Genomic DNA, 55,054 nt, shown 5'->3' on the forward strand with positions numbered 1-55,054 from the left:
CGGCGTCGTCGAGGAACTCCTCGACGCTCTCTTCGAGTTCTTTCACGTTTCCCCTACGCTCCCGAGGGAAATGAACTTAATCCGATCCGCCGGCCGGCGTCGTCGTCTCGGTCCCCGTCGTGTGACCCCTGTCGGGGCCGAGATAGCGTGCCCAGACGACGAGCAGGCTCGGCAGGACGAACACGCTCCCGAGGAAGGCGTAGACGATCGTCAGGCCCGTGATGAGCCCGAACTGCTGGAGCGGCGGCAGGATCGCGAAGACGAGCACGCCGAACCCGCCGACGGTGGTCGCGGCACTCCCCAGAAGCGCCCCACCGGTCCCGCGGACGCTCCGGTCGAGCGCCTCGAAGAGGTCGCGACCGCGCTCACGCTCGATCAGGAACCGCTCGGTCATGTGGATGTTGTACGCCACACCCAGCCCGATGGTGAGACTGGTGATCGTCCCGGTCATGACGTTGAACGGAATCCCGAGGAGGTACATCGTCCCGAGGATCCACGCCACCGAGAAGACGATCGGCAAAAGGGTGACGGCCCCGAGGATCGCGCTGTCGTTGGCCCACCGGTAGGCGAACATGAGGAAGGCAAAGACCACCACGAGGGTGACGAGCATGCTCTCGATAACAGTTTGGAGGAGTTCGTCCTCGACGATTCCGAAGACGATCAACTGGCCCGTCGCGGTCGCTTCCAACCCGTCGCCATCGAGCACGGCGGCGACCCCGCGGGTCTCCTCGGTCGCGAGATCGGTCGCGGCCGAGCCCTGTATCGAGATCACGAGCCGGAATGCCTCGTACTCGCCCGTCTCGGTCCGGTGGATCACGCCGCTTGCGGCCTCCGTGTCGGTCGCGAACAGCGCGTCGTAGACGCCCTCGACGCTCCTGTCGGGCACGCCGTCGGCGTTGGTATCGGCCGCCGTGAAGACTTCCTCGAACGACTCGTCCTCCTCGGCGACCGATTCCATGACCGACAGCGGGCTCCTGACGTCGGCCTCGCCGCTCGAGAGGATCACGACCGAGTCGCTTTCGGCGGCGATCTCCTCGGCCTCGGCGAGGCGCGTAAGCGTGTCGTCCCGGGTGATCTCGCCCTCGACGAGCACCTCGGTCCGGGTGTCCTCGCGTAAGAAGTGCTCGTTGACGTACTCCAAGTCCTCTTTCGAGTCGTACTGGCCGACGGCCAGCGGTTCGGGCAGGTTCTGCATCCAGTCGGGTGGGTCGTCGGCGATGAAGTCCTCCTGCTCGAAGCTGGTGTCGATCCCCGCCGCGCCGTAGGCGCTCCCCGCCGTGAGCAGGAGCACCACGACGATCACGGCCCACGGGGCGCGCCGTGCGACACGCCCGCCCAGCGAGAGGAACTCGCTTGCGGGACCGCCGCCGGTCCCGAACGCCCGTTTCTTCCTGTCGTAGCCACGCGATTCGAGGGCGGCGTCGAGTTCGACCTTCGCCGCGGGGAGTAGCAGGCCGAAGACCAGCAGGGCCGAGACGATGCCGACGGCGCTGGCGATCCCGAACTCCCGGATGGGGCCGACCGGGCTAACGAGGTTCGAGAGGAAGCCGATCACCGCCGTCGCCGTGACCCAGACGAACGCCATCCCGAGCCCCGAGAGGACGACCGTCATCGCCTGTCTCGTCCCCTCATCGCTCTCGGCGCGCTGCTCGCGGTGACGCATGAAGACGTGGATCGCATAATCGATCGAGAGCCCGATCAGGAGGACGGGCACGGCGATCATGATCTGGTTGAACGCGATCCCCGCCCAGCCCATGAACCCGAACGTCCAGAGGAGGACGACGAGGATCCCGGCACCCCCGAGGACGATGTCGAGAGGGTCCCGATAGGCGATCACGAGGACGACGCCGACGAACCCCAGCGCGAGCGGCAGGACGATCCCCAGACTGTCGGTGAGCGAGCGTTCGATCTCGTCGGAGATGATCCCGGAGCCGAAGACGAACCCCGAGGACCCGAAGCGCTCCTCGACGATGTCGGCCATCGCGAGTTGGGAGTCGACCAGCGAGGGCGGTGCCTCGCCCTCGATGACCGTGTCCTCCCCGGTGGTCTGGGTGACGTAGATCGCCCGGGCGTCCGCGCTCGTCGAGCCCGGTTCGTAGTCGGTCGGCAGGAAGACGAAGACCTCGCGCGGGGCGTCCTCGGAGAGCACCGTCTCGAGCACGTCGTCGATCTCCGACTGGCTCATCGACTCCAACTGTGCGATCCGCTCGTCGATGCTCGGGTCGATCCCCGAGATCGCCGCGAAGTCGTCTTCGAGCGCCTCGCTCTCGTCTTCGAGTGCCGTGGCCTCCTCTTCCAGCGCTTCGCCCTCGGCTTCGAGTTCGTCGCCGCGTTGCTCGAGGGCCTCGCGATCGGCCTCAAGGGCATCGCCGCGCTCCTCGAGAGTCGCTTGGCGCTGCTCGAGTTCGGCGGCGTCGGATTCGAGGGCCTCGCCGCGTTCGGCCAAGTCGGAACCCGCCGGGGCGAGCACCTCGTTCTCGATGGCGGCGTAGGCGGCCTCGATTTCCGCTGCGGGCTCGGCACTCCGAGTCTCGTACTCCGCTGCGGTGATCTCGCCCGCCCGATATCGCGCGTCGAGCGCGTTGAGATCGGCCTGCGCGTCGGCCACGTCATCGATCAGCGACGAAAAGGCGGCGTACTCCTCCGCCGGGAGGCGCTCTCGGGCCTCGGTGTCGAGATTCGCGATACCAGCCTCGTACTCGGCCTCAGTGATTTCCCCGGTGTCGGCGGCGATTCGGAGGTCACGGGTCTCGTCCAGTGTCCCCGCCATGAATTCCCCGCGGGCCTCGATGGCCGCTCGATCCTCCTCAAGCGTCGTCCGGCGCTCCTCGAGGTCGGCGGCGTCGGCTTCGAGGTCGGCGGCGTCGGATTCGAGGGCCTCGCCGCGTGCGGCGAGTTCCTCGCCCTCCGATTCGAGTGCCTCACCCTCGGCTTCGAGCCGCTGGCTTCGTTCGTCGAGCGCCTCGCCGCGCGCTTCGAGGTCCTCGGAGCGGTCCTCGAGTTCGTCGGCGCGCTCCCCTCGGATCGCGGCCGTCGCGACGACGTTCGAGAGGTCGCCGAACGGCTCCTCGGCGAGCGTTCCGTCGATCGTCCCGTTCCCGCGGAACTCCCCCTGGAGTTCGAGCGTCGAGAGCAGGGACTCCTTCGACAGCGTATCCTCGCCGCGGACGATCAGTTGGGCGGTCGTGGTGTTCTCGTCGCCGCCGAAGTGCTCGTCGATGTAGGCCTGTTTGTCGGCCGCCTCGCTGTCGGTCTGGAACTGATCCAGCGAGGAGGACTGGGAGATCGCACCGACACCGCTGCCGACCACCAGCGTAACGATCAGAAACACGGCGATGACGATGCGGCTCCGCTCGGTCACGAACTCGATCAGACGGTCGGCTGCGCGCACGCGCTCACCTCACCACGAGACTCTCGGCCCATACTTGTCTATACGATCCTACAAACACAGTACATATACCTATTTCGAGAAGAGCCTGTCGTGTCGTATTGAGGGTAAGACGGGTGATTCAGCCGGATAACGGGCGTTTCGTCTGAATAAGAAATATTACTGATACATTCCAAGGGGTTTCGCCTGCGTGCTTTCGTCGTCGCCGGCCTGTTGCATCTGCTGGGCGAGCTGCTCGCGTTGGTCCTTGATCCGCTCGGCCTGTTCGAGGAGTCGGTCGACATTGACCTCGATTCCCGTGATCGGGGCGATCCCGCCCTGGATGAGCGCTCGAGCGGCCTCCGGGTCGGGGAACTGGGGGTTGCTCTGGGCGATCAGGCCGACGCTGTCGATGTCGGATTCGGTCGCCTGATTGAGCAGCGCGCCGGTCGGCCCGCTGATGAAGCCCGTCTCCCGCGGTGGAACGATCCCCGCCCGGTCGAGATGGACGGACCCGTCGCCGGTCGCGACGCCGTAGACCTCCGGACTCCCCTCCTTCTCGGCCGGTCGGCCGCTGAGGTAAATCGGCGTCACTTCGTGTTCCTCGAACCATCCCGAGATGCAGGCGGCGAACTCCGGCGCGCCCGATCCCGAGACGGGGACCTCGCTCTGGAGGGCAAGCAGGTTCCGCTCGGGATCGGCGTAGAGCCTGACGGGCGGTTTGAGTTCGTCGTCCTCCTCGTGATAGACCCCGATCCGCGGGAGGCCCTCGCAGTAGACGCTCGCGTAGTGGGTCATCGAGAACTCCTCGATCAGGTGATCGGTGGCGATCTTCCCCACCAGCCCCACACCGGGAAGCCCCTCGACGAGGAACGGGCGGTCGAGCGAGACGGACTCCTCTCGAATGCTAATCCGTGCCATGGTCGAGGAACGTGAGCGACGACCATAAACCGACTGCCCGAGCGGACGGCCCGCACGGTGATCGACCTCGGATCCGATGGTCACCCGACAAACCGTGTACGGACCGTCCGCAGTAGCCAGTAAGCGACGCCGCCGGTCATCGACGCGATAACCGCACAGCCGACGCCGTAGACGATCACCACGGACAGAAACGGGTTGATACCCCACGCCAACAGCGCCGGCTCCCCCGCCGCGAGCGCGAGGCGAACCCCGATCCCGAGGCCGAAGACGGTGGCGAAGACGAATCCGGCGACCCCGCCGGATCCGGCGCCGTGAAACAGGGCGGCCGCGAGGTCGGGACTCGTCGCCCCGACGACGATACCCGCCGCCCCACCGCCCAGTACCCACCCGCTCGGACCGACAGCCATCGCCGCGGCGGTTCCGACAGCCGACCCGACGAGCGCGCCCACACCCACGTTCCGGCCGATCAGCATCATCCCGATTTCAGCGCCGCTCGACAAGTAGTTACTGCCGGTACGAAGCGGTAGACCGCTCGTCAGGCCTCGCTGGCCGGACTTGATCGACGGACCCCACACCGTCGCTGTCGGACCGACGTTCGTCCGGCCGTACCGGGCCCCGCCGTCTCGGAGACGGATCCGGTAGTGGTATACCAAGTGTGGTATTCATGAGTAGGGATAGTGAAGAATAGCGGTAGAAATGACAACCCACATGCATAATTTCGTTGGATTAGTAGGTTATTTAATAATAAAAACGTGGTGAAATGTAGATGACCCAACCGAAATGAACACGAGAACGGTTCCATCGGGGCTCTCCCTCGATACGGTGTTCAGAGTGTTGAGCGAGCGCCGCAAGCGGCACGTACTGTACGCGCTGCGCGGGGCGGAGGGGAACGCGATGACGGTCAAGCAGTTAGCGAGGCGGGTCCGTGAGCTAGAGGGGTCGGGGATGGACGAGAACGCCCTGAAGCGGATCGCCGAGGACCTCCGGGAGCGACACATACCGGAACTCGTCGCGACGGACGCGGTCGAATACGACGAGCGAAGCGAGACCGCCCGCTATCACAGCGTCCCGTCGCTCGAGGAGTGGCTCGAACACGCGGAGTACAAGGAACTCGGCCGAGTGGTTTCGTAGCGAATCCCACGAGCGTCCGGGGTGACATCGACCGGGAGCACCCGTCCACAGGCGGAGCCGATGGCAGGAGACACCGAGATACGCCACCCGTGAGCACTCGCTTGCTCGTCCGCTCGCGTGAACCCGACCGGAACGGGTCGAGCGCGAAGCACCTCACCCAAAAGCACCTCGAATACGGCGATGTGGTCCGCTAGCAAGCGCACGGTTGATATACCAACTAACGCATACTTCACTTCGGAGGGGAGATGGTTCAGAGACGATATATCGGAGCGGGAGAGGCCCGTTTCGAGGAGGGGAGGGAATGAGTACGGCCGGGCCGTGGGCGCTTTCGCTCGACGCGATATTCGAACTGTTGTGTCGGCGACGACGGCGATACGCGCTGTACGCGCTCTATCGCAACGGGAACAGCGGGGTTCGGCTCGACGAGTTGGCCTCGCGGATCCGGCGGTTGAGGGTGACGAGTACGAAAGCGATCCCGACGAGATCGGGGCGGTTCTCCGGGACCGGCATCTCCCGAAACTGGTCGAGACGCACGTGGTAGAGTTCGACGAACGAACCGAGACGGTGCGGTATCGCGGCCAGCCCTCGCTCAAGAAGTGGATCGAACACGCCGAGTTCGAGGAGGGAAAACGGCCCGACGAATAGCGAAACCCACAAGCGACCCACGGAGCTACCGTGAGCCAATGGAGGTCCTTTCGCGGTACGAACCGCTCGTCGACGATTTCGAGGCCTTTCTCGCCGCCTGCGAGCGGTCACTGCCCGCGGTCGTCCGCGTGAACACGATCAAAGCCGGCGTCGAACGGACGAAACGCGCCCTCGACGAGGAGGGGGTCGGCTACGAGGACCGAAAGTGGAACGAAACGGTACTGGAACTCGATACCGACAAACCGGGCAACACCTGGCCGTACTTCCACGGCTGGATCCACGGTCAGGAAGAGGTCTCCTCGCTGCCGGCGACAGTGCTCGACCCCCAACCCGGCGAGCGCGTGCTCGATGCGTGTGCCGCACCAGGGGGGAAAACCGCCCAGATCGCCGCACTGATGGACGACACAGGTCTAGTAGTCGCAAACGACAACAACCTCGGACGGCTCTCGGCGCTCCGGTTCAACGCCGAACGCCTCGGGCTGACGGACGTCGCCGTCACCCGCCAGGACGCCCGGAACTTCTCGCTGAAGCCCTTCGGGTTCGAGGCGTTCGACCGGACCCTCGTCGACGCGCCCTGCTCGTGTGAGGGCATCATCCGGAAGCGCCCCGACACGCTCGACGAGTGGAGCCTCTCGCACGTCGAGGGCGTTTCGGGAGTCCAGAAGGGGATCCTCAAGCGGGCGATCCAGGCCACCCGTTCCGGAGGTACCGTCGTCTACTCGACGTGTACGTTCGCCCCCGAGGAGAACGAGGCCGTGCTGGATCACGTTCTGGAGAGTGAGGACTGCCGGGTCGTCGAGTTCGACACGCCACTGGAATCCCGGCCGGGAGTGACCGAGTGGAACGGGGAAGAATACGACAGGTCGATCCGAAAGGCGCGACGGTACTACCCACACCACAACGACACGGGCGGGTTCTTCTGTGCGAAACTGGAGGTGACGGGATGAGCAACGACGGCCAGCGCTTCGACCGCCTGCCCGCCACCGACGACGAGCGCGAACTCGAAAGCCGAGCCACCCTCGAGGAAGTGGTCGGGTGGTGGGACGAGCGCTTCGGGATCGGTTCCGAGGAGTTCGAGGAGCACACCTTCTGGGAGAAAGGCGCGGGCAAGATCTGGATCGCGTACGGAGAACATCCCTCCCCCACGGAGATCGAGGGGCTGGGAATGAAGTTCCTCAGGACCCGCCAGGAACACTGGAAACCGACGACCAACGCCGTCCAGCGTTTCGGTCGGGTGGCAAAAAAGAACGTCATCGACCTCGATCCCGAGCGGGCGATGGCGTTCGTCCGCGGGAAGGATCAAGAAGTCGAGTGGGACGGCGACTGGGGCTACCTGATCGCGGCCCACGAGATCGCTGGCGAGCGCGAGCCGCTCGGTGTCGGACTGTACCTCCACGGCGAACTCCGCTCGGTGGTACCGAAGGGCCGGCGGCGCGAGGACTGACCCGGTCTCGCTGGCCGCTATCCACACGTTTTAGCCGGGGTCGGCACAACCGCCGATAGTGCGCTGGGAGTACCGAAACACCGTCCTCGTCCTCTGTACGCTCGCCTTCTTCGCGACGATGGTCGCCCGCCTCGTCATCAGTCCCGTCGTTCCGGCGATCGTCTCGGAGTTCGGGACCTCCTCGGGGACCATCGGGCTGGCGTTCTCGGGGATGTGGGCGGCCTACGCGCTCTCGCAGTTCCCCTCGGGACTCCTCGCGGACCGCTACGGCGAGCGCCGGGTGATCCTGACCGCCGTCTCGACGACCGCCGTCGCGAGCGCCGCGCTCGCGCTCTCGCCCAGTATGGCCACGTTCGGCCTCTTTGCGGTGTTGCTCGGGGCGGGTGCGGGGCTTCACTACGTGGTCGCGACGACGCTTCTCACACGACTGTTCTCGAACACGGGCCGGGCAATCGGCCTGCACGTCACCGGCAGCCCGCTCGCGGGGCTTTCCGCGCCCGTGCTGGCGGCGGCGATCGGGTCGCGCTACGGCTGGCGGGTCGCGCTTCTGTTGGGGACCGTCGCCGCGGTTCCGGTCGGGTTGGTGTTCGCCTGGCGGGTCCGCGAGACCGAGCCACAGCACCCCGAGCGCCCGCTACGCGAGGGGTTCGAGCCCCGGACCCTTCTCGAACTGCTCTCACGACCCGCGATCGCCTACACCACCGTTCTCGCGGTGATCTCGGCGTTCACATGGCAGGCGACCGCCTCCTTTCTACCGACCTTCCTAATCGCCCGCCACGGCTACTCGACGGCACTCGCGGGAATGCTCTTCTCGCTGTACTTCGTCGCCCACGGCGTGTTCGCCCCGGCGATCGGCTCGTTCTCCGATCGTTTCGGCCGGGACCCGACCCTCGGAGCGACGCTCGCGGTCGGAATCCTCGCTTATCCGGTGCTGGTACTGGGCCCCTCGCTTCCCGTCGTCGTCCTCGGGGTCGTCCTCGCGGGGATCGCGATGAGTTGGAGCGCACCCCTACAGGACCGCTACATCGTTCGCCTCTCCGAGGGCGAGGAAAACAGGGGGTTCGGACTCGTCCGTACCGTCTACATGCTGCTGGGGGCGCTCGGAAGCGTCGCTACCGGGACGCTCGCGGATCTGGCGGGCTGGGGCGTCGCCTACGGCGCGCTCGGAGTGCTGTTGGCGGTCGCAGTCGGGAGCCTCGTGATCGTCCGACTCCGAGGGCTCGCGCTCTGAGGGGTGGGAAAGGAAAAACTTCCCGAATCCACTGGGGTGGGGAGGGGATCAGCGGGACCGGGAAGTAATGAAGACTCTATTCCTCTAAATAAAAAGCCTTTCGGTCGAGAATACACCGATCATCCCGCAGTAGGTCGGAGGGTTCCCCCGGTGAGGCCATCCCACTCGACGCGGTAGCCCAGCCGCGACAGCGCGGCGCTGGTTTCGGAGATCCCTACCTGCTCGAGGACCCCTTCCGCCGCCGAGAGCGACTGGCCCGTCGAGAGGCGCTCGGAGACGACTTCGAGAACGGCCGGGCGGACGAGCGTGCGCCCGACGAGTTCGTGCTCGGGAAATCCGATGTCCTCGACGGCCGTCTCGCTGACGCCGTGGCGGGCCGCGAGCGTCGAGAGCGCGACGACGTCCTCCTCGGGCGAGAGCGAATCGGGGAGAGTGGCGGCGCTTTCGGCGACGAGGCGTTCCTCGTAGCGCCCCAACGCGTTACGGACGTCCTTGATCCGCACGCGCCCGGAGTAGGGCAGGACGCGGTGGTCGTATGCCTCGATCTCCTCGCCCACACCGAGGGACTCGTCGACCGCGACGAGCAACTCGACGTCCTCGACGCGCTCCAGTTGTTCGAGTTTCTTCTCGACGTACTCGGGGGTCCAAAAGCCCATGATCTCGAAGTGGACCCGGAACTCCGAGTGGGCGTAATCGAACGCGAAGTCGGGGATCATCACGCTCGCGCCGACCTCGAGGGGTTCGGGCTCTCGCAGGAGGTCCCAGTCGAGGTCCAGTGCCCCGAATCGGGTCGCGAAGTCGCGTTCGACGCCGCTGTCGTAACTCACCTCGGCGACCGGCTCCGCGTCGGGCGGCCGGAGGGAATCGGCGTCCGAGAGGTCGAGGGTCCGCTCGGTACCACGGTCGTCGACGGTCGCGTGAAGTTCCCACTCGTGCGCCTCGACGACCGCCCGGAGCAGACGGGCAAAGCGGGTGCCGTACCGGCGGGTCGCCCGGAACAGGGCGTCCGGGCCGGTGACGACGAGTTCCCGCCCCGAATCGGTCTTCCTGACCTCGTAGAGCAGCCCCAGTCGCTTGGTCGCCGAGACGAGTCGTCGCGGGTCGTCGCTCCTGATTCGGACCTCGCGGGCGTCGAACAGCGCCGTCTGAGCCAGCGAGAGGTCGTACTGGGCGAGCAGGCTCTCGGGATCGTAGCGCTCTCCGAGCGCGGCGAGCACTTGGCGGTCCTCGCGGTCGGCGTAGAGCGCCCCGTCGAGTTCCGCGGGCGCGATTCCGAGCGAGTCGGCCGCCCGCGAGAGCGCACGGTCGCGGTCCTCCCCGTTTGCAACCAGCACGGCCTCGCCGGCCTCGAACGCCGCCCGGCGGGCGCGCTCGGGGTCGACGGGCGAGCGCGTCTCGAAGGTCGCCCCCCGTCCGACGAGTTTCGCCAGCCCGCGGACGAGTTTGAAGTCGTACTCGGCTTCGAGATCCGCGAGCGCGCCATCGAGTTCCGATCGGGGCTCGCCGACGCCCTCCCGAAAGGCGCCGAGCACCTTCGCGGCCAGCGGGCGGTGTTCGCGCCCGGCGAACTGGAGGTGATACCCCCCGCCCGCACGCGAGACGCGAAGCAGGTCTTTGGTCAGCACTGCCGACAGGTAGGCGTCCGGGGATCAAAAGCATGCCCAAACGCCGGCGATGGCAAGCACGCCGGGGCAAGCCGTCGCGTTATCGAGTCGTGGTGCCAACCCGTGACCGATGATCGTCGACAAATGCCGACTGTGCGAATTCTACGTCGTCGTCGGGTCCTCTGTGGATCACCACCGGGTGATGCAGGCCCACGAGCTAAGCGAGCACGGGCGAATCAACCCCAATCGGCAGGACCACCGCTCGGACGCCTGATCAGCGCCGCCGGGCCGCGACGTTCTCCTCTGCGGTGTCCTCGCTGACGAGTTCGTACAGCAGCGCCCGCTTTCCCTCGCCGGGCCGGAGGATCCGGCCCAACCGCTGGGTGAACTCCCGCTTGGAGCCACTTCCCGAAATGACGACTGCGACGCTGGCGTCCGGAACGTCGACCCCCTCGTCGAGCACGTTCGAGGCGACGATTCGGGAGTAGGTTCCCTCTCGGAAGCGCTCGAGGATTTCGCGGCGTTCCGTCGTACTCGTACGGTGGGTGATCGCCGGGATGAGGAATCGCTCGGAGAGCCGGTAGACCAAGTCGTTGTGCGCGGTGAAGACGATGATCCGCTCGCCGCGATGCCGGTCGAGGATCCCGCCCAGCGCCTCGACCTTCCGCTCGGCGTTCGAGACGATCTCGCGGGCACGCTGTTTCGCGAGAAGCGCCTCCCTCGCCCGCGGATCCGACCCGGAACGTTTGACGAGTTCCTGATAGTCGCTGTCCCGGCGCATGTCGATGCCCGACTCCCGGAGGTAGGAGACGAACGTCTCCTGGACCCGCTCGTACTCGGCGCGCTCCTTGCCCGTGAGCGAGACCTCGATCCGTTTGACGTCGTAGGACGCGAGGTGTTTCCCGGCGAGTTCCTCGGCACTCGTCCGGTAGACGACCGGCCCGACCAGCTCCTCGACGACCTCGTGGGCGCCGTCGGGGCGCTCGAAGGTCGCGGTCAGGCCCAGTCGGGCGGGCGCGGCGAGCAGGCGGGCGATCTCGCGGTAGCCCTCCCCGCCGAGGTGGTGGACCTCGTCGAAGATGACGAATGGAAAGACGTCGCCCACCGAGTCGGCCTTCAGATAGGCGGAGTCGTAGGTAGAAACGGTGATCGCCTCCCGTGACTGGACGCCCCCACCGAACTGTCCGATAGGGATATCCAACTCCGCGCGGAGTTCCTCACGCCATTGGTTCAGTAGATCGATCGTGGGGACGACGACGAGCGTCGGAGTGGCGAGCGCCTCGATGGCCTCGATCGCGATCACCGTCTTGCCGCTTCCCGTCGGGAGTTCGAGCACGCCCCGATCCCCGTTCTCGCGCCACGCGTCGAGGGCTTCGCGTTGGTAGGATCGCAGTTCGTACTCGGAGGTGAGCCCTCGAAGCGTCGGGGTATCGAACACTCGGTCCTCGTACTCGCTCCCCTCCGCGAGGCGATCACGGAGGTCGGCGTAGCGGAACGCGGGCGCCCTGTAGACCTCGCTACGGGGGTCGTATTCGAGGATCGGGTCCGATGGCTCCGCTCCCCGAACGGCTTCGAGTTCATCGTCGGGACCGCTCGCACGGATCGTCCCGTCCTCGTAGGTGAGCCGTACCGCCACAGCACGGGTTGTCGGCCACGGCATATATACCGAACGCGTCGCTCCGTTGGACACACTGTCGTTCGGCGGGCCGCAGACAGGTCGTCGGGCCGGTACACCACGCCTCAGTCGTTCGATCGGACGGAGCCCGAACGCGGTCCTGCTATCGGCCGTTCGGTCGTCCCCCTGTAACTTACCGCTCGTCCTTTCGGGAGATACGCAGACACGTTCATACTGTTGTCTATCCAACTCTAATCGGGTGAATACGATGGTAACACGGACGACCGAAATGGAGGAGTCGATAGAAATAGACGGCGTCAGCGAGACGTGGCGACCGCTAATGATCGTCGGGGGAGTACTGGTCGCCCTCGGCGTGCTCGCGGTCGTATTCCCGTTCGCGACGGGGATCGGGATCGAACTGCTGCTCGGGGGGTTGCTGGTCGTCGGCGCGGTCGTACAGGTGGTACACGCCTTCAGCGCGCGGCGCTGGACGGGTTTTCTGGGAGAGATCGCCCTCGGTGCGCTCTACTTGATCACCGGACTGATGGTGCTTGCAAACCCGGTGCTCGGACTGGCGACGCTCACCCTGCTGGTGGGGGCGTTCTTCCTCGTCGATGGCGTAGTGGAGCTCTACATGGGGTGGCAGGTCCGCCCCGAGACGAACTGGGTAGGATTGGTGGTGAGCGGCGTTCTCTCGCTCGTACTCGCAGGGCTGATCCTCGCCGGCTGGCCGAGTACGGCCGTCTGGGCCGTCGGCCTCCTGTTCGGGATCAACCTGCTCACGACCGGGTTCGCGATGATTGCGGTCGCGATGGGCGGCAGGCGGATGGAACGGGCAAGGGCCCAACCCGGAACCGCCCGACCCGAATAGTGCCTCTTTCGACCACGGGTCGGTCCGCTGCGGGTCGGTTCTGTAACCCTTAAACCCGCGCGGACGCACCCTCGATACATGAGCAACGAGGAGCCGACGGCCCCCGAGGAGCGGACGGACGAGGAGCCATCGGTCGACGAGGCGACGGAGGCGGCCGACGGGACGACGGAGGACCCGGAGTCGGCGGACGGGGACCTCGACGGACGAGCGGGGCGAATCGAGGAACTCAAGGCCGAACTCGACGAGCGCGAAGAACGCATCGACGAGCTCGAATCGCGGCTCAAGCGCACGCAGGCGGACTTCCAGAACTACAAGAAGCGTGCGAAAAAGCGCCAAGAACAACTCGAAAACCGGGCGACCGAGGACCTCGTGACCCGCCTGCTCGACGTCCGGGACAACCTCGTCCGGGCCCTCGATCAGGACGAGGACGCGGCGATCCGCGACGGTGTCGACGCCACGCTCCGGGAGTTCGATCGCGTGCTCGACGACGAGGCGGTGAGCGAGGTCGCACCCGAACCGGGAAGCGAGGTCGATCCCCAGCGCCACGAGGTCATGCTGCGTGTCGAGAGCGAGCAACCCGAAGACAGCGTTGCAGAGGTCTACACCCCCGGCTACGAGATGGCGGGCAAGGTGCTCAGGCCGGCGCAGGTGACGGTCAGCGACGGAACGGAAGAGTAGTATTGCGGTTCCGGTTTTCGTGTCACAGTCAACACACTGATCGGCGGAATTCACCCGCGAGCGGCCCGTTGACACGGTTTCACGTGGAGAGTCGAGGTAGCAAGGCTTAAAAGACCGAGCGCGCAAGGATAGGCCAACAATGGCGAGTAACAAGATTCTCGGTATCGATCTCGGTACCACGAACAGCGCCTTTGCGGTCATGGAGGGTGGCGACCCCGAGATCATCGTCAACGGCGAGGGCGATCGGACGACGCCGTCGGTGGTAGCCTTCACCGACGACGGCGAGCGTCTCGTGGGGAAGCCGGCGAAGAACCAGGCGATCCAGAACCCCGACCGGACGATCGCCTCGATCAAGCGCCATATGGGCGAGGAGGACTACTCCGTCGAAATCGAGGGCGAGGAGTACACCCCCGAACAGCTCTCGGCGATGATCCTCCAGAAGATCAAACGCGACGCAGAGGAGTATCTGGGCGACGAGGTGCAGAAAGCCGTCATCACGGTGCCCGCGTACTTCAACGACAAGCAGCGCCAGGCGACGAAGGACGCCGGCGAAATCGCCGGCTTCGAGGTCGAGCGTATCGTCAACGAGCCGACCGCCGCCTCGATGGCCTACGGGCTCGACGACGATTCGGACCAGACGGTGCTCGTTTACGACCTCGGCGGTGGCACCTTCGACGTCTCGATCCTCGACCTCGGTGGGGGCGTCTATGAGGTCGTCGCGACCAACGGGGACAACGATCTCGGTGGCGACGACTGGGACCACGCCGTCATCGACCACCTCGCCGAGGAGTTCGAAAACGACCACGGGATCGACCTTCGCGAGGACCGACAGGCCCTCCAGCGCCTAAAGGACGCCGCCGAGGAGGCCAAGATCGAACTGAGTAGCAGAAAGGAGACCGATATCAACCTGCCCTTTATCACGGCGACGGATTCGGGCCCGGTCCACCTCGAAACGTCGATGACCCGCGCGACGTTCGAGTCGCTGACCTCGGACCTGATCGACCGGACCGTCGCCCCGACCGAGCAGGCGCTCAGCGATGCGGGCTACGACGCCGACGACATCGACGAGGTCATTCTGGTGGGCGGCTCGACGCGAATGCCCCAGGTCCAGGAGAAAGTCGAGGAGGTCGTCGGTCAGGAGCCCAAGAAGAACGTCAACCCCGATGAAGCCGTCGCGCTCGGCGCGGCGATCCAGGGCGGTGTTTTGGGTGGTGAGGTCGACGACATCGTCCTGCTCGACGTGACGCCCCTCTCGCTGGGTATCGAGGTCAAAGGTGGCCTCTTCGAGCGCCTCATCGAGAAGAACACCACCATCCCGACCGAGGAGTCGAAGGTCTTCACCACCGCCGCGGACAACCAGACCTCCGTGCAGGTCCGGGTGTTCCAGGGCGAGCGCGAGATGGCCGAGGACAACGAGCTCCTGGGCGAGTTCATGCTTTCGGGAATCCCGCCGGCGCCCGCGGGCACGCCCCAGATCGAGGTGGGCTTCAACATCGACGAGAACGGCATCGTCAACGTCGAAGCCGAGGACCAGGGCTCGGGCAACAAGGAGGAGATCACCATCGAGGGCGGTGCGGGCCTCTCGGACGAGGAGATCGACCGCATGCAGAGCGAGGCCGAACAGCACGCGGAGGAGGACAAGGAGCGCCGCGAGCGCATCGAAGCGCGTAACGACGCCGAGAGCGCCGTCCAGCGTGCCCGGAACCTCCTCGAGGAGAACGAGGAGAACGTCGACGAGGAGCTGATCGAGGAGATCGAAGCCGAGATCGACGAGGTCGAGGCCGTACTGGAGGACGAGGAGGCCGAGACCGAGGAGATCAAGTCGGCGACGGAAGACCTGAGCAAGGCGCTCCAGGAGATCGGCAAGCAGATGTACCAGGACGCAGAAGGCACCGCGGGCGCGGGTGCCGGTGGCGCTGGTGCAGCCGGTGCGGGCCCCGGCGGCATGGGTGACATGGGTGGCGCTGGCGCAGCCGGCGCCGGCGGCGCTGGCGGTCAGGAGGGCGAGTACGTCGACGCGGACTTCGAGGACGTAGACGAAGACGACTCGTAGAGTCGTCTCGTCTGCCAATCAGAAGCCGCAGGCTTCTGATGACGTTGACGAAAACGAGGACTGACTGTCCTCGTCTCGTCCGCACACGAGAGCTTCGCTCTCGTGAACGTTGACGAAGAGGATCTACTGGTCCTCTTCGTCCGCCAACCGGAACTGCTACACAGATCTGGTGAACGTTCAAAACGACGAGGAGCCGTCCTAAATCGATCGGAGCTCCGGTGAGGTCGACGGGAGGTCCTTTTTCAGGCAGAACGCGCCCACCAGCCAGCGATACCGAACAGAACGGCGAGACACGCCGCGCTGATGATACCGGCCAGCAGTATCGGACCGCTGGAACCATTCAGTATTCGTGGCAACCCGGAGAGGATCGGGACCGTAACCAGTATCATCCCAGCAACGAGCGCACGAGGGTCCGATTCCATATGTGGTCGACAGCGCTCCGCAAAAAGGGATTTTGCCGGTGGGCTCGGTCGAAACGTGGCGATCAGAGCGATTCGAGTGCGCTCTCGATCGGTTCGTCGCCCTCGATCAGCTCGAAAGTCTCCCCGAGGGTGTTCTCGATATCCAGCGTCGCAATGAGCGTCCGGGCGACGTCCGCGCGGGTGATCTCCCCGCGCTCGACCCGTCGGGCGGCCTCGATTCGTCCCGTTGTGGGCTCGTCGGTCAGCGCCCCGGGCCGGACGATGGTGTAGGTCAGGTCGCTCCCTTGGAGGTGCTCGTCCGCGGCGAGTTTGGCTTCGAGATACGGCTGCAGCGCTTCGGGACTCTCCCCGGGCCGGTCGGCGTTGATCGAGCTGAGCATGACGAACCGGTCTGTCCCTTCCTGCTCGGCTGCGTCGATCAGTCGGATCGCGCCGTCACGGTCGACCCCCTCGACGTCCTCGCCGCTCGACCCCGCCGCGAAGATCACCGCGTCACATCCCTCGACGGCGTGCGAAACGTCCTCGGTGAGGTCCGCGACGACCACGTCGACGCCGAACTCCTCTTCCATCTCCGAGACCTGCGACTCCTCGCGGACCATCGCGTGTGCGGTGTAGTCGCTTTCGGCGAGCAGTTCCGTGATGTGCTGTCCGACTCCGCCGTACGAGCCCGCAATCAGTACGTCCATCCCCTGAACGAAGGAGCGACCACGTCAAAAGCGCGTGGTCGGCCACCGAAAGCGCGGTCAGGACGTCTCGTGGAGTTTCTCGCCGCGGTGGAGCCGGGTCGCGATCCGGAAGGTCTGTTCGCGCTCGCGGCGGGTCGGCGTGTGGGCAGCGAGATACCGGGCGGTAGCGATCAGGTGGAGCCGCTCCTTGCCCGTTCGCTCGGCCCGCTCGAAGGCGGCCTCGACATTCTGGAGCGTGTGGAAGTTCGCGTCCTCGCACAAAAGCGCCCCGCCGAGGGCCCGCTTCAGAGCCTCGGGATCGCCGCCCGAGTCGAGGTAGTCGGCAACGACCCGCCCGGCCCGATTGACCTCCCCCTCCTCGTCGAACGTTTCGAGAAGGTCGTCGAGCAGGGTTTCGGGGTTGACCTCAACCTCGCGTGGCTCCGGGATCGGGGTCGGCGGCGTGTTGAGAAATCGATCGAGATAGACGTTCATCGCGCCGTCGTAGACCGCCCTGTAGACCCCCTCGCCGTCGGCCCTGCGGGCCAGCCCGCAGACCGCGTTCGCGTAGGTGTAGGTGTGATGGACGGTGTTCCAGTCGCGGAACTCGTTGCCCGTTCCGAACTGCGCGATGCGGGTCGCGGCGGCCTCGGCCACTCGATCGGCCAGTTGGGCCGCGCTCGCGCCGCCCTCTATTTCCTCGTCCAACGCCGAGACGATCCCATGGGGGTCCGCCGAAAGCAGCGTTTCGAGGAGCCCTTCGGGTGGTGTCCACTCGCTGTCCTCACGCGCCTCGATCCTGTCGGGGAGGTCCTCGAAGGACTCCTCGAGGAGGCCGGCCAGATCCACGGGTTGGCGCCACGACGATCGCTCCTCGCTTCGCTCGGCGCTCGCGAGACCGGGGACGAGCGCCGGAAGCAGGTCGTCGGCGCGCTCCCAGTCGACGTGATCCAGCGTCTCGCAGGCTTTGTTGACGAAGTCCATCGTGTGGCCGACGTCGAGATACCGGTGATCCGTGGCCGCCCCCATCAGCATCGAGACGACGCGTTTTCGAGAGCCGTCGGCGATCGCACTCCGCAGGACGCGCTCCCCGCCCTGTCGGTCGCGGACCTCGATGCAGTCGCGGAACCACCGGTCGAGGCGCTCGGGGTCGTGCTCCCCGCTCAGGGGGTCCTGAACGAATCTGGGGGGATGGCCCGCGGCGTCGTCTGCGACGCTGACCGCACCGGTGTAGAGCGCCCGGCGGCGATCCTCGGGGTCGAGATCGGACAGGAGGTTCGCCATCGCGCCCATCGTCGTCAGCCCGCGACCCCAGCCCTCGTCCCGATAGCGCGCGCCGAAGGTCGCGATACGTTCTAGAGGGATCTCGTAGTCGACCCCCGCGTCGTCGAGCCCGACGGCGGATTTGGCGAGCACCAGCCGCAAGTCGTTCTCCAGACCGTCCTCCAACCGACCGAGCCACCGTTTCTCGGGCGGTTCGTCGCGTTTCGGATGCGGGTCGACCCAGATCTCCTCGCCGCGCACCTCGACCGGGAAGGTCGGAACGTCGTCGGCGAAGGGGTCGAACGTGCTCCCGCAGTCGAGTTCGAACCGGGCGTGGTGCCAGTGGCAGGTGAGTACGCCGTCGTCGACCGTTCCCTGATCGAGCGGGAATCCCATATGCGGACAGCGGTTGTCGACTGCGTGGACCCCTCCATCGTGGCGAAAGATCGCGATGGCCTGTCCGCGCGTCGTTACGAGGGTGCGGTTCTCGGCGTCGAGGTCGGCGAGGGTCGCGACCTGCACAAATTCCTCGTCAGTCGTTGCCATGCGGTAGTCTATGCGTGAGAGTGACAAAACGGTTCGCCGGATGCGGGTCAGACGAACGATAGCGGGAGCATCAGGATCATACCACAGAGGAGTCCGACTACGAGCTCCGGAATCCCGTCTCTCGGGAGTCCCCGCCCGATGGAGCGGGCCTCGGGGATCAGTTCAGAGGCGACGAGGTAGATCATCGCGCCGGCAGCGAAGCCGAAGCCGACGGCGAGGAAATCACGGGCGGTCTGGACGAACAGATAGGCCAGCGCCGCACCGACGGGCTGGGGCAGGCTCGAAAAGACCGCCCACCAGACCATCCGCCAGCGCGGTACGCCCAGGCCCTGGAGCGGGATCGCGACGGCGATCCCCTCAGGGACGTTCTGGATCGCGATCGCCCCGGTGATGAACACCGCGAGCACCGGAATCGAGACTCCGAGTGCCTCGATCCCCTCGTCGAGCGGGAGGTCCGCAAAGGAGACACCGATTGCGACGCCCTCGGGAAAACTGTGAACGGTGAGCACGCCGAGGATGAGCACGAGCTTCTTGAAGCTCGCCTCCTCGTACTGCCGTGGGTTGATCTCGGTCGTCGAGAGGACGCGGTCGCTCGCGACGACCAGCGCGATTCCGACGGCGAGCCCGAGCGCGAGGACCGCCGGCCCGCCCGCGGCGAGCCCCTCGGTGACGAGCCCGAAGACGGAGGCAGAAAGCATGATCCCGGAGGCGAATCCCCAGAGGGCGACGTTGAGCCGGTCGTTGACGTCGTCGACGAAAAAGAAGGGGAGGGCGCCGAGGCCGGTCGCGAGCGCGGTCACGAGCCCCGCGAGAACGACCACGGTCAGCTCCCCCACGACCATGCGGGGTGTTGTCGGGCCAGCGTCGTAAGTACGGAGGTCCCGAGAGCGGTCCGTTCAAGTACGACAATCGAGTAAAGGATGACAACTGATGAGCGAGGATTTCTACGACGTCCTCGGCGTGAGTCGAGACGCCGACGAGGACGAGATCAACAAGGCGTTCCGGAAGAAGGCCGCCAAGTACCACCCGGACGTCAGCGACGAACCGGACGCAGAGGAGAAGTTCAAGGAGGCGAAGAAGGCAAAGGAGGTCCTTTCCGACGAACAGAAACGCTCGGCGTACGACCAGATGGGTCACGACCGCTTCGAACAGGCCGAGAAACGCGGCGGATTCGACGGTGGCGGCGCCGGCGGGTTCGGCGGTGCTGGCGCGGGCGGGTTCGGTGGCGCCGGCGGTGCCGGCGGCGGACTGGGCGACATCTTCGAGCAGTTCTTCGGCGGCGGTAGTGGCGGCGGCCGCCGACAGGGTGCGGACCTCCAGACCCGCCTGACGGTAACGCTGGAGGAGGTCTACGAGGGCGTCGAGAAACAGATGACGATCAACCGCCCCGAGGAGTGTCCGTCCTGTGACGGCGCGGGCGGGACGAACCCCGAGACCTGTCCCGAGTGCAACGGACAGGGACAGGTCACCCAGGTCCAGCAGACCCCCTTCGGCCGGATGCAACAGACCCAGGCCTGTCCCAACTGCCGGGGCGACGGGCAGGTCTACGAGGAGACCTGCGGGGAGTGTCGCGGCGAGGGGCAGGTCACCCGCGAGGCCACCCTTTCCGTGGGGATCCCCGAGGGCATTCGAGACGGCCAGACGCTGCGGATGGAACGCGAGGGCGCACCGGGCGAGCGGGGCGGCCCGAAGGGCGACCTGCTGATCGAGATCCGCGTCGAGGACCACCCCGACTTCGAGCGCGACGGCGACGACCTGAAGTTCAGGAAGGCGATCTCGTTCCCGCAGGCGGTCTTCGGCGACACCGTCGAGGTCCCGACGATGGAGGGAACGGTCGAGATGGACGTGCCGTCGGGCACACAGAGCGGCGAGCGCTTCCGGTTGGAGCGCAAGGGCATGCCCCGGCTTCGCCGGCGCGGTCGGGGCGATCTGTATGTCTCGATCCAGGTGGTCACACCGGAGGAACTGAACGCGGAACAGCGCGAGGCCTTAGAGGCGTTCGCGGAGGCCGGCGGCGAGGAGATCGAGGTCGAGCAGGGCTTCTTCGAGAAGATCAAGAGCTCGCTGTAGCGGGGCGATCACACAGCGGCTTTCTACCGGCGTCGACAAGGGGCGGTATGGAGACCATCGGAGAGCTGGTCGCCCGCGACCAGCGGACCCGCGAGCCGGCGTTGCGCGCACGAACGGGCGTTACCCTCCGGTACGACTACTATCAGCTCTGTACGACCGCCCAGAAGACGGGCAACTTCTTCAGTCATCGTGGGGTACGGACCGGATCGCTCGTCGGGGTCGAGAGCGCCGAGAGCGGCGCGCCGGTCCTCTCGTTATTCGGGGCGGCGCTGCTGGGCGCGCGGGTGCGCTTCGACCCGCCCCGTAAGACGGACGCCCGATTGCTGGTCGCGCCGAGCGAAGGAATCGAGGAGTACGCCCTTCCGGCGGGGGCGAGCCGACTCGCCTACGACGGCGAACCGGGGGTGGGAGTCGAGTCGTTCGGCGAGAGCGTCTGGAGCGAGAACCCCGCGTGTCCCACTCCGTCGGAAGTCGGCCCGGACACCCCGTTTCTCGAAACCGAGGACGAGACCTACACCCACGGGCAACTGCTCGCGGCCACGGAACGGGTCGTTGACCGCTGGGGAATCGGACCCGGAACGGAAGTGGCGATCCGCACGCCGCTCTCGGAGCCGGAGGCAGTCGTAGCCGGGATCCTCGCACCGCTGTCTGCGGGCGGAGTGATCGTCTTTCCCGGCCCCGACGAGGCGGTCGATCTCGCCGTGGGCGAGGGGCCCGAATCGACCGTGATACCCCCCGACGGTGTCGTGTAACCCCTCCGTATTCCGTCGGTTTCGGGGAAACTGTTTTATCGCGGAGGAGGCTCTGTGAGACACATGGCAGAGAATGGCATACTCAGGGGGTGGCGTCGCTACCGGTCGGTGCCGATCATCTACCGGATCGGCGCGGCGTTCGTCCTCGGCTCGCTCGTCGGGTTGATCGTGGGAGAGCCTGCGACCGCGCTCCAGCCGATCGGCGACCTGTTCGTGCGGCTGTTGAGCATGATCGTCGTCCCGATCGTGATCTTCACGCTGTTGATGGGCGTGCGCCACCTGACCCCCTCCTCGTTGGGGCGGGTCGGCGGGCAGGTGGTGGCGCTGTACGCGATCACCTCGGCGATCGCAGTGGCGATCGGACTGGCGGTCGCAAACGCCATCGACCCCGGTCAGGGCCTGACGCTGGTCGAGGCCGAGATCGATACACAGGAGGCACCGAGCTTCGTCGAGGTGCTGCTGGGAATCGTTCCCCAGAACCCCATCGAGGCGATGGCGACCGGCGACATCCTCGCCGTGCTCTTTTTCGTCCTCGTCTTCGGTCTCGCACTCGCGATGCTCCAGGAGGAAAGCGAGAACGCCCGCGTCCAAAACGGCGTCGAGACGTTCTTCGACCTCGCCGAGGCGGGGTCGGAAGCGCTGTTCAAGATGGTCTGGGGGATCATGGAGTACGGCGTGCTTGGCGTGTTCGCGCTGATGGCCTCCATCTTCGCCCAGACGGGTATCGACGCGCTCTCGACGTTCGCGTTGCTCGCGGCGACGCTCGTCCTCGGCGTGGCGCTTCACATCTCGATCGTCTATCTGGGGACGATCATCGCCCTGCTGACCCAACAGTCCCCGATCTCCTTTCTCGCCGGGATCAAGGAGGCGATGCTGACGGCGGTTTCGATCGCCTCCTCCAGCGCGACGCTGCCGATCTCGATGTCGAACGCCGAGGACAACCTCCGGATCGACGAGGGGATCTACGGCTTCTCGCTCCCGCTCGGTGCGACCATCAACATGGACGGCACCGGGATGTATCAGGGTATCGTCGCCATCTTCGCGGCGAACCTCGTGGGCGTCTCGCTGTCGCTCACCGAACAGGTCACCGTCGTCACCGTCGCGGTGCTCGCGAGCATCGGCACCGCGGGCGTGCCGAGTGCAGGACTGATCCTCCTGACGCTGGTGCTCACCCAGCTCGGACTCCCCCTCGCAGTCGTCGGCTTCATCGCGGGCATCGACCCGCTGCTCGACCGGCTTCGCACGATGACGAACGTCACCGGCGATCTCGCGGTGGCGACGCTGGTCGCCCACTGGAACGGTGCGATCGATTTCGACGACGGCGTCTGGGCGAGCGGCGAGTCCGGCCCCGCCGGCGTCCCCGGCGACGACTAAGCCCGCCGACTACCGCGCGTTTTCCAGCCCGTCAAGGGCCTCGGGGTTCTCGATCGAACTCATATCGCCCAGCTCCTCGCCCGTATAGCTCGCCTGAACGGCCCGGCGGATGATCTTCCCGCTCTGGGTCTTCGGGAACTCCGAGACGAACAGCACCTCCCGGGGGCGGAACGGTTTTCCCAGCTCTTCGCCGACCTGCGCGCGCAGCTCCTCGCGCAGTTCGTCGCCCTCCTCGACGCCCTCCTCGAGGATCACGTAGGTGACGACTGCCGTCCCGGTAGTATCGTCGGGGACGCCGACGGCGGCGGCCTGATTCACTGACCGGTGATCCATGAGCGCGCCCTCGACCTCGGCGGGCCCGACCTTCCGCCCGGCGACGTTCAGCGCGTCGTCGGCCCGGCCGTGGAGGAACCAGAACCCATCGGAATCCTTCTGGGCCCAGTCGCCGTGGTCCCACATGGGCGGATCCTCGAAGGTCGACCAGTACTCCTCGAGGTAGCGCTCGTCGCCCTCCCAGAGCGATTTGGTCATCGAGGGACACGAATCACGCGCGACCAGAAAGCCCCGCTCGTGGGTGTCGGCGACCGATTCTCCCCCCGAGTTCACGATATCGATGTCCATCCCGAGTCCGGGACCGCCGAGCGTGCAGGGTTTCAGCGGCTGGTTCGGCATCGGCATCAGGAAACAGCCACAGATCTCGGTCCCTCCCGAGATGTTGATGATCGGGGCCTCGCCTCCGCCGATCTTCTCGTAGAACCACTGCCAGGACTCGGGGTCCCACGGCTCGCCCGTCGAGCCCAGAATCCGGATCGAGGACAGGTCGTGGGCCTCAACGGGGTCGTCGCCGTGTTTCCGGAGCGCGCGGATCGCCGTCGGGCTGATCCCGAACTGCGTGATCGAGTGGCGGTCGATCATCTCCCAGAACCGATCAGGTTTGGGATGATCGGGCGCGCCCTCATACATCACCACCGTGCCCCCGAACGTGTGGGTCCCGATCAGGGTCCACGGCCCCATCATCCAGCCGATGTCGCTGACCCAGAAGAAGCGGTCGGCGGGTTTCAGGTCCATCCCGAAGTGGACCTCCTTCGGACACTGGACCCCGACCCCGGCGTGGGTGTGGACGATCCCCTTCGGTTTACCGGTGGTACCCGACGAGTAGAGCAGCATCGACTCCCCATCGGAGAGCAGGGATTTCGTCTCGTACTCGTCGGACTCGGTTTCGATGGCGTCGGCCCACGTCTCGTCGCGCTCGTTGCGGTCGTAGTCGCTTCCGAGGCGTTCGTAGACGATGGTGTGTTCGACGTGACCCGCCTCCTCGATGGCCTCGTCGGCGGAGTCCTTGAGGTGGATCTCGCTACCGCGTCGATAGAAGCCGTCGCCGGTAAACAGCACCGAGGGCTCCGAGTCGGCGATCCGCGTCGCCGTCGCGTCGGTGCCGAACCCGGAAAAGATCGGCACCGCGATCGCGCCGACCTTGAAACAACCGTAGAGAATGGAAACGACCTCGGGGACCATCGGCATGTACAGGCCGACCGTATCGCCCGTTTCGACGCCCCGCGCTTCTAGTGCGTTCGCGACCTGATTGGCCTGTCGGTGCAGGTCGTGGTACGTGACCTGTCTCACCTCGCCGGGTTCGCCCTCCCAGATGCAGGCGACTTTGTTCCGGGTCCCGTTTCCGGGGATGGCGTGGCGATCGACCGTGTTGTGGGCGATGTTGAGTCGCCCGCCGGGATACCAGTCGGTGAACTGTGGCCCCTTCGAGTCGTCCCGAACCGCGTCGTAGTCCTCGTAAAAGTCGATACCCAGATACTCGACGAGTTCGTCCCAGAACCACTCGATATCGCCCGTCGTTCGCTCGATCAACGCCTCGTAGTCGGGGATGTCGTAGCGATCCATGAACGCCACGACGTTCGTATCCGCGGCGAACTCCTCCGTTGGCCTGTGAACGATCTCGCCCGTGTCCGGTGAATCCATACGCGGGAATCCCACAGGAACGACAAAGAGGTTTTGCACAAATTATTTCCTCTATTTCACCATTACAATTTTATACTACTGGAGACAGTATTCGATATGGACGGTCTCACCGAGGCGTACACGGGCGGCGGTGCTGACGCGAGCGTTCGCCGCCGTGCCGTCGGCTGTGGGCTGTTTCTCGCGGGGGTCTCGTTCGTGACCCTCGGCGTCCTCTTCGGGACGACCGACCTCCTCTCTGGGTTCGGCTACGGGCTCTACGAGAGCCGACGGATCGCTGGCGTACTCGCGGGTGGCGGCGTCCCCGCGCTCTTACTCGGCGTCGTCACCGTTCTGCCCGCCGACCGACGCGTCCGTCTCGTAGCGGCGGCCGGCGGGGTGCTCGCCGCGATAGCTGTGGGCTGGTTCTGGCTCGTCTATCCCACCCACTGGGCGGGCTACGGGTTGGACCGAACCCTCCCCGTGAGCGCGCTCTATCTCGTCGGACTTACCGTCACGACCGTCGGATTGTTCGTCGGCGTCGCGCGGTTCAAGACGCGAAACGCCCCCGGTGGGACCGTCTCGCTGTCGGTGCTTCGACGGGGCGAGACCCGGATCGTCGAGGTCGAACGGCGGGGCCGGGGAAGCGTCGGTCTGCTCGGGTCGGTCGGCTGGGAGCCGACGACGCGGGGTGACGGCGGAACCGAGGTGTCCGCCGAGCGCCGTCCCGTCGACGCGTACTGCGGAAACTGCCGCTACCTCGAGTACACCACCGACGAGGACGAACTCCGGCCCTACTGTACGTATCACGACAGCGAAATGGAATCGATGGACGCCTGCGAGTCATGGACGGGGCGCAAGCAGTTGTGAGCGAGCGACTGACACCATTACCGTTTCAGCGCCCACGAGCGAGGGAACTATGGTCGAATTTGGGAGAGACTCGTGTCCAATTACCGCAAAACAGCTTTGGGAACATGGGAGAAGGATATAAACGACGGGATTGGTCACCCGTCGGCCGCACGTGACACACCGAAACCGAACCGTCGCGTGTTCGATCCACACGCACACCCCGTCTCCCGGCGACGTGCCGGCGGGTACGGGGGCTGCGCTCTTCGTAGGAGAACAGAAATCCACTAATAGGTGCCCCGCCGACCACCAGTCGAAATCGGGCGCGAGTTCGAAACGAGGGTGGGCTACGACTGAATGGAACGGATCTTGTACTATCTACTCACGGGGATGCGCGGGGGAACGAACAGGATCCGCATTATCCGCTCGTTGCTCGACCGGCCGAAGAACGCCAACAAACTCGCCGAGGAACTCGACCTCAACTACAAGACCGTTCGCCACCACCTCGACACGCTCGAAGAACACGATATCGTCCTGACGTACGGCGAAACCTACGGCGAGATGTACTTCCTCACCGACGAGTTCGAGGCCCACAGGGAGGCGTTCGAACGGATCGCCGAGGGTGAGCGTCCGTGACCCTCTGGATGCAGGCCGCGGCGCTGTTCGCCGGGCTCAACGTCCTCTTGTTAGCCGTACTGACGTGTCTGTCGTGGGTCATCGTTCGATGAACGCTCGGACCGCCTCTGCGTCCCACGTGTTGAGGACGTCTTCGGGTTCCGCCCAGCCCCGACGGGCCGTGTGAACGCCATAGCGGACGTTTTCGAACTCCGCTGCGCTATGAGCGTCGGTATCGATGGCGATTTTCGCGCCCGCAGAGCGGGCGACCTTCACCGCCCGACCCCAGAGGTCCAGCCGTGCGGGGTTGGCGTTCACCTCCAGTGCGACGCCGTGATCGGCGGCGGCCTCAGCAATCGCCTGTAGATCGGGATCGAGACCGGGCCGACGGCCCAACATTCGGCCCGTGGGATGGCCAAGCACGTCCGTTGCGGGGTGTTCGATGGCCGCAACGAGCCGGTCGGTCGCGCTCTCAGAATCCATGTCGAGGGCGCTGTGGGGCGAGGCGACCACGAGATCGAGTTCGTCGAGGACCTCTTCGGAGACGCTCAACCCGCCCGCCTCGTCGACGTTCGCCTCGACGCCGGTGAACACCTCGATACTCGCGTCCTCGGCGGCCGCCCGCACCGCCGCGGCCTGTTCGAGCAGGTCCTCGTCCGAGAGGCCGACCCCGCCGACCATCCCCGGGCCCGTCGCGTGGTCCGAGATACAGAGGTACTCGTGGCCGAACGCTTCTGCGGAGCTGATCCACTCCTCGATGGACTCGGTACCGTCCGACCAGTCGGTGTGGGTGTGCAGGTCCCCACGGACCTCGCCCTCCTCGATCAGGCCGGGGAGTTCGCCCGCGGCGGCGGCGTCGATCTCGCCGGTGTCCTCCCGTAGCTCGGGCGGGATCCACGCGAGATCGAGGACCTCGTACATGCTCTCCTCGGTCTCGCCGGCGACCCGCTCGCCGGCGCGCTGGTCGCTCGTGTCGTCGAGTCCCGAGATATCGAACACGCCGTACTCGTTGACCTTTAGGTCGCGATCCAGTGCCCGGTTGCGAAACCGGATGTTGTGGGCTTTACTGCCCGTGAAGTACTGGAGCGCGCTGCCGAACTCCTCGGGAATCACGACTCGAAGGTCGACGCGGATCCCGCCTGCGACGACGCTCGCCTTGTTCTCGCCGGACTCGATGACACGCTCGGCGCGCTCCCAGCCGGTAAACGTCTCGATCACGGTTTCGAGGTCGTCGCTCGCGGCGAGGACGTCGATATCACCGCTGGTTTCTCGCCACCGGCGGATCGAACCCGCGACCTCCGCCTTCTCGACCCCCTCACGGGACCGGAGGTAGTCGAGCAGGTCATCCGCAAGCGGGCGGGTATCGCCCAGTAACTCGCGCTCGCTGGCCTTCCGGGCGAACTCCAGTCCACCGAGGATGTTCTCCTCCGTTTTCGGTCCGAACCCCTTGATCTCCCGGATTTGTCCGGCGCTCGCGGCTTCCTCGAGATCCGCGAGGTTCTCGACGCCGAGTTCTTCATAGAGGGTTCCAACGGTCTTGGGACCGACCCCCTCGACGCTCGTGAGTTCGTCCATCGCCACCGGGAGTTTCGACCGTTCCTCTTCGAGTTCCTCGATCTCGCCCGTCTCGACGTACTCGATGACCTTCGCTGAGATGGCCGCTCCCACGCCGTCGATCTCCTCGACGGCCTCCGTTCCGTCTGCCGCGAGGTCCTCGATCGCGGTCGGGTGCTCCTGAATGCTTTCTGCGGCCCGACGGTACGTGTTCGGCTTGTACTCGACGTCTCGGGCTTCGAGCAGGTCGGCGTACTCGTAGAGAAGGGCGGCGATCTCGGCGTTGCGGCTCATGGACCGTCTTGGAGCTATCGCCTGTTAGGTGTACTGTCCTCGTCGAGCCCGAGGGCCTGTCGCATGAAGCGCGTCCAGCGTTTCTTGTCGGCGATCCGCTGGGCCTCCGCTTCGGCCTCGATGCTCGACGCCCCGAGCTGTTGGAGCCCTTCGAGCGCACGGTCGATCCCGATGATCGACTCGGCGAGGCGTTCGCCCTCCGCCCGACTGATCGTTCCGGCCTCGATGGCCTCCAGTCGCTCCAAGCGCTCCTTCCGGAGGTTGCGTTTCGCCCGCTCGACGCGTTCGCGCTCGCCCTCGGGGACCGTCTCGCGGCGCTTGATCTCGAAGACGAAGTCCCGAAGCTCGACGCGCTCGCCCTGGATCTCGATCTCCTCGGGGATCCGTGTGCCGATGGTCGCACCCTCCTTTCCGATCCGTTCGAGCAGCTGTTTTCGCTCGTACTCCTGCACAGGCGGTCTTGGAATCCGATCGGGAAAACTGCTCCTCCCTCGGAGGAGGCCGTCGACCGAAGCGCCGCTCCGTACGCCGTACCCCAACCCCTTTTGTCACCCCGACGCGAAACTCCCGGTAATGGCGCAGTGTGATCGGTGTGGCGCACACGAGAACCTCCCCTACCGGTGTGGACGCTGTGGCGGGGTCTACTGTGCGTCCCACCGGCTGCCGGAGAACCACGACTGTCCCGGCTTACAGGAGTGGCAGGATCCGGACGGGATCTTCGACAGCGGCTTCGACGACAGCGTCGACAACCCCGGCGGACGCGAGCGGACGGTTCGGGACCGGGTACCGATCAACACCGGCACCGGCGGTCCGCTGGGGTATTTCCGCAACAACATGACCTACGTCTTCTTGCTTCTGATGTGGGTCACGTTCTCGCTGCAGTTCCTCCTCTTGCCGCTGTTCGGTTTCGGGCCGACCAGCGCCCTCTCGACGTACCTGTTCGTCCTCCAATCGAACGACATCACCCACGTCTGGACGTGGGTCACCTCCGTTTTCGCCCACGGCAGCGTCGGCCACATCGTGATGAACAGCATCGTACTGTACTTCTTCGGGCCGATCGTCGAGCGGAAGGTCGGCAGCCGCAACTTCACGATACTGTTCCTCACGAGCGGCGTGGTCGCCGGCCTCGCACAGGTCGGCGCCTCGCTCCTGTTGGGAGAGTTCAGCGCCGTCGTCGGGGCCAGCGGGGCAATCATGGCGATCCTGGGCGTGCTCACCGTCCTCAACCCCCAGCTTCGGGTCCTGTTGTTTTTCTTCATCCCGATGCCGCTGTGGCTCCTCACGCTGGGATTCGCCGCGATCTCGGTGGGCGTCGTCGGCATCGGCGGCCTCGGCGCGGGCGGGATCGCGCATCTGGCCCACCTCGCGGGGCTGTTCATCGGGCTCGCCTACGGCGAGAAGCTCCGTCGCGAAGGTGAACGCGCACCCGACCAACTCCGGTTCGGTGGCGGTCCGGGTGGTCCGGGTGGTCCGGGCGGTCCCGGTGGACCCGGACGAGGGCGCTTTTGATGGAGCCCGTACATCCGGAATTCCGGCCCGACCCCGGCCTCTCACGGGCGGAGATGGAATCGCTTCAGCGCCAGATCGCGAGCGAGGCGGTCTTCGAGGACGCCGACGAACACCTCCCCGAATCGCCCGTGGTCGTCGGTGTCGATCAGGCCTTTCCCGATGAGCGGGCCGTCAGCGCGATCGTCGCCATGCACGAGGGCGAGGTCATCGAGCGCGCCTCCGCCGTGACCGACCTTTCCATACCGTATATCCCCGGCCTGCTCTCCTTTCGTGAGGGCGAGTCGATCCTCGCAGCCTTCGAGACCCTCGAATGCGAGCCGGATCTGGCGCTCTTCGATGGCAGCGGCCGGATCCACTTCCGACAGGCCGGGCTAGCGACCCACATGGGCGTTACGCTCGACCTGCCGAGCGTGGGCGTCGCAAAGAGCCTGCTGTGCGGGCGGTTGAGCAACCCGCCCGAGGAGCCCTTTTCGGAGGGGACCCGGGTGCCGATACTGGCGGACGGCCGGGTCGAAGTCGAGGAGGGAACGGTGCTCGGCTACGCGGTCCAGACCCGCCAGTACGACGGAGGGTCGCGGTACATCAACCCACTGTATGTGAGTCCGGGTCACCGCGTCGGTGCGGAGACGGCCGCCTCGCTCGCACAGGCCCACTGTGCGAGCTACAAGCTCCCCGAACCGATCAGGCTGGCGGACTCGTATGCCGGCGAACTCGCCGACGAGGCGCGTCAGTAGCGCTCGGGCGTGCGTTCGCGCTCCCGACGACCGCGTTCGGGATCGCTTCCGAGCAGTCGTTCGAGCCGGTGGTCGAACTCCTCATCACTCAACTCCCCGCGGGCGTAGCGCTGTCGGAGCACGGTCAGCGCGTCGGCCTCGGGATCGGGATCCTCGAAACAGTCGTCCTCGGTCAGCAGCTTCGTCGGCGAGTTGAGATAGGCGTAGACGGCGTACATGAGGTTGCCGAGGCCGAAGGTGAACCAAACGGTCGTGAGGGCGATCAGCGCGTGGAGCCACGCCGAGCCGTAGTCCGGGTTCCTCAGTACGACGCGGGTCTCGCCGTCGCGGGCGATCCGCCAGCCGTCGGCGTATTCCTCGTCAAGTCGCCGCTGGAAGCGCTCGGTTCTCATTCGCTCGGGGTAGGCGGGAGCCGGGCAAAAGCGTTCCCCGGGGCCGGGCCGAACAGAGTACAACAATTAACTCCCCCGCGTTCGACTGTCGGGGCATGGAGAAGACCGTTTGTATCACGGGTTGTTCGTCCGGGATCGGCCGCGAGACGGCAAAGCAGTTCGTAGAGGAGGAGTGGACGGTGTATGCGACCGCCCGGGACGTGGGCGACATCGCGGACCTCGCGGAACTCGGCTGTGAGACGGCCGAACTCGACGTGACCAACGACGCCCGGATACAGGCGGTCGTCGAGCGAATCATCGAGGAGACGGGGCGGCTCGACTGTCTGGTCAACAACGCGGGCTACGGCCAACTGGGTCCCGTCGAGGACGTTCCAGTCAGGGACGTCGAGAGACAGTTCGACACCAACGTCTACGGTCCTCATCGCCTGATCCGGGAGGTCCTCCCGCACATGCGCGAGCGCGGGGACGGTACAGTCGTCAACGTCTCCAGTCTGGCCGGGCGGGTCGCGTTCCCCGGCGGCGGGGTCTACTGCGGGTCGAAAGCCGCCCTCGAATCGATGACCGATTCCCTTCGAGTGGAGGCCGACCGCTTCGGCGTCGACGTGGTGCTGGTCGAACCCGGTCCGGTGAAGACGGGGTTCTCGAACCGGGCAACCGACTCCGCGGACGACATCCCTCGCTCGGAGGAGTACAGCGATATTTACAGTGTGATCGACGACACGAACGCGATCGGCGGGGACGGCCCCGGCGCGATCGAACCCGGCGAGGTCGCAGACTGGATCGTCCACGCCGCGAGCGCGACCCGACCCAACGCCCGATATCCGGTCGGGAAGGTCGCGAAGTTGGGCTCGCTTGCCCGCGTTCTGCCCGACTCGCTGCGCGATACGGCGTTCAAACTCGCCCTGAAGATCGCCGGATGATTCACGAGCGCGAGGCGTTGGGCGGGTCACCCGCCCGCGAACTCGCACTCGACTGTATCGAGGCCGGAATCGAGGCCGCGGACCCCGAGCGGGCGATCGCCGAGAGCGTTTCACTGGACGGGGATCGACTGACCGTTGGCGAGCGGAGCTACGATCTCGGAGCATACGAGGAGGTAGTGGTCCTCGGCGGGGGCAACGCCGGGGGGCGGATGGCGAGCGCGATCGAGGGCGTGCTGGGCGACCGAATCGACCGGGGAGTCGTCGTCACCGACGCGCCCGAGGAAACGGAGAAAATAGAGGTACTGCCGGGCGATCATCCCGTCCCCTCCGAGCGCGGGGTCGACTCGACGCGACGGATGCTCGACCTTGCGAACGAAACCAGGGAGGAAACGCTCGCGATCGTGTTGATCTCCGGCGGGGGCAGCGCGCTCATGCCCGCACCAGCGGAAGGGATCTCGCTATCGGACCTTCAGGAGGTGACCGAGGCACTGCTCGCGAGCGGCGCGGAGATCGACGAGATCAACGCCGTCCGCAAGCACTGCTCGGCGTTCAAGGGCGGCGGGTTGGCCCGTCGGGCCGCTCCCAGTACTGTGGTCTCGCTGATCGTCAGCGACGTCATCGGCAACGACCTGAGCACGATCGCGAGCGGGCCGACCGCCCCCGACGCGAGGACCTTCGAGGAGGCACGGGAAATCCTTTCGCGGTATGGGATCGACCCACCCGAGGCGATCGCAGAACGCCTCGAACGCGGCGTGAACGGAGAAATAGAGGAAACGCCCGACGCGGGAGATCCCGTTTTCGACCGCGTGGACAACCACGTCATCGCAGACGGCTTCACGGCACTCGAAGCTGTGCGCGATCTCGCCGACGAGCGGGGATACGAGCCGCTGATCCTCTCGACGAGCGTACGCGGGGAGGCCCGCGAGGCCGCGAAAACCCACGTCGCGGTCGCGGAAGAAGTGCGACGGACGGGCCACCCCATCGAGCCGCCGGCGGTGATCTGTTCGGGCGGTGAGACCACGGTGACGATCCGCGGTGACGGGACGGGCGGGCCCAACCAGGAGTTCGCGCTCTCGGCGGCGATCGAACTCCGGGGGAGCGAGGGAATCGCGCTCGCGAGCGTCGACACCGACGGGATCGACGGCGCGAGCGACGCCGCGGGCGCGGTGGTCGACGGCGAGAGCGTCTCGGACCGCGAAACGGCACGGGCCGCGCTGGCCGAGAACGACGTCTACCCGTATCTCGAAGAACGCGATTCGCTCATCGAGACGGGGGCTACTGGAACGAACGTCAACGACCTGCGGGTACTCGTTATCACCAGCCCCGAGGCGAACCGTTGAGGCGTTCACAGCCCTCGGCGGTGACAACCACCAGGTCCTCGATTCGGACGCCGAACCTCCCTTCGAGATAGATCCCCGGTTCGACGCTGAAGACCATGCCCGGCTCCAGTTTTCTGCTGTTGCCCGCGACGATATACGGCGGCTCGTGGACCTCGATACCGACACCGTGGCCCGTCCGGTGGGTGAACCCCTCGCCGTATCCCGCGTCCTCGATGACCTCGCGGGCCGCGCGGTCGACCGCCTGCGCGGGAACCCCGGGTGCGACCGCCCCAACGGCGGCCTCCTGTGCCTCGCGGACGGCGTCGTGGACTTCCTCGAATCCTTCGGGTGGCTCGCCCCCGAAGACGACGGTCCGGGTCTGGTCGCTCGGATAGCCCTCGATTCGGGTTCCGAAATCGAGCACGACGGGATCGCCCGCTTCGATCTCCCGATTCCCGTGGCGGTGGTGCGGGCGCGCGCCGTTGTCCCCCGCGGCGACGATCGTCTCGAAGGACGTGCCTTCGCCACCGGCGTCGGCCAGTCGGGAGTCGATCTCGCGGGCGAGGTCGCGCTCGGTCATCCCGATCGCGTCCAGTGCCCTGATCTCCTCGCTCACCCGATCCGTCAACGAGCTGGATCGTCGAATGGCGTCTATTTCGGCCTCGTCCTTTTTCAGTCGGAGGTCCTCAAGGACCTCGCTCGCCAGCCCGAACTCGGCGTCCGTCACAGCCTGAAGGTCCTGGGTGAAGCGCGCCCACAGGCGGTCGTCGACCAGCAGGCGCTCGGGGCCGATTTCCGAGAGGATTACCTCGATCCCCTCGCGCGGGTCCTCGCCGTCGTCCCAGAGCCGGACGTCGGTGACGTGCGTGTCTCCGATCTGTTCGTCGTACATCACCGGCGCGAGGAAGACCGGTTCGCCCGCCCGTGGGACGAACAAGAGGAGGTGGCGCTCCATCGGCTCGTCGCGAAATCCGGTGAGATACTGGCAGTTCGGTCCCGGAAAGAGCACGAGACACTCGCCGGAGGAGAGCGCCCGTTGGCAGGCGCGGGTCCGGCGCTCGTAGTCGAAATCCATGCCAAGGGATCGGCCGGGACCGGGATAAAGTCAGTCCAGACAGGCCGCGACGAGTTCGAGCATCCGCTCTCCTCGAACCTCGTCGGCAAACAGAGGCACCCGTTTGACGTCGTGGCCGCGAAAGAGCTCCTGCGAGCGGGAAAGCGCACCCTGTTGGACCTGCCAGCGCCGTTTACAGAACTCGCAGTTCTCGACGTCCGGCGAGACGAAGTCCTCGGGGTCGCCGCCGGCGACGTCCGCGAAGTCCTCCATCACGCGGTTGACCACGACGGTAGAAACGGGAATCTCGAACTCCGCTAACCTACTGAGCAGGCGTTTGGACTCGACGACGCTCATCTCCTCGGGAACCATCACGACGCGGAAATCGGTCTTCGTGGGATCGCGCAGTACTGCCCGCAGGTGCTCGATCCGCTCGCGGAGTTCGTCGAGGTCGGCTCCCGGTTCGGGGGTCTCGCCGCCGAACATCCCCTTCATCCCCTCGACCATCCCCTGCATCCGCTGGCGGAACTGCATCAGTCGCCCGACCATCGAGTCCATCAGCTCGGGGAGTTCGAGCAGTCGGAGGGTGTGGCCCGTCGGCGCGGTATCGATCACGACCCGGTCGAAGCGGTCGTCGTCGAGGTACTGGAGCAGCTGGCGCATCGCCGCCGCCTCGTCCGCACCGGGCATCGACCCGCCCGACAGCAGGTCGCCCAATCCGTCCTCCGCTTCCTCCCCGGCCGGCCCCCCGTCACCTGCTCCGCCCGCACCACCGAACATCCCTTCGAGCCCTCCCAACGGGTTTTCGCCGCCGAACATCCCTTCATCCATCGCCTCGTCGGGGTCGATCTCGGCGGCAAAGAGCGGGATGTCGTCTCGAATCTGCGTCGGCTCGCCCGGAATGGGTGTTTCGAGCGTGTCGGAAAGCGAGTGGGCGGGGTCCGTCGAAACCACCAGCGTTCGAGTGCCGTCCCGCGCGCTCGCGAGCGCGGTCGCGGCGGCCATCGTCGTCTTGCCGACGCCGCCTTTCCCCCCGTATAGAACGTACTCCGGCGCGTCGACGCCCGACGGAACCGACACCTCGACGTCCTCGATCTCCTCGACGGGTTCGACGTCCAGTTCTGCCATACCACCCGTTTCGGGGCGATCGCCGTGTACCCGTCGGTCTCGCCAGCAGTGCGGTTCAGGCGAAAAACCCCGCGAGCCGGTCGGCGGCCTCCTCGGCGCGGGGCGTGACGAGGGCGAAGCGGAACCACTCGGATCGCGACTCGCCGAACGCCTCGCCGGGCATTCCGGCGACACCGGCCTCGTCGATCAGGCGCTCGACGTTCACCATCGTTCCGGGAAAGCCCTCGAAGCGCGCCAGCACGTAAAACGCGCCGTCCGGGCGGGTGTACTGTGCACCCGCCGAATCGAGCGCGTCGGTGAAGGCGTCGATGCGCGTGGCGAGCATCTCCCGAGTGCCCTCGTAGTAGTCGGGGCCCGTCTCGCGAAGGGCCTTCAAAACGGCGTACTGGGCGGGTCGCGAGCCGGTGACGTTGACGAGCATGTGCCGGGTTCTAGCGGGTTCGGCCAGCGCGGGCGGCAGGACGGTGTAGCCGACCCGGAAACCGGTGATCGCCATCGATTTCGAGAAACTGGCCGTGATCGCGCGGTGCTCGGAGTCGACCGACAGCGCGCTCGTAAAGCGTCCGGACTGGTCGAAGTGATCGTAGACCTCGTCGCTTACGAGGATCGCGTCGTTCTCCTCCGCAATGGCGACGAGTTCCTCGATCGTGTCCTCACCGTACACAGCCCCCGTGGGGTTGTTCGGCGAGTTGACCACGATCGCCGCGGTTCCGTCGCTCGCGTGCTCACGTACCACCGTGGGATCGAGTCGGCCGTCGGCCTCGACGGGGACGTAGACTGGCTCGCCGCCCAACATCTGGGTCTTGCCGGGATAGTACGGATAGACGGGGTCGGTGAGAAGGACCTCGTTTCCGGCGTCCCTGTCGAGGGCTTCGGCCATCGCGAGGTAGTTCGCCTCGCCCCCACCGTTAGTGACGATCACTCGCTCTACAGGGACGTTCCGTCGGGAGGCGATCTCCTCGCGAAGGTCGCGCAGGCCGTCGCTCGGGGGGTACTGAAACTCGGAGACGGGGCGGTCGGCGTACTCGCGGAGCCCATCGCGAAGCGTTTCGGGGGGCTCCCAGTCGGGGTTGCCGCTGACCATGTCGATGACGTCCCGCTCGGCCCGCTCTGCGTACTGCATCACCTGGAAGAAAAGCGGCTTCTCGTAGTCCATACAGCCTCTCGGAAGCGCCCGGTCCTCCCTCTTTCGGACTCCCAAGAGGTATATCCCGAGTGTCCGTAGCACGACCATGAGCGCGAACGAGGAGGCGATCCGGGAGTACTACGAGTACGTCGACGATGAGGCCCACGAGGACCTGTTCTCGCTCTTCTCGGAGGACGTCGTCTACCACCGTCCCGGCCAGGACCCCATCGAGGGGATCGAGGAGTTCGAGGAGTTCTACCGGGAGGTACGGGCGATCGAACGGGGGACCCACACCGTGATCGACCTCACCGAGGACGACGACACGATCGCGGTTCGGGGACACTTCGCGGGCGTTCTGGAGGGCCAGCAGGTCGAGTTCGGCTTCGTGGATATCCACCGGTTCGACGACGAAGGACTGATCGAGGAGCGCTGGACCTACACGGACACCGGTCGGGTATGAGCGACCCGATCGAGAGGCGCGTCGGCGAAGCCCTGCGCGAGGACGGGGCGACCGTCGCGACTGCCGAATCCTGCACGGGCGGGCTAATCGGCTCGCTGCTGACCGATATCCCAGGATCGAGTGATTACTTCGACCGAGGGTTTATCACCTACGCCTACGACGCGAAACGGGAGATGCTGGGCGTCTCCCGGGAGGCTCTCGACGAGTACGGCGCGGTGAGCGAACCCGTCGCCCGCGAGATGGCCCGCAGTGCACGCGACGTCGCCAACACCACGTGGGGCGTTTCGACTACTGGAATCGCCGGACCCTCCGGCGGCAGCGAGGAAAACCCCGTGGGAACGGTGTACATCGGTGTCGCCTACGCCGCGCCGTGGGGCTCCGGGGGCTCCTATGCGACCGTTTCGCGCTACGAGTTCGACGGGGGCCGACGGGGGATCAAGGGGAAGATCGCCCGACAGGCCCTCTCGGATCTCCTCCACGAGATCGTCTGACGCAATCGTTATTTGCATTCCCAACATATATCAGATAGATGGATAAACGTGGGCACGTGCTGAACGCGGCGGTGCTGGCGGTCGGTCTGGGGGTGTTGGTTCGGCCCGCCGCGGAGGTCGAGACGGCCGTGACGGTCGCCGAACTGTTCGTCCCGATCGTTCTGGGTGCGCTCTTTCCGGACGTGGATACGGCGTTCGGAACGCATCGAAAGACGCTGCACAACCTGCCCGTCCTCTTCGTGTTCTTGGCCTACCCGATCTACTTCGCCAACCTACAGTGGGTCTGGGTCGGGGTCCTGAGTCACTACCTCCTCGACGTGCTGGGGAGCAAACGCGGGATCGCGCTGTTTTACCCGCTCTGGAGCCGGGAGTTCGGCTTTCCGTTCGGGGTGCCCGTCAGAAGCCGGTGGTCCCCGGTCGTAACGGTCGTCGTGACAGCCCTCGAACTGGCGCTGGCCGCGGCCGTGATCCACTGGTTGCCCCCGACGATGGCGGAGGGCGCGCTCACGCTGCTTGGCGTCCGGTAGCCCGCATCAGTAGACCGCGCCCTCGTCGAACCGGCCCTCGTAGGCGGGGTGACGCGGATGGGTCGCCTCCATCCCCGAGAGGACCAGTCGGTCGACCTTCTCCCAGGAGTTCTCCCACGCGAGGTGGGCGAACTCCGCCCGACGCCGGAGTTCGTGACCCCGTCCCGATCGGTGGAACACCCTACGAGGCGCGCCCGAACGCAGGAGGTGGTGCAGGTCGGCGGGCGCTTCGATCTCGGCGTCGAACTCGGTCCAGACCTCGCCAATAGTGGGCGTGAGATGTGCGTACGACGAGCCGAAGGATGGGAGACCGGTCTCGCGGACGATCTCTTGTGCACGGCGATTGTGTTTCTCGAGATGTTTCGGGTTGTAGATCTCGACACCGGAAAACAGGTCGGGGTGCCGGTTCAGGTCGACGATATCGAGACTCACGGTGGCGAACTCGGGGTGAGGGGCGAGCGCCACGGCGTCCTGTCGATCGAGTTCGCGAAGGGTGGCTTCGAGGGTGAGGAAGTCCGGGACTGGAGTGTCGAGATCGAGCGCGAGGACGTGCTTTCGCTTCCGGAAGCTCCCCGTAAACAGCTCGCGGGCCGGAACCACGAGCAGGTCGTCGTCGCTGAAGCGCTCCGCGCGCGCTCTGATCTCCGGCAGGCGAGTGAAGTGTGGAGCGTAGACGAGGACATCTATATTGCGGGCTTTCGCCCGGTGGGCGACCTGTTCGTCGAGGGTCTTCACGTGCGGGTCGACACGAGTCGGCATACTGGAGGGTCGCGGAGGGCAGGTTTGCGAGTTGTGGTTCGCGTGGACGGTTCCGGATGCGGTCTCGTAGCTACGTCACTCGTGCGTTCTTCGGAGTCGCCGTTCCGGTGTTCGAGGAACGCGCTAGCGTTCTTCGGAGTCGAGCACGCGGATCTGATCGCCCCGCACCGTCACCGGAATCGGAACCGTCGCCTCGTAGAGTTCGACGGTGACCTGGTCCTTGCCCTCGTCGATGCGCTGGACCTGGGCCTTCTCGCCCTTGAACGGCCCGGCGATGAGTTCGACGATGTCGCCCTCGGCGATCCCCTCGACGTCCGGTTTCGGACTGAGGAAGTGTTCGACCTCGGTGATCGAACTCTGGCCGGGGACGATCGAGCGGGCGTGGGGGATCTCATCGAGGACCCGCTCGATGATGGCGTGGTCGTCGGATTCGACCATTACGTAAGAGGTCAGCGAGTCGGGAGCCAGCGCCGCGTGGATCTCGGGCTCCTCGCGGTTCATGATCATGTCCGCGACGGTTCGCTCCTGACTCGCCGTGGTTTTGACGGCGTAGATCGGCATTTCAGAGGCCTCCTGGGAGGAAGCTCATGATGACGAACATGAGAAAGCCGATCATTCCGACGAGGGCGATCCCCGCACCGGCGATGAGGGCGACACGCGAGAATTCCTCCCACTCGGGGGTGGTGGCGAACTTCAAGACACGGACGTAGGAGTTGATATCGGTCGGTACGTTCATACTGGCCGGCGATAGGAGAGCGGGGGTTTTCTATCTATTGATGAGGGGCGCCAGCGACAGGTAGAGAACCCTCCGGTCCCGAGGGCCAACGATGGGTAGACGGACTCGCAGGCTCGTACTCGGGGCGCTCGCGCTGTGGTTTCTGTTGCTCGCGACCGACACCGTCGCCGCGAGCAACGTCGCGACCGGCCTCCAGGGCGAGGGCCGCGACCTGCAGGTGCCGACGTGGCTCTACCTCTTCACCGGCGGTGCCGCCGTCGGCGCTTCTGGCCTGCTCGCGATGTTCGTCACCGACCGCCGGCTGATCGACTCGCTCCACACGTGGGCGCGACCCGTGAGTGCGGGCGACGGACCGCTTCGACCGCTCCGATATCTCGCCGGTGCGGTCGCCGTCGTCGGCCTCGCACTCGTCGTCTACGTCGGCTTTACCGGACCGAGCGTTGCGAACGCCAACCTCGCCGTGCTCGTCGTCTTCGTCGGGGCACGCGCGGGGCTGGTGATGGTCGCCTACCTGCTCGTGAACCCGTGGCCCGCGCTGAACCCGTGGCGAGCGCTCTCGCGGACGCTTCCGAGCGGGTTCATCGAGTACCCCGAGCGTTGGGGCGTCTGGCCCGCCGTCATCGGATTGCTCGCGATCCTCTGGGTCGAGATCGTGGTCCCGATCAACACCGTCCCCGAAACGCTGACGATCGCGGTGCTTTGCTACAGCGTCTACACGCTCGCGGGCGCGGTCCTGTTCTCGCCCGCCGACTGGTTTCGCTACGGCGACCCCCTCGGCGTGCTCTTTCGGTACTACGGCGCGGTCGCGCCGATCCAGCGCACCCCTGATGGGGTGCGGCTCGTCCTACCGGGTGCGACGCTCCGCGAATCGGAGGGGATCGACGGCCTCAGCGGGGTCGCGTTCGTCCTCCTGCTCGTCTGGGAACTCACCTACAGCGCCTTCGTCGTCGTCCCGGCGGGGATCGCGAGCGTCGAGTTTCTCGTCGGTCTCGGCGTGCCGCCGCTCGTCACCTACGCGATCTATCTCATCGCAGGCTACGGCCTCTTTCTCGGGAGCTACTGGCTCGCGACTCGGTATGCGAAACGCCTCGCCGAGACCTACGTCACCGCCGAGCACCTGGCGATCCGCTTCGCGCCGGCGCTTTTGGCGATCGCCGCGGGCTATCACCTCGCGCACTACTTTACCTTCTTCGTCTCGCTGTCGCCGTCGCTCGCGCTCGCCCTCGGCTCCCCGCTCTCGCCGCCGCTCCCCCCCCTGACGCTCGTCCTGCCGGGCTGGTTCGGACTGCTCGACGTCGCGTTCGTTCTGGCGGGCCACCTGCTCGCGATCTGGGCGGCCCACGCCGCCTCGTTTTCGGTGTTCCCGAGCCGCTTGCAGGCGATCCGCAGCCAGTATCCGTTCGTGATCGTGATGATCTGCTATACGATGGTCAGCCTCTGGCTGATCTCGCTTCCAACCGCCGACCCCGCGTTCGTCGGGTGAAGCGCAACCCGTAAGACCGCGACACCCCGAGTGTCGATATGGACCGCCGTGGCTTCCTCCGGGCCGGTGCCCTCCTCGGTTCGATCGGATTGACCGGCTGTCTCGGCGTCTTCGAGACCCAGTCGGCCTGGCGCGACCCGCCGCTCGTCGAGGACCGTCCCGACGCCGTCTACGTTCCCGCCTCGAGCGAGGAGATGGGGAGCTACGGGACGACGGAGGCCGGGGAGTACACCGTCGCGTTGACCTACACCTTCCCCCACCGGTTCTGGACGATCACCGGAGCAGAGACCAACATGGTCGACATCGGGGACGAGGACTCGCTGCATCTCATGACCAGCGTCTGGGAGACGGAGTCGAAAACGGTCGTCCCGGCGGACATCCGGCTCAGCGTCGAGGGCGAAGGGGAGAGACCCTATTCGGGGCAACTCTGGCCGATGCTCTCCCAGCGCATGGGGTTTCACTACGGCGACAACCTCGCGATCGAGGAGGGTGAGTACACCGCGACGCTCAGGATCAACCCCGCCGACGCCCGCGGAGTGGGCGATCTCGCCGGGCGATTCGAGGAGCCCCGAACGGCCGAGATCGACTTCGAGTTCGTCCCCGACGACGTCTACGATCTCGACTTCACGCTCGTCGAGGAGAGCCGGCGGGGTGAACGCGGCGCACTCCCTCTGATGGAACACGCCGACAGGCCCCAGTCGACAGTGCCCCCCGGCGAGGAGTTCCCCGGCGAGATCGTCGGGACCGGGGAAAGCGGCGACGCGGCGTTCGTCGTCGCCCGCCTCGAGGCCGAACGCTTCGGCGGGGAGTACCTCGCCGTCTCGCCGTGGACGCCCCACAACCGCGTGATGCTCCCGCTGATGTCGCTGTCGACGAGGATCGAACGGGCGGGAGAAACCGTCTTCGAGGACGCGCTAGCGGGGATGCTCGATCCGGAACTGGGGTTTCACTACGGCACGCAGGTCGCGATTGAGGAGGGCGACGACCTTCGAATCGAGGTCGGATCGGTCCCACAGATCGCACGCCACGACGGCTACGAGACCGCATTCCTGGAGATGCCCGCGATCGAGCTCTCGTACTGAGCTATTCGACGTAGTCGATGTCCTGGAGCTGGCCGCTCGATTGCTGTTCTTTCTCCTCGTCCCCCCGGCCGTAGATCTGCGGGGAGTCGACACCCGTGACGACGATCATGGTGCGCATCGCGCCGTCGAGCTCCTCGTCGACGGAGGTGCCCCAGATGATGCGGGCGTCAGGGTCGATTCGCTCGTAGATCTCCTCGACGACGCCTTCCGCCTCCTCGATACTCATGTCGTTGCCGCCGGTGACGTTCACGAGCGCGGAGTTCGCCCCCGAGATGTCGACGTCGAGCAGGGGAGAGCGAAGCGCCGATTTGACCGAGTCCTTGGCCTTCGATTCGGAATCGCTCTCGCCGAGTCCGATCATGGCGACGCCGCCCTTCTCCATGACGGTTCGAACGTCGGCAAAGTCGAGGTTCACCAGCCCGGGCTTGGTGATGAGTTCGGTGATGCCCTTCACCGATCGCATGAGCACCTCGTCGGCGACCTTGAACGCCTGTCGGACGGGGAGTTTGCCGACGGCGTCGAGCAGGCGGTCGTTGGGGACGACGATCACGGTGTCGGCGACGTCACGCAGCCGCTCGAGGCCGGCCTCGGCGTTCGTCCGCCGGACCTCGCCCTCCGCAGTGAAGGGCGTGGTGACGATGGCGATGGTGAGCGCGCCCGACTCGCGGGCGGCCTTCGCGACGACCGGCGCGGAGCCGGTGCCGGTCCCGCCGCCCAGCCCGGCGGTGACGAACACCATGTCCGATCCCTGAATCGCGTCGTTGACCTCGTCCTGACTCTCGAGGGCCGCCTCCTCGCCGACCTGTGGGAGCGAGCCAGCGCCCCGGCCCCTGGTCTTTTGCTCGCCGAGCAGGATCTTGGTGTCGGCCTCGATCTCCACGAGGTGCTGGACGTCGGTGTTGGCCGCGACGAGTTTCGCGCCGTGGATACCCTCCTCTTCCATCCGGTTGACGGTGTTGCCGCCGGCACCGCCACAGCCGACGACGGTGATGTTGGTCTGGAGGTCCTCGAGGACGTCGCGCAACTCCTCGTCGGTCATCTGCCCCGACTCGCTGACCTCGGGGGTGACGCCGTCCTCGGCGTCGTCTCCTACCGCCGCCTGCTCCGCCTCGTCGCTCTCGACGGCGTCCTGAATGATCGAGTCCATGTCTTGCGCGCTCGTAATGTACCCATCGTAATGATTGTTCCCGTTTACGTCCGACGCGCGTCGGACCTCAGGCCGAATACGACAGTTCTTTGACCCGCTCGCTGAAGACCGCCTCGGGTTCGATCGTTCGGCCCTCTACCTCGACGGCCCGACCCGAGGCGAGCTTTCCGAACGCCGGTCCCTCGGGGATTCCGAGGGTCGCCGCCTTCTCGGGATCGAACGCCCGCTCGCGGACGAGAATGCTCTCGGACTCCCGTTCGACATCGTACTCGCGTTCGAGAACGGAGACGAGGTCCTCGACCAGCGCCGCTCGATCGTCCTCGCTCGCGAACGCCGCCCGCTCGCCGATCGCGGTCCCGTTCTCGGTGGTCCCGAAGGCGACGGTGTGGCGCTCGACCGCCTCGCGAACCGCCTCGGAGTCGACCGCGCGGGCCGCCTCGATCAGTTCGGCCGGCAGCGAGTGGGTCTCGAACTCCGCTCCCTCGCGCTCGCCGAACCGAAGCCCCTCCTCGACGCTCCCGAGTTCGGACTCGAGCCGTCCCACGAGGTCGAGGTCCCGCTCGCCGACCTCCCGGAGCCACGTCTCGCTCACGACGCGGTAGCCCAACTCCCCGATGGTCGATTCGAGTTCGGGTCGCTCGCCGTCGATGACCGCCAGATCGGCTCCGCTCTTCTCGAAGGCCTGCTCGATCACGTCGGGGTCGATCGGCCCCATCGACTCCAGACACCAGTCCGCGCCGATATGTCCCACGGCCCACGGCGTTTCGGTGACTATCCGTGTGGGCCGCGGGACGTAGTGACCCCCGCCGAAGGCGATGACCTGTTTCTCCTGATGAACCGTGTCGGAAAGCCCGAGGATCGACTGTGCAACCGCGCGGGCGCCCGCGTCGTCTTCCCACTGGGCCTCGTCGCTTCCGAGTTCCGCAAAGAGCGAGGGCGCGCCCACGGAGGTCGGTCCGTGGTGCGTACACTCCATGCCGACCTCGTAGCCCGGAGGGGCGTGCTCGCGGAAGTTCTCCAACAGCTGCTTGTGCGCCGCCGGGCAGGCCGCCGCGAGTTCACCCTCCTGTCCGCCGAACTCCGCCTCGCCGAAGTTCCCCGTGAAATGAGCGGTCAAAAGAGGGCCGGTCTCGCCCGAATGGCGCGAGGCGAAGACGACCATCGAGGGATCCGAAAAGGCCGAGGCAACCCCCTCGAGTTCGAGGTGCCACTCCTCGAAGGTGCGAAGTTCGAAGTTCGTCCCGTCGAGGTCGAGCGTGTGGTAGGTCCCGCCGCCCTCCCCCTCGAGCCGGCCCGGGTCCTCGCGTTCGCGCCAGTCGGCGAGTTCGAGCATCTGCTCGCCGATCGATTCGGACGCGAAATCGGCGCGGCTGACGACGATTCCGATCACGCTCGGTGATAGGTGGTCCGGGAGTAAAAGCCGGTCGGGATCAGTCGGCCCCTTCGGGACGAGCGTCGCGCGACCCGATGGCGTCTCGGACCGTCGTTCCTGTCCGGGCGAACAGGCCCCGGAGCTCCTCACGACGGGTGACCAGCAGGTATCCCCCGATCACGAGGTAGACGGCGGTGTACGCGTAGAGGACGTCGAGGCTGAGCGCCGCGGCGACGCCCTCCGGGTAGAGCCGGATGATCGCGAACTCGATCGCGACCTGCGAGACGAACAGGACGAGCAGGACGACCGCCTCGCGCATGGTTATCTCGAAGTTCGAGAGGATGGCCAGCGCGAAGAGGCTCTGGGCTGCGGTGATCCAGATCTCGGCGACCTGTTTCTCGTCGAACGGGAGCGCACCGAAATGGCCCGCGGCAATGGAGTAGACCACCGCGAGCGTCCCGATCAGCAGTGTCCACTGGTTGAGCTTCGAGGAGATCAGCGCGTTGAACCCCGCCGTCGAGCGCGCCTTGTTGACGAGGTAGGCGACGACGATGAGTTCCGGCGATTCGCTCGCGAGGGGCGCGATCCACTGGATCATGAAGAACTCGGGGATGCCGTACTGGATGCCGATGGTCTCCAGTCCCATCGCGAAGGGGTGGACGGCGGTGTAGATCATCGCCCCCGAGTACGCAAACAGCGTGAGGACGACGACGATCCGGGCCGGTTTCGGGAACGACTGGAAGTACGCGGGGACGCCGACCTGTTCTTCGTGTTCCTCGACGTCGCCGCGGACGATGATCGCGATGTAGAGGACGTACATCCCCACGAGGACGGCGGTGTCGAAGAGGCCGATCCCGCCGGCGGAGCCGCCGCCGTTCAGGCTCGCCATACTGAAGGGGACGACGAAGGCGAACACCGTGGCCGCAAAGAGGAACGTGATCTCGAGGCTGAGGTCGCGATCGATCGTGACGGCGTTGCGCAGGAAGCCCTCTCGGTGTTCGACGGCGGGATCACGCGAGGCTCCCGCCCGATAGACGGTAAAGAGCGCGATGGCCGACCAGCCGATGCCGATGAGGATGCGGTTCGCGCCCGTCATGTTGGCGACCGCAAGGTTCGCGGCGTCGGCCCCGCGCTGGGTCCCCTCCATCGATCCGGCCTGCCAGGCGTACAGCGCGTCGACGGCGTACTCCGGGGCGACCGCGAGCACCGCCAGCACCGCGATGGCGAAGGCACGCGGAACGTCCTTCTCTGCGGTTTCGGCGCCCCACGCCAGCAGGAACGCCGCCCCGAGGACCGCGATCCCGGAGACGGCGACGGTGAGTCCCGCGGAGTAGGGCGCACCGGGTTCGACGTGCCCGCCGTGTGAGACCCAGGTGTAGAGCCACGGTAGAGTGAGGAAGAGGGTCAGGGCGACCGCGGTAAGCGGATGGCGAAGACGCTGTAGCATCGTGCTGAGAGGGGGGAGACACGCACCTATCTCTTTTGTTCCGTTCCGGTCCGTTTATCGGTCGAGGCGACGACGCCCACGCATGGACGTGTACGGACTGCTCGGCAACCCCGTCTCTCACTCGCTGTCACCGCCGATGCACGAGGCGGCCTACCGGGAACTCGGGATCGACGCCCGGTACGTCACCTTCGAGCCCGACCCCGAGGCGCTCGAAGCGGCGATCACCGGGGCCGGCGCGCTCGGCATCGAGGGGTTGAACGTGACGATCCCGTTCAAGCAGGACGTCCTCAGAATAGTCGAACTCGACGATCTGGCGGATCGGATCGGGGCGGTCAACACGATCGATTTCTCCGCCGACGGCCGGCCAACGGGCCACAACACCGACGCCGCCGGCGCGCGCCGAGCGCTCGAACACCACGACGTGGACGTCGACGGCGCGCGGGCAGTGTTGGTCGGCGCGGGCGGGGCGGGGCGGGCGATCGCCTTCGCGCTCGCGGACGCCGGCGCGACGGTTCACATCGCGAACCGAACCGAGGAGCGCGCCGAGGACGTAGCGACGGCGGTCGCGGGAGCGACCGGCCACGGCCTCGAGGACCTGCCCAGCCTGCTCGAAAACGCCGACGTGCTCGTTAACGCCACCAGCGTCGGGATGGAGGAGGACGCCTCGCCCGTCCCAGCCGACGCACTCGACCGGCATCTGACAGTCATGGACGTCGTCTACCGTCCCCTCGAAACGCGCCTCCTCCGGGACGCGCGGGAGGCGGGGGCCGAGACGATCGACGGGGCGTGGATGTTGCTCTTTCAGGGTGTCGAGTCGTTCGAGCGCTGGACGGGGCGGGAGGCTCCGGTCGAGACGATGAACGACGCCCTGCGGGCGGAACTGTCCGATGAGTCGGGCGCTTTTAAGTAGGTCGGCACGTATATCCCCCCAATGGCACTGCTGAACAAGCTGAAATCGTTGTTCGGACTCGACGACGGGCGCTCGGGCAGCGATCGGCAGAGCACCGACGACGTCGGCGTCACGGTCGAACGCGAGCCCGGCGCGACCGAACCGGCCGACGAGGAGGCCCCGCCAGCGACGCCCGCCCCCGGAACCGAGGCCGCCGACCCCGAACCGGCCAACGAGAGCGAGCCCGAACCCGAGCCGGATATCGACCCGGAGTCGGCACCCGACCGAGAACCGGACTCCGAGCCCTCGACCGAATCCGGAGTCGATCCCGAAGTCGACACCCCGCCGGCCGAAACGGAAGACGATGGGCCGCTCGTCGACTCGGAGTCAGAGCCGATCGAGACGGTCGAGCCCGAACAGGAGATCGGGGACGGGGCCGACGAGACCGAACCGGACGCCACCGACTCGCCGACCGATGACGCCGAACCGTCCGACGAGGGGGCGCTCCGAGAGATCAAGGGGATCGGCCCCTCGTACGCGACGAAGCTCTCGGAGGCGGGCGTCGACTCCCCAGGGGATCTCGCCGCGGCCGACGCAGAGGAGCTCTCGGCGACGACTGGTCTCTCCGAAAAGCGCATCCAGGGCTGGATCGACCGCGCGCAGGACCGATAACGCGCGCTACTCGATGAGGAACGCGGGTTCCTCGACCGACTCGGCCTTACAGGAGGGGCACCGCGAGGGGACGTTCAGCGGGTCGTCGAACCCCGAAAAGCCGCACTCGCGACACTCGGGCGGAGAGACGAGCAGCCGTTCGCCGTCGGCGCGCTCGACCGACCGGGAGACGTGTTCGACGTGCGAGAGCGCGCTCGCGGTCGTGATCGCGAACTCGCGGGCGAGCGCGCTCGGCGTCGCGGGGCCCTCACGGAGGCGGGCGGCGATCCGTTCGCGGGTGGTAGCGCTCGATTCGTGCATGGGCGTTCGAGACGGTACGGGCACAAAACGGTTGTCGCGGCCCGGTTCTGGTACCCGGTGTCACGGGAAAGCGACTTAATCCCGGACGGTGAGTATGGGGATATGGACGCCATCGTGCTGGCGGGTGGGTATGCGACGCGGTTGTGGCCGATCACGAAACACAGACCGAAGATGTTTCTCCCGATCGGTGACGAGACCGTCATCGACCAGGTGTTCGCCGGGTTCGAGGACGACGACCGGATCGAGGACGTCTACGTCAGCACCAACGAGCGCTTCGAGGAGGAGTTCGAGGAACACATCGCCGCGAGCCGGTTCGAGAAACCGCGGGTCTCGGTCGAGGACACGAGCGCGGAAGACGAGAAGTTCGGGGTCGTCGGCGCGCTCGCCCAGTTGGTAGAGCGCGAGGGGCTCGACGACGACACGGTGGTAATCGCCGGCGACAATCTGATCAGCTTCGACGTGAGCGAGTTCATCGACTTCTTCGAGGCCAACGACGCACCGGTGCTCGCCGCCTACGACGTCGGCTCGTACGACCGGGCGAGCCAGTACGGCATCGTCGATATCGACGGGGATCGGGTCGTCAGCTTCGAGGAGAAGCCCGACGAGCCCGCGAGCACGCTCGCCTCGATCGCCTGTTACGGCTTCCCGTCCGAGACGCTCCCGAAACTGGGCGAGTACCTCGAGAACGGCAACAATCCCGACGAGCCGGGCTGGTTCATCCAGTGGCTCGTCGAGCGCGGGGACGTCTACGGGTTCGTCTTCGACGAGGCGTGGTACGACATCGGCACCCCCGAGAGCTACCTCGACGCCGTCGAGTGGTTTCTCGACGGCGATTCGCACATCCACCCCGAGGCGACGGTCGAGAACAGCGAGATCGGCGAGAACGTCCACGTCATGGCCGGCGCACGTCTCGATGGCGTGACCGCCGAACGCTCGGTGATCTTCCCCGACGTGACCGTCAAGGACTGTGAGTTGCGGGGAACGATCATCGACGAGGGCACGCACGTCGAGGACATTAACCTCGCAGGCGCGCTCATCGGCGCTCACACCCTGATCAACGGCGACGAGGAGTAGCGACTCCGCCGAGCGCCGTCACCGACGTAATCAACGATCCAGCCACGCGTCGGTGATTCGGAGCGTTCCGCGGGTACCGTCCCACTCGGTTTCGTACTCGAGTCCGATAGGGCGATCCATGTGTGGCCCGTCCGTGACGAGCGTCTCGAACTCGCCGCCCTCGCCCAGTACGTGGACCCCATAGCGCTCGTTGAGATCGATCAGTTCGTCGAGGGCGTCCCGATCCAGCGTTCGGCCGAGCCACGACTCGTCGAGCCCGGCGGCGGCGACCTGCACGATCCGGATCGTAAAGCCCGCCTCGAGCATCGCCTCCGCGAGGGAGACGGGATCGCGCTCCCACAGCGGGGTGTACGTCTCCGCGCCGAGTCGTTCCGCCATCGCCGCGATCCGAGTCGTCTGAAACTCGCTTTCGACCGCGCCGGCGATCAGCCCGTCGACGCCGATCTCCCGGTCGAGATCCGAGAGGGCGCGTTCGAGCGGTTCGAGTTCCGCGTCGCCCTGTGCGCCCGAGTCCGTGACATCTCCAGTTCCGACCGCGGAATCGACCTCCACGAGTTCGATGCCGATGCTCTCGGCCGCGAGCGAAGCGAGATCGGTCGCGGGGACGTGGTACATGTACGAATCGGCGGCGGGGTGGACGGTGAGCAGCCGCGAAACCGAGAGCCCGTTCTCGAGCGCCCGATACAGCGCCCACGAGGAGTCCTTCCCGCCCGAAAAGAGCGCGATCCAGTTCGTCATACCCGTGGTTTCGGTCTGAGCGACAAAGGTCAGTCGGTCGGTTCCGCCTCGGGCGTGCCGGCGAAGTGGGTCGCCGCCCGGACCCCGACGAGGCTCACGACGACCGCGGCGACGACGAACACCGCGAGGCGCTGGAGCGGCGAGAGGACGAACCCCTCGACGGAGACGACCCCTACGTCGATCGGCGGGACGCCGGTCCGGTCGATGACGTCGCTTCGCTGGAGGAAGTACGCCGAGAACCCGCGGGTCACGATCCCCAGCGCGACCGCGCCGAACGGGAGGTTGAGCGAGGTGGTCGGGACCGACTCGTCACGGATCGTCTCGTCGAGCAGTCGGCCGGTGCTCGCCGCGAGCGCGGCCATCGCGAGCCAGGGCACGCTGTCGAAGGCGAACTGCATCGCGGGGACGAAGACGCCGCCGCGGGAATCGAGCCCCGAGACGCCGAGCAGGCCGACGAAGACGCCGATCAGCGCGAGACCGGCGCCGACGGCGTAGGTCACGACCGAGACCTGTCCCGAATAGAGGGCGTCGCGTATCGTGGCCGGAAGCGCCGAGAGGTAGGTATCGACGCCGAGACCCTTATACAGCAGGAACAGCCCGAAGACCGCCGTCAGCGAGGCGACGGCGATCACCGGCCCCATCGAGGTCAACAGAAGGGGAAAGACGATCAGCGCGATCCCGATGGGGACGAGCGTCGTCTGGCGGAGCTCCTCGTCGCCGAGGAACTGTTTGAGCAGGTAGTACGTCGACTCGATGTCCCGGGCCTGCCGGACCACCACGCGGTCGACCGAGTCGACCGACAGGCGGCTCTCGATGACGGGAACGAACCGCTCGTCTTGGGCGCTGTCGATGACGATGATCGCGGAATCGACCGCGTAGCTGTCACGAAGCTCCTCGATCTGGGTGGCGATCGAGCGGCCCGTATCGACCGCGTCGCGCCCGCCCGTGACGAGCGCGACCGTCGTCTCCTCGTCGTCGTCGCGGAGTTCGCGGGCCACGCGAAGCGTCTCGAGCAGACAGTTGACCCGGGAGTCCTCGGGATCCGCGAGACCGACGTCGATCACCAACGAACGGACCGCCTCCCAGCCGACGACCGGCGGGGAGACACCGACCGTCCCTGCGATCTCGTCCGACCGGTCGAGACACACCACCAACGTACTCACGGTGTGCGGACACAAACGCCGACCGGATAAAAACCTACAGGCGAACCTCGATCTCCCGATCCGAGTCGCCGAGTACGCTCGCGATCCCCGCCCCGAAGGCGTAGGCGACCGACGCGCTCCCGATCGAGAGCCGGGCCATCATACCCCGTTCGGGCGTGAACTCCCGAACGTCGGGTTCGATATCGAGGCGTTGGGCCAGACGGTCCTCGGCATCCTCGCGGGTTCCCAGCGCATCGACCAACCCCAGTTCGAGGGCCTCCTCGCCGACGAAGACGCGGGCCTCGGTCGCGCGGACCTCCTCTTCGGAGAGGTCGCGGCCCTCGGCGACGCGCTCGACGAACTGGCCGTAGAAGTCGTCGATCAGCCCCTGGAGATAGGCCCGTTCGTGCTCGTCCATATCGCGAAGCGGCACGCCCGCGTCCTTGTACCGGCCGGCGGCGAAGCGCTCGTAGGAGAGGCCGACCCGTTCGGCGAGATCCGAGGCGTTCACCCGCGAGCCGATCACGCCAATGGACCCGACGAGACTCGCCTCGCGGGCCAGCAACTCGTCACAGCCGCTCGCGATCCAGTAGCCCCCGCTGCCACAGACATCAGTTGTATAGGCGATCGTCGGCCCCTCGAACTCGACGATCGCTCTCCGGATGTCGTCGCTCGGGACGACCTCGCCGCCGGGGGTGTTCAGCTTCACCAGCAGTCCCTCGACGTTCCCGTCCTCGTCTGCGGCCTCGATCCGTTCGACGATGTCGTCGGTAGGGGTGGCGTTCGGCCCGCTCGGAACGCGACCGCCACCGCCGTCACGTTTGATCGGTCCCTCGACGGCGACCTCCGCGACGTTGTAGGTCGCAAAGACCCTCCCGGCGAGCCGGCCCGCGATCCGCAGGCCGATCATCCCCACTGCGATCACGAGCAGGATTCCGACGAGTTCCGTTCCCGTCGTAGGGAGTGCAACGAACAGCACGTAGCCGGCGGCGGCGGCGAGCACCGCGCCCAACAGCGTCACGGCCAATCGTCCGATCGTCGCCGTCTTCATGGGAACCTCCGAACTGCGCTCATGGTCAGTCCTTTCGGCGGCGCGTGATTAAAGGTTGAGAACGGGAACGGCGGTCCGTCGGCACTGATGCCACTAAGAGGTGAGAAACGAACCGTAGACGAACTGAATTGCGGCGTCTAGAGCAGGCCGGTCTTCTGGAGTTTCATCAGGTCCTCGGTGTCGAGGGTCTCGCCCTCTTTGAACTTCTGATAGATCTCCTCGGCCTCCTCTTTGGCCTCCTCGCGTTCCTGCTCGCGGTTGGACTTGCGGGCCTTCTCCTCTTTCTTGTCGAGTTCACGCAGACGCTTCTGGACGCGCACGAAGTCCTCGTGGTGCTGGTCTGCAGCCTCTTGGACCTCGACGAACTTCTCGTGCATGTCGTCGGCGTCGTCGCGGATGTCGTCGGCCTCCCGATAGGCCTCGATCATCTGGTTGTGGTGCTCTTGGGCCTGATCGGCGAGCTCCGTGACCTTCTGGTGGTGCTGTGAGGCCTCCGAGCGGACCTCCTCTGCCTCCTCGACGAGCTCCTCGAGGTCGTCGTTGCCCTCGAGTTTCTCCTGACGAGTGCGGTACTCCTCACGTTTGTTCTCGATCTTCTCGATGAGTTCGCGCTCGTCCTCCGTCGAGAGGACCTCGGTCTGTTGTTTGAACTCGAGCTGCTCGATCTCCTCTTCGAGCTCCTCTAAGCCCTTGCCGTCGTCGAGTTCGAGGTCCGATTTGCGGCCCTCGACCTCGTCGAACAGCTCGTTGGCCTTCGCGTTGAGTTCGTTTCGTTTCTGTTTGTGCTCTTGGACCTGCTCGTTCAACTCGTCGCGTTTCTCCCGGTGTTCCTGGGCTTCGTCGACCTTCTCGCGGGTGGCCGCGTTGAGTTCGTCGCGCTTTCCGGCGCGCTTCGAGGCCATCTGGTTGAGATCGTTCCGTCGGTCCCGAAGCTTGCCGGCGAGTTTGATGAGCTGTCCTTTCGAGTCACTTTCGAGGTCGGAGTCGCTGACCTCGATGTTCTTGCTTTCGTCTACCATGCGTAGTTGATCCGTGTCCATCCCTCCACCGAAATCCGGCAGTGTACACTCGTCATCGCAACCAGCCGTGTACAAGGATGCCCTCTCATTTTTCGAGCGATACTGCCGCCACGCCGGTGGCGTTCTGGTACCCGTTAGTACAGGTACTATCAATTTAACTGTTGCGGTCGTGAAACCCTGTAAACTGGTACCAAGACACCTGTTTAGCGGCGTTCCGCCCTCCACGGTCCGACCAGTTTCACTTTCGGTTCGCCCGTGGCGGAGGGTAATACGGACTGAGCGCCTCGATGAAAGTATGCTCGAACGGCTCGGCTGCACTTGTGAGGGCTGTGATCGGCAGCTAGACGCGAACACACCGGAACTCAGCTTCGAGCGGGACGGCTATCTCCGTCACGCCTACGAGTGTCCCTGTAGGACGGTGACGATCACGGTCGCTCGCAGGTGATTCGAAGCTCCTATCCTCCCCCGATGGCTCCCCCCTGCATGCACGTCGGAGCACACGTCTCGATCGCCGGCGGCGTCGACAACGCCGTCCCGCGCCAACTCGATGTGGGCGGTAACTGCGGGCAGATCTTCACCACCTCCCCACAGGTCTGGGCCCAGCCCGAGATCGGCGAGGAGGAGGCTGCTCGATTCCGAGAGGGAACGAAAGAGGAGCTCGACGGCCCGTGGGTCATCCATTCCTCCTATCTCGTGAACCTCTGTACGCCCAAAGAGGACCTGCGCGAGAAGTCGGTCGCGAGCATGCAGGCCGAACTCGACGCCGCCAAACGGTTGGACATCGAGTTCGTCAACGTCCACCTCGGAGCACACACCGGCGCGGGCGTCGAGGGCGGGCTCGAAAACGCCGCAAGCGCACTCGACGCGCTCGACGTCCCCGAGGGCGTGACAATCCTAATCGAGAGCGACGCGGGAAGCGGAACGAAGCTCGGCGGCGAGTTCGAACACCTCGCGCGCGTGCTCGAAGCCAGCGAGCAGGGACTCGACGTCTGTGTCGACACCGCCCACGCCTTCGCCGCGGGCTACGACCTTTCTACCACTGAGGGTGTCGAGGAGACCGTCGCGGAGTTCGACGACGTCGTGGGACTCGAACACCTACGGTGTATCCACCTCAACGACTCGAAGCACGCCTGCGGGACGAACAAGGACGAACACGCCCACGTCGGCGAGGGGCTGATCGGCGTCGAGGGGATGGAGGCGATCATCAACCACCCCGACCTCGAAGGTGTCCCGCTGGTGCTCGAAACGCCCACGGAGAACGGCAAGAGCTACGAGTGGAACATCGCCCGCGTGAGAGAGCTCCGGGAGTAGATGCGCCGGTTCGACGCGGAGTATCTCGAATCGACCCGCCGGGGGATGTGGGAGGAAGTCGGGGCGCTCGCGGACCTCGAGCTAGGAAGCAGAGAGCGGATCGCGGACGTCGGCTGCGGGACGGGCGAGCTGACGCGCGTGCTCGCCCGCGAGAGCCCCGCCGACGTGGTCGGGGTCGACGCCGATCGCGATCTCCTGAAGGCGGCCTGCGAGCACGTCCCGGTTCTCGCGGGTGACGCGGCCCGCCTGCCCCTCCGGGACGACGCGGTCGACCTCGTGACCTGCCAGGCCCTGCTGATCAACCTCCCCGAGCCCCGCCGGGCCGTCGAGGAGTTAACCCGTGTTTCCGCCGACCTCGTCTGTGCGATCGAGCCCGACAACGGTGAGGTGGAAGTCGAGTCGACGGTGGACGACGAACCGGGGCTCGCGCGCCGTGCGCGCCGCCACTACATCGAGGGCGTCGGGACGGACGTCACCCTCGGGGCCGATAGTAAGGAACTGTTCGAGGAGGTTGGACTATCGGACGTACGAACGCGGCGGTACGACCACGAGACGGTGGTGAAACCACCCTACGGCGAGGTAGCGCTCGAAAGCGCGAAGCGAAAGGCCACCGGGGCGGGAATCGAGAGCGACCGGGGGACGCTCGCCGAGGCGCTCACTGCGGCGGAGATCGACTCGCTCAGGGCGGAATGGCGCGAGATGGGGCGCGAAGCCATCTCACAGATGCAGGCCGACGAGTACGAACGGGTCGAACGTGTCCCGTTCTACGTGACCGTCGGCCGGGTCGAGGCGTAGGTCCGACTAAGCCGCCTTCCCCTGATCGGTCGTGACGTGGAGCGTCTTTTTCACCGTGGCGTGGGTGACGCCCTCCTCGTCGACAAGGTCGACAGTGTAGACGCGGTCGGTCGAGTCGGTCCGCTCGAGCTCCGCGCGGATGGCGTCGAGCTCCTCGTCGGACAGCCGGAAGGTCGCGTACAGCGTGTCCCGCCCCGGCTTCTTGAACCGGATCTCGGCCTCCTTGTCCCAGAGGACGTACGCCTCGCCGAGGGTTCGGATCAGCATCATCATGTAGACCGGGTCGACCGCGCCGTAGATGCTGCCGCCGCAGGTGGTGCCGACGTAGTTGCGCGTCCGCCAGTTCAACGGGAGCTCGATCCGGACCTCCTGCCAGTCGGGCGCGATGTGGGTGATCCGGCCGCCGGTGCCCCGATAGGCCGGAAACAGGTTGAAAACGTGCCGGGAGAGCCGCGCGCGGAGAGCG

The 55,054-nt window shown here is 66.2% G+C and carries 57 protein-coding genes (2 of these 57 only partly in view); 29 read left to right on the forward strand and 28 right to left on the reverse strand.

The genetic code is table 11. The annotated features are described in order from the left end of the window. From HAPAU_RS21450 to HAPAU_RS00265, 4 genes are all read right to left on the reverse strand, one after another. Nucleotides 1-46: the 5' portion of a hypothetical protein gene (locus HAPAU_RS21450; RefSeq protein ID WP_169802597.1), read on the reverse strand. The gene continues 104 nt to the left of window position 1, outside the view; the window shows 46 of its 150 coding nt (coding positions 1-46); the start codon lies at nt 44-46; its stop codon lies off the left edge, out of view. Nucleotides 47-76: 30 nt separating this feature from the next. Further along, nucleotides 77-3,391 carry an MMPL family transporter gene (locus tag HAPAU_RS00255; RefSeq protein ID WP_066378072.1) on the reverse strand — a complete coding sequence of 1,105 codons (3,315 nt, stop codon included), beginning with the start codon at nt 3,389-3,391 and terminating at the stop codon, nt 77-79. 156 nt (nt 3,392-3,547) lie between these two features. Beyond that, nucleotides 3,548-4,288, reverse strand: a complete 741-nt coding sequence (locus HAPAU_RS00260) for a proteasome assembly chaperone family protein (RefSeq protein ID WP_066378074.1) — start codon at nt 4,286-4,288, stop codon at nt 3,548-3,550. A gap of 80 nt (nt 4,289-4,368) precedes the next feature. Next, nucleotides 4,369-4,941 (reverse strand): hypothetical protein, encoded by a 573-nt coding sequence (locus tag HAPAU_RS00265; RefSeq protein ID WP_245633999.1) that lies wholly within the window; start codon nt 4,939-4,941, stop codon nt 4,369-4,371. Between the two features lie 127 nt (nt 4,942-5,068). On the opposite strand from HAPAU_RS00265, the gene HAPAU_RS21455 reads away from it, so the two are divergent. The 5 genes from HAPAU_RS21455 to HAPAU_RS00290 all read left to right on the forward strand — a co-directional run bounded on the left by HAPAU_RS21455 (nt 5,069) and on the right by HAPAU_RS00290 (nt 8,739). Then, nucleotides 5,069-5,419: a DUF7344 domain-containing protein gene (locus HAPAU_RS21455; protein ID WP_066378083.1), complete on the forward strand. Its 351-nt coding sequence runs from the start codon at nt 5,069-5,071 to the stop codon at nt 5,417-5,419. Between the two features lie 301 nt (nt 5,420-5,720). Further along, a complete protein-coding gene (locus HAPAU_RS00275; RefSeq protein ID WP_211263515.1) occupies nt 5,721-5,960 on the forward strand; it encodes a hypothetical protein in 240 nt (79 codons plus the stop codon). A gap of 142 nt (nt 5,961-6,102) precedes the next feature. Then, nucleotides 6,103-7,011, forward strand: a complete 909-nt coding sequence (locus tag HAPAU_RS00280; RefSeq protein WP_066378087.1) for an RsmB/NOP family class I SAM-dependent RNA methyltransferase — start codon at nt 6,103-6,105, stop codon at nt 7,009-7,011. Beyond that, a complete protein-coding gene (locus HAPAU_RS00285; RefSeq protein ID WP_066378088.1) occupies nt 7,008-7,508 on the forward strand; it encodes a DUF7122 family protein in 501 nt (166 codons plus the stop codon). Before HAPAU_RS00280 ends, HAPAU_RS00285 begins: the two co-directional genes overlap by 4 nt. A 58-nt stretch (nt 7,509-7,566) precedes the next feature. After that, nucleotides 7,567-8,739, forward strand: a complete 1,173-nt coding sequence (locus tag HAPAU_RS00290; RefSeq protein ID WP_066378089.1) for an MFS transporter — start codon at nt 7,567-7,569, stop codon at nt 8,737-8,739. Between the two features lie 119 nt (nt 8,740-8,858). On the opposite strand, the gene HAPAU_RS00295 is transcribed toward HAPAU_RS00290, so the two are convergent. After that, nucleotides 8,859-10,364: a DUF790 family protein gene (locus HAPAU_RS00295; RefSeq protein WP_066378090.1), complete on the reverse strand. Its 1,506-nt coding sequence runs from the start codon at nt 10,362-10,364 to the stop codon at nt 8,859-8,861. 109 nt (nt 10,365-10,473) lie between these two features. Between HAPAU_RS00295 and HAPAU_RS21460 the strand changes: the two genes are divergently transcribed. Further along, on the forward strand, nt 10,474-10,617 hold the full coding sequence (locus tag HAPAU_RS21460) for a hypothetical protein (RefSeq protein WP_169802598.1): 144 nt from the start codon (nt 10,474-10,476) through the stop codon (nt 10,615-10,617). On the opposite strand, the gene HAPAU_RS00300 is transcribed toward HAPAU_RS21460, so the two are convergent. Further along, nucleotides 10,618-12,003: a DEAD/DEAH box helicase gene (locus tag HAPAU_RS00300; protein WP_211263516.1), complete on the reverse strand. Its 1,386-nt coding sequence runs from the start codon at nt 12,001-12,003 to the stop codon at nt 10,618-10,620. It lies immediately after the preceding gene. A 223-nt stretch (nt 12,004-12,226) separates the two neighbouring features. Here HAPAU_RS00300 and HAPAU_RS00305 point away from each other — a divergent pair, with 223 nt between their 5' ends. The 3 genes from HAPAU_RS00305 (at nt 12,227) to dnaK (ending at nt 15,560) form a co-directional block, all read left to right on the forward strand. After that, a complete protein-coding gene (locus tag HAPAU_RS00305; RefSeq protein WP_066378094.1) occupies nt 12,227-12,829 on the forward strand; it encodes an HdeD family acid-resistance protein in 603 nt (200 codons plus the stop codon). A 78-nt stretch (nt 12,830-12,907) separates the two neighbouring features. Next, a complete protein-coding gene (gene grpE, locus HAPAU_RS00310) occupies nt 12,908-13,507 on the forward strand; it encodes a nucleotide exchange factor GrpE (protein ID WP_066378097.1) in 600 nt (199 codons plus the stop codon). A 139-nt stretch (nt 13,508-13,646) separates the two neighbouring features. Next, complete coding sequence (gene dnaK, locus HAPAU_RS00315) at nt 13,647-15,560, forward strand: molecular chaperone DnaK (protein ID WP_066378099.1); 1,914 nt, start codon at nt 13,647-13,649, stop codon at nt 15,558-15,560. Between the two features lie 484 nt (nt 15,561-16,044). Here dnaK and HAPAU_RS00320 read toward each other — a convergent pair whose 3' ends face one another. Genes HAPAU_RS00320 through HAPAU_RS00330 form a run of 3 tightly spaced genes read right to left on the reverse strand, consistent with a single transcriptional unit; the run spans nt 16,045 to nt 19,298 of the window. Beyond that, nucleotides 16,045-16,668 (reverse strand): SDR family oxidoreductase, encoded by a 624-nt coding sequence (locus HAPAU_RS00320; protein ID WP_066378102.1) that lies wholly within the window; start codon nt 16,666-16,668, stop codon nt 16,045-16,047. A gap of 57 nt (nt 16,669-16,725) precedes the next feature. Continuing rightward, nucleotides 16,726-18,456, reverse strand: coding sequence for a Rieske (2Fe-2S) protein (locus HAPAU_RS00325; RefSeq protein ID WP_066378104.1), 1,731 nt, complete (start codon nt 18,454-18,456; stop codon nt 16,726-16,728). Between the two features lie 47 nt (nt 18,457-18,503). Beyond that, nucleotides 18,504-19,298 (reverse strand): ZIP family metal transporter, encoded by a 795-nt coding sequence (locus HAPAU_RS00330; protein WP_066378105.1) that lies wholly within the window; start codon nt 19,296-19,298, stop codon nt 18,504-18,506. An 88-nt stretch (nt 19,299-19,386) separates the two neighbouring features. On the opposite strand from HAPAU_RS00330, the gene dnaJ reads away from it, so the two are divergent. The 3 genes from dnaJ to HAPAU_RS00345 all read left to right on the forward strand — a co-directional run bounded on the left by dnaJ (nt 19,387) and on the right by HAPAU_RS00345 (nt 22,652). Next, entirely contained in the window at nt 19,387-20,526 is a 1,140-nt protein-coding gene (gene dnaJ, locus HAPAU_RS00335) for a molecular chaperone DnaJ (protein WP_066378106.1), read from the forward strand. Between the two features lie 47 nt (nt 20,527-20,573). Further along, nucleotides 20,574-21,278, forward strand: a complete 705-nt coding sequence (locus HAPAU_RS00340) for a hypothetical protein (protein WP_066378108.1) — start codon at nt 20,574-20,576, stop codon at nt 21,276-21,278. Nucleotides 21,279-21,341: 63 nt separating this feature from the next. Then, nucleotides 21,342-22,652 carry a dicarboxylate/amino acid:cation symporter gene (locus HAPAU_RS00345; protein WP_211263517.1) on the forward strand — a complete coding sequence of 437 codons (1,311 nt, stop codon included), beginning with the start codon at nt 21,342-21,344 and terminating at the stop codon, nt 22,650-22,652. Between the two features lie 9 nt (nt 22,653-22,661). On the opposite strand, the gene HAPAU_RS00350 is transcribed toward HAPAU_RS00345, so the two are convergent. Continuing rightward, nucleotides 22,662-24,626: an AMP-binding protein gene (locus tag HAPAU_RS00350; protein ID WP_066378109.1), complete on the reverse strand. Its 1,965-nt coding sequence runs from the start codon at nt 24,624-24,626 to the stop codon at nt 22,662-22,664. 96 nt (nt 24,627-24,722) lie between these two features. Between HAPAU_RS00350 and HAPAU_RS00355 the strand changes: the two genes are divergently transcribed. Both HAPAU_RS00355 and HAPAU_RS00360 read left to right on the forward strand, forming a co-directional pair. Next, nucleotides 24,723-25,472, forward strand: coding sequence for a DUF7139 domain-containing protein (locus HAPAU_RS00355; protein WP_066378111.1), 750 nt, complete (start codon nt 24,723-24,725; stop codon nt 25,470-25,472). 333 nt (nt 25,473-25,805) lie between these two features. Beyond that, nucleotides 25,806-26,084, forward strand: coding sequence for an ArsR/SmtB family transcription factor (locus HAPAU_RS00360; protein ID WP_066378114.1), 279 nt, complete (start codon nt 25,806-25,808; stop codon nt 26,082-26,084). A 78-nt stretch (nt 26,085-26,162) separates the two neighbouring features. Here the strand turns inward: HAPAU_RS00360 and polX are convergent, their stop codons facing one another. Both polX and HAPAU_RS00370 read right to left on the reverse strand, forming a co-directional pair. Continuing rightward, nucleotides 26,163-27,911, reverse strand: a complete 1,749-nt coding sequence (polX, locus tag HAPAU_RS00365; protein ID WP_066378117.1) for a DNA polymerase/3'-5' exonuclease PolX — start codon at nt 27,909-27,911, stop codon at nt 26,163-26,165. 14 nt (nt 27,912-27,925) lie between these two features. After that, a complete protein-coding gene (locus HAPAU_RS00370; protein WP_066378123.1) occupies nt 27,926-28,363 on the reverse strand; it encodes a DUF5788 family protein in 438 nt (145 codons plus the stop codon). 121 nt (nt 28,364-28,484) lie between these two features. Between HAPAU_RS00370 and HAPAU_RS00375 the strand changes: the two genes are divergently transcribed. Continuing rightward, nucleotides 28,485-29,420 (forward strand): rhomboid family intramembrane serine protease, encoded by a 936-nt coding sequence (locus tag HAPAU_RS00375; protein ID WP_066378125.1) that lies wholly within the window; start codon nt 28,485-28,487, stop codon nt 29,418-29,420. Then, nucleotides 29,420-30,154, forward strand: coding sequence for an endonuclease V (locus HAPAU_RS00380; protein ID WP_066378127.1), 735 nt, complete (start codon nt 29,420-29,422; stop codon nt 30,152-30,154). Before HAPAU_RS00375 ends, HAPAU_RS00380 begins: the two co-directional genes overlap by 1 nt. On the opposite strand, the gene HAPAU_RS00385 is transcribed toward HAPAU_RS00380, so the two are convergent. Next, nucleotides 30,148-30,546: an SHOCT domain-containing protein gene (locus tag HAPAU_RS00385; RefSeq protein WP_066378129.1), complete on the reverse strand. Its 399-nt coding sequence runs from the start codon at nt 30,544-30,546 to the stop codon at nt 30,148-30,150. The two genes, HAPAU_RS00380 and HAPAU_RS00385, sit on opposite strands and share 7 nt — an antisense overlap. A 95-nt stretch (nt 30,547-30,641) precedes the next feature. On the opposite strand from HAPAU_RS00385, the gene HAPAU_RS00390 reads away from it, so the two are divergent. Together HAPAU_RS00390 and HAPAU_RS00395 are read left to right on the forward strand one after the other, a co-directional pair. After that, nucleotides 30,642-31,466, forward strand: a complete 825-nt coding sequence (locus HAPAU_RS00390; protein WP_066378130.1) for an SDR family oxidoreductase — start codon at nt 30,642-30,644, stop codon at nt 31,464-31,466. Next, nucleotides 31,463-32,806: a glycerate kinase type-2 family protein gene (locus HAPAU_RS00395; RefSeq protein ID WP_066378131.1), complete on the forward strand. Its 1,344-nt coding sequence runs from the start codon at nt 31,463-31,465 to the stop codon at nt 32,804-32,806. Before HAPAU_RS00390 ends, HAPAU_RS00395 begins: the two co-directional genes overlap by 4 nt. Here the strand turns inward: HAPAU_RS00395 and HAPAU_RS00400 are convergent. Genes HAPAU_RS00400 through HAPAU_RS00410 form a run of 3 tightly spaced genes read right to left on the reverse strand, consistent with a single transcriptional unit; the run spans nt 32,781 to nt 36,123 of the window. Beyond that, entirely contained in the window at nt 32,781-33,860 is a 1,080-nt protein-coding gene (locus HAPAU_RS00400; protein WP_066378134.1) for an aminopeptidase P family protein, read from the reverse strand. The genes HAPAU_RS00395 and HAPAU_RS00400 overlap by 26 nt on opposite strands. Before the next feature lie 30 nt (nt 33,861-33,890). Beyond that, nucleotides 33,891-34,967, reverse strand: a complete 1,077-nt coding sequence (locus HAPAU_RS00405; RefSeq protein WP_066378139.1) for an ArsA family ATPase — start codon at nt 34,965-34,967, stop codon at nt 33,891-33,893. A 55-nt stretch (nt 34,968-35,022) separates the two neighbouring features. Further along, entirely contained in the window at nt 35,023-36,123 is a 1,101-nt protein-coding gene (locus HAPAU_RS00410; protein ID WP_066378140.1) for a pyridoxal phosphate-dependent aminotransferase, read from the reverse strand. 76 nt (nt 36,124-36,199) lie between these two features. Between HAPAU_RS00410 and HAPAU_RS00415 the strand changes: the two genes are divergently transcribed. From HAPAU_RS00415 to HAPAU_RS00425, 3 genes are read left to right on the forward strand one after another with little or no spacing between them, the layout of a single operon-like run. Next, nucleotides 36,200-36,553: a nuclear transport factor 2 family protein gene (locus tag HAPAU_RS00415; RefSeq protein ID WP_066378143.1), complete on the forward strand. Its 354-nt coding sequence runs from the start codon at nt 36,200-36,202 to the stop codon at nt 36,551-36,553. Next, nucleotides 36,550-37,044: a CinA family protein gene (locus tag HAPAU_RS00420; RefSeq protein ID WP_066378146.1), complete on the forward strand. Its 495-nt coding sequence runs from the start codon at nt 36,550-36,552 to the stop codon at nt 37,042-37,044. The genes HAPAU_RS00415 and HAPAU_RS00420 overlap by 4 nt, the downstream gene beginning before the upstream one ends. Nucleotides 37,045-37,082: 38 nt before the next feature. Further along, nucleotides 37,083-37,571, forward strand: a complete 489-nt coding sequence (locus HAPAU_RS00425; RefSeq protein ID WP_066378148.1) for a metal-dependent hydrolase — start codon at nt 37,083-37,085, stop codon at nt 37,569-37,571. Nucleotides 37,572-37,577: 6 nt separating this feature from the next. On the opposite strand, the gene HAPAU_RS00430 is transcribed toward HAPAU_RS00425, so the two are convergent. From HAPAU_RS00430 to HAPAU_RS00440, 3 genes are all read right to left on the reverse strand, one after another. Further along, nucleotides 37,578-38,330 carry a PHP-associated domain-containing protein gene (locus tag HAPAU_RS00430; protein ID WP_066378150.1) on the reverse strand — a complete coding sequence of 251 codons (753 nt, stop codon included), beginning with the start codon at nt 38,328-38,330 and terminating at the stop codon, nt 37,578-37,580. Nucleotides 38,331-38,453: 123 nt separating this feature from the next. Further along, a complete protein-coding gene (locus HAPAU_RS00435; protein ID WP_066378155.1) occupies nt 38,454-38,891 on the reverse strand; it encodes a transcription elongation factor Spt5 in 438 nt (145 codons plus the stop codon). Nucleotide 38,892: 1 nt separating this feature from the next. Beyond that, nucleotides 38,893-39,066 (reverse strand): protein translocase SEC61 complex subunit gamma, encoded by a 174-nt coding sequence (locus HAPAU_RS00440; RefSeq protein ID WP_066378158.1) that lies wholly within the window; start codon nt 39,064-39,066, stop codon nt 38,893-38,895. A gap of 91 nt (nt 39,067-39,157) precedes the next feature. On the opposite strand from HAPAU_RS00440, the gene HAPAU_RS00445 reads away from it, so the two are divergent. Then, nucleotides 39,158-40,549 (forward strand): hypothetical protein, encoded by a 1,392-nt coding sequence (locus HAPAU_RS00445; RefSeq protein ID WP_066378160.1) that lies wholly within the window; start codon nt 39,158-39,160, stop codon nt 40,547-40,549. A 38-nt stretch (nt 40,550-40,587) separates the two neighbouring features. Next, complete coding sequence (locus tag HAPAU_RS00450; protein WP_066378163.1) at nt 40,588-41,631, forward strand: DUF7350 domain-containing protein; 1,044 nt, start codon at nt 40,588-40,590, stop codon at nt 41,629-41,631. A 1-nt stretch (nt 41,632) separates the two neighbouring features. Here the strand turns inward: HAPAU_RS00450 and ftsZ are convergent, their stop codons facing one another. The 3 genes from ftsZ to HAPAU_RS00465 form a co-directional block, all read right to left on the reverse strand. Beyond that, nucleotides 41,633-42,778: a cell division protein FtsZ gene (ftsZ, locus tag HAPAU_RS00455; protein WP_066378165.1), complete on the reverse strand. Its 1,146-nt coding sequence runs from the start codon at nt 42,776-42,778 to the stop codon at nt 41,633-41,635. Between the two features lie 67 nt (nt 42,779-42,845). After that, nucleotides 42,846-44,168: a D-aminoacyl-tRNA deacylase gene (locus tag HAPAU_RS00460; RefSeq protein ID WP_066378167.1), complete on the reverse strand. Its 1,323-nt coding sequence runs from the start codon at nt 44,166-44,168 to the stop codon at nt 42,846-42,848. Nucleotides 44,169-44,208: 40 nt separating this feature from the next. Further along, nucleotides 44,209-45,597, reverse strand: coding sequence for a sodium:calcium antiporter (locus HAPAU_RS00465; protein WP_066378170.1), 1,389 nt, complete (start codon nt 45,595-45,597; stop codon nt 44,209-44,211). Between the two features lie 82 nt (nt 45,598-45,679). On the opposite strand from HAPAU_RS00465, the gene HAPAU_RS00470 reads away from it, so the two are divergent. Further along, nucleotides 45,680-46,507 (forward strand): shikimate dehydrogenase, encoded by an 828-nt coding sequence (locus HAPAU_RS00470; RefSeq protein WP_066378172.1) that lies wholly within the window; start codon nt 45,680-45,682, stop codon nt 46,505-46,507. 21 nt (nt 46,508-46,528) lie between these two features. Beyond that, nucleotides 46,529-47,158, forward strand: a complete 630-nt coding sequence (locus HAPAU_RS00475) for a helix-hairpin-helix domain-containing protein (RefSeq protein ID WP_066378175.1) — start codon at nt 46,529-46,531, stop codon at nt 47,156-47,158. 6 nt (nt 47,159-47,164) lie between these two features. On the opposite strand, the gene HAPAU_RS00480 is transcribed toward HAPAU_RS00475, so the two are convergent. Next, entirely contained in the window at nt 47,165-47,458 is a 294-nt protein-coding gene (locus HAPAU_RS00480) for a transcriptional regulator (RefSeq protein WP_066378177.1), read from the reverse strand. 102 nt (nt 47,459-47,560) lie between these two features. Here HAPAU_RS00480 and HAPAU_RS00485 point away from each other — a divergent pair, with 102 nt between their 5' ends. Next, nucleotides 47,561-48,532: a sugar phosphate nucleotidyltransferase gene (locus HAPAU_RS00485; RefSeq protein WP_066378179.1), complete on the forward strand. Its 972-nt coding sequence runs from the start codon at nt 47,561-47,563 to the stop codon at nt 48,530-48,532. Nucleotides 48,533-48,562: 30 nt separating this feature from the next. Here the strand turns inward: HAPAU_RS00485 and HAPAU_RS00490 are convergent, their stop codons facing one another. The 4 genes from HAPAU_RS00490 to HAPAU_RS00505 form a co-directional block, all read right to left on the reverse strand. Then, entirely contained in the window at nt 48,563-49,270 is a 708-nt protein-coding gene (locus tag HAPAU_RS00490) for a diphthine--ammonia ligase (protein WP_066378181.1), read from the reverse strand. Nucleotides 49,271-49,299: 29 nt separating this feature from the next. After that, nucleotides 49,300-50,433 carry a DUF373 family protein gene (locus HAPAU_RS00495; protein WP_211263518.1) on the reverse strand — a complete coding sequence of 378 codons (1,134 nt, stop codon included), beginning with the start codon at nt 50,431-50,433 and terminating at the stop codon, nt 49,300-49,302. Between the two features lie 34 nt (nt 50,434-50,467). Next, entirely contained in the window at nt 50,468-51,463 is a 996-nt protein-coding gene (sppA, locus tag HAPAU_RS00500) for a signal peptide peptidase SppA (protein ID WP_066378183.1), read from the reverse strand. 137 nt (nt 51,464-51,600) lie between these two features. Beyond that, a complete protein-coding gene (locus HAPAU_RS00505) occupies nt 51,601-52,482 on the reverse strand; it encodes a coiled-coil protein (RefSeq protein WP_066378185.1) in 882 nt (293 codons plus the stop codon). A 295-nt stretch (nt 52,483-52,777) separates the two neighbouring features. Between HAPAU_RS00505 and HAPAU_RS21465 the strand changes: the two genes are divergently transcribed. From HAPAU_RS21465 to HAPAU_RS00515, 3 genes are read left to right on the forward strand one after another with little or no spacing between them, the layout of a single operon-like run. After that, nucleotides 52,778-52,927: a hypothetical protein gene (locus tag HAPAU_RS21465; protein ID WP_169802599.1), complete on the forward strand. Its 150-nt coding sequence runs from the start codon at nt 52,778-52,780 to the stop codon at nt 52,925-52,927. Between the two features lie 38 nt (nt 52,928-52,965). After that, entirely contained in the window at nt 52,966-53,793 is an 828-nt protein-coding gene (locus tag HAPAU_RS00510; RefSeq protein ID WP_066378187.1) for a deoxyribonuclease IV, read from the forward strand. Further along, entirely contained in the window at nt 53,794-54,588 is a 795-nt protein-coding gene (locus HAPAU_RS00515) for a class I SAM-dependent methyltransferase (protein ID WP_066378189.1), read from the forward strand. A 6-nt stretch (nt 54,589-54,594) separates the two neighbouring features. On the opposite strand, the gene HAPAU_RS00520 is transcribed toward HAPAU_RS00515, so the two are convergent. After that, nucleotides 54,595-55,054, reverse strand: the 3' portion of a protein-coding gene (locus tag HAPAU_RS00520; RefSeq protein WP_066378191.1) for a DUF4442 domain-containing protein. It continues 8 nt past the right edge of the window; only the last 460 of its 468 coding nucleotides appear in the window; the start codon falls outside the window, past its right edge — the gene reads right to left on this strand; the stop codon is at nt 54,595-54,597.

The sequence above is a fragment of the Halalkalicoccus paucihalophilus genome (assembly GCF_001593955.1).
GTDB lineage: Archaea > Halobacteriota > Halobacteria > Halobacteriales > Halalkalicoccaceae > Halalkalicoccus > Halalkalicoccus paucihalophilus.

Coding starts and splice junctions, on each gene's coding strand:
- HAPAU_RS00440 (WP_066378158.1), bottom strand. CDS start 39,066: ATGAACGTACCGACCGATATCAACTCCTACGTCCGTGTCTTGAAGTTC.
- HAPAU_RS00275 (WP_211263515.1), top strand. CDS start 5,721: ATGAGTACGGCCGGGCCGTGGGCGCTTTCGCTCGACGCGATATTCGAA.
- HAPAU_RS21465 (WP_169802599.1), top strand. CDS start 52,778: ATGCTCGAACGGCTCGGCTGCACTTGTGAGGGCTGTGATCGGCAGCTA.
- HAPAU_RS00260 (WP_066378074.1), bottom strand. CDS start 4,288: ATGGCACGGATTAGCATTCGAGAGGAGTCCGTCTCGCTCGACCGCCCG.
- HAPAU_RS00360 (WP_066378114.1), top strand. CDS start 25,806: ATGGAACGGATCTTGTACTATCTACTCACGGGGATGCGCGGGGGAACG.
- ftsZ (WP_066378165.1), bottom strand. CDS start 42,778: ATGGACTCGATCATTCAGGACGCCGTCGAGAGCGACGAGGCGGAGCAG.
- HAPAU_RS00395 (WP_066378131.1), top strand. CDS start 31,463: ATGATTCACGAGCGCGAGGCGTTGGGCGGGTCACCCGCCCGCGAACTC.
- HAPAU_RS00350 (WP_066378109.1), bottom strand. CDS start 24,626: ATGGATTCACCGGACACGGGCGAGATCGTTCACAGGCCAACGGAGGAG.
- grpE (WP_066378097.1), top strand. CDS start 12,908: ATGAGCAACGAGGAGCCGACGGCCCCCGAGGAGCGGACGGACGAGGAG.
- dnaK (WP_066378099.1), top strand. CDS start 13,647: ATGGCGAGTAACAAGATTCTCGGTATCGATCTCGGTACCACGAACAGC.
- HAPAU_RS00505 (WP_066378185.1), bottom strand. CDS start 52,482: ATGGTAGACGAAAGCAAGAACATCGAGGTCAGCGACTCCGACCTCGAA.
- HAPAU_RS00325 (WP_066378104.1), bottom strand. CDS start 18,456: ATGGCAACGACTGACGAGGAATTTGTGCAGGTCGCGACCCTCGCCGAC.
- HAPAU_RS00305 (WP_066378094.1), top strand. CDS start 12,227: ATGGTAACACGGACGACCGAAATGGAGGAGTCGATAGAAATAGACGGC.
- HAPAU_RS00490 (WP_066378181.1), bottom strand. CDS start 49,270: ATGACGAACTGGATCGCGCTCTTTTCGGGCGGGAAGGACTCCTCGTGG.
- HAPAU_RS00420 (WP_066378146.1), top strand. CDS start 36,550: ATGAGCGACCCGATCGAGAGGCGCGTCGGCGAAGCCCTGCGCGAGGAC.
- HAPAU_RS21460 (WP_169802598.1), top strand. CDS start 10,474: ATGATCGTCGACAAATGCCGACTGTGCGAATTCTACGTCGTCGTCGGG.
- HAPAU_RS00405 (WP_066378139.1), bottom strand. CDS start 34,967: ATGGCAGAACTGGACGTCGAACCCGTCGAGGAGATCGAGGACGTCGAG.
- HAPAU_RS00300 (WP_211263516.1), bottom strand. CDS start 12,003: ATGCCGTGGCCGACAACCCGTGCTGTGGCGGTACGGCTCACCTACGAG.
- HAPAU_RS00400 (WP_066378134.1), bottom strand. CDS start 33,860: ATGGATTTCGACTACGAGCGCCGGACCCGCGCCTGCCAACGGGCGCTC.
- dnaJ (WP_066378106.1), top strand. CDS start 19,387: ATGAGCGAGGATTTCTACGACGTCCTCGGCGTGAGTCGAGACGCCGAC.
- HAPAU_RS00485 (WP_066378179.1), top strand. CDS start 47,561: ATGGACGCCATCGTGCTGGCGGGTGGGTATGCGACGCGGTTGTGGCCG.
- HAPAU_RS00345 (WP_211263517.1), top strand. CDS start 21,342: ATGGCAGAGAATGGCATACTCAGGGGGTGGCGTCGCTACCGGTCGGTG.
- HAPAU_RS00385 (WP_066378129.1), bottom strand. CDS start 30,546: ATGAGAACCGAGCGCTTCCAGCGGCGACTTGACGAGGAATACGCCGAC.
- HAPAU_RS00510 (WP_066378187.1), top strand. CDS start 52,966: ATGCACGTCGGAGCACACGTCTCGATCGCCGGCGGCGTCGACAACGCC.
- HAPAU_RS00415 (WP_066378143.1), top strand. CDS start 36,200: ATGAGCGCGAACGAGGAGGCGATCCGGGAGTACTACGAGTACGTCGAC.
- HAPAU_RS00425 (WP_066378148.1), top strand. CDS start 37,083: ATGGATAAACGTGGGCACGTGCTGAACGCGGCGGTGCTGGCGGTCGGT.
- HAPAU_RS00330 (WP_066378105.1), bottom strand. CDS start 19,298: ATGGTCGTGGGGGAGCTGACCGTGGTCGTTCTCGCGGGGCTCGTGACC.
- polX (WP_066378117.1), bottom strand. CDS start 27,911: ATGAGCCGCAACGCCGAGATCGCCGCCCTTCTCTACGAGTACGCCGAC.
- HAPAU_RS00340 (WP_066378108.1), top strand. CDS start 20,574: ATGGAGACCATCGGAGAGCTGGTCGCCCGCGACCAGCGGACCCGCGAG.
- HAPAU_RS00435 (WP_066378155.1), bottom strand. CDS start 38,891: ATGCCGATCTACGCCGTCAAAACCACGGCGAGTCAGGAGCGAACCGTC.
- HAPAU_RS00445 (WP_066378160.1), top strand. CDS start 39,158: ATGGGTAGACGGACTCGCAGGCTCGTACTCGGGGCGCTCGCGCTGTGG.
- HAPAU_RS00430 (WP_066378150.1), bottom strand. CDS start 38,330: ATGCCGACTCGTGTCGACCCGCACGTGAAGACCCTCGACGAACAGGTC.
- HAPAU_RS00355 (WP_066378111.1), top strand. CDS start 24,723: ATGGACGGTCTCACCGAGGCGTACACGGGCGGCGGTGCTGACGCGAGC.
- HAPAU_RS00390 (WP_066378130.1), top strand. CDS start 30,642: ATGGAGAAGACCGTTTGTATCACGGGTTGTTCGTCCGGGATCGGCCGC.
- HAPAU_RS00450 (WP_066378163.1), top strand. CDS start 40,588: ATGGACCGCCGTGGCTTCCTCCGGGCCGGTGCCCTCCTCGGTTCGATC.
- HAPAU_RS21455 (WP_066378083.1), top strand. CDS start 5,069: ATGAACACGAGAACGGTTCCATCGGGGCTCTCCCTCGATACGGTGTTC.
- HAPAU_RS00470 (WP_066378172.1), top strand. CDS start 45,680: ATGGACGTGTACGGACTGCTCGGCAACCCCGTCTCTCACTCGCTGTCA.
- HAPAU_RS00475 (WP_066378175.1), top strand. CDS start 46,529: ATGGCACTGCTGAACAAGCTGAAATCGTTGTTCGGACTCGACGACGGG.
- HAPAU_RS00320 (WP_066378102.1), bottom strand. CDS start 16,668: ATGGACGTACTGATTGCGGGCTCGTACGGCGGAGTCGGACAGCACATC.
- HAPAU_RS00280 (WP_066378087.1), top strand. CDS start 6,103: ATGGAGGTCCTTTCGCGGTACGAACCGCTCGTCGACGATTTCGAGGCC.
- sppA (WP_066378183.1), bottom strand. CDS start 51,463: ATGAAGACGGCGACGATCGGACGATTGGCCGTGACGCTGTTGGGCGCG.
- HAPAU_RS00465 (WP_066378170.1), bottom strand. CDS start 45,597: ATGCTACAGCGTCTTCGCCATCCGCTTACCGCGGTCGCCCTGACCCTC.
- HAPAU_RS00380 (WP_066378127.1), top strand. CDS start 29,420: ATGGAGCCCGTACATCCGGAATTCCGGCCCGACCCCGGCCTCTCACGG.
- HAPAU_RS00285 (WP_066378088.1), top strand. CDS start 7,008: ATGAGCAACGACGGCCAGCGCTTCGACCGCCTGCCCGCCACCGACGAC.
- HAPAU_RS00410 (WP_066378140.1), bottom strand. CDS start 36,123: ATGGACTACGAGAAGCCGCTTTTCTTCCAGGTGATGCAGTACGCAGAG.
- HAPAU_RS00375 (WP_066378125.1), top strand. CDS start 28,485: ATGGCGCAGTGTGATCGGTGTGGCGCACACGAGAACCTCCCCTACCGG.
- HAPAU_RS00515 (WP_066378189.1), top strand. CDS start 53,794: ATGCGCCGGTTCGACGCGGAGTATCTCGAATCGACCCGCCGGGGGATG.
- HAPAU_RS00480 (WP_066378177.1), bottom strand. CDS start 47,458: ATGCACGAATCGAGCGCTACCACCCGCGAACGGATCGCCGCCCGCCTC.